44 protein-coding genes are annotated in these 54,954 nt (G+C 39.9%); 26 read left to right on the top strand and 18 right to left on the bottom strand.

The features are described from left to right. Positions 1–93: transposase domain-containing protein (locus tag FTU36_RS11845; protein WP_141192749.1), on the top strand; the 93-nt coding region annotated here is incomplete at its 5' end. Between the two features lie 267 nt (positions 94–360). On the opposite strand, the gene FTU36_RS11840 is transcribed toward FTU36_RS11845, so the two are convergent. The 3 genes from FTU36_RS11840 to FTU36_RS11830 form a co-directional block, all read right to left on the bottom strand. Further along, a complete protein-coding gene (locus FTU36_RS11840) occupies positions 361–1,656 on the bottom strand; it encodes a Y-family DNA polymerase (RefSeq protein WP_180118023.1) in 1,296 nt (431 codons plus the stop codon). Between the two features lie 30 nt (positions 1,657–1,686). Beyond that, on the bottom strand, positions 1,687–2,268 hold the full coding sequence (locus FTU36_RS11835; protein ID WP_180073948.1) for a LexA family transcriptional regulator: 582 nt from the start codon (positions 2,266–2,268) through the stop codon (positions 1,687–1,689). A gap of 83 nt (positions 2,269–2,351) precedes the next feature. After that, entirely contained in the window at positions 2,352–2,972 is a 621-nt protein-coding gene (locus FTU36_RS11830; RefSeq protein ID WP_180118031.1) for an SOS response-associated peptidase, read from the bottom strand. Positions 2,973–3,091: 119 nt separating this feature from the next. Between FTU36_RS11830 and FTU36_RS11825 the strand changes: the two genes are divergently transcribed. Continuing rightward, positions 3,092–3,529 carry a hypothetical protein gene (locus tag FTU36_RS11825; protein WP_180118021.1) on the top strand — a complete coding sequence of 146 codons (438 nt, stop codon included), beginning with the start codon at positions 3,092–3,094 and terminating at the stop codon, positions 3,527–3,529. Between the two features lie 59 nt (positions 3,530–3,588). On the opposite strand, the gene FTU36_RS11820 is transcribed toward FTU36_RS11825, so the two are convergent. Next, positions 3,589–4,248 carry a hypothetical protein gene (locus FTU36_RS11820; RefSeq protein ID WP_180118019.1) on the bottom strand — a complete coding sequence of 220 codons (660 nt, stop codon included), beginning with the start codon at positions 4,246–4,248 and terminating at the stop codon, positions 3,589–3,591. Between the two features lie 690 nt (positions 4,249–4,938). Here FTU36_RS11820 and FTU36_RS11815 point away from each other — a divergent pair. From FTU36_RS11815 to FTU36_RS11795, 5 genes are all read left to right on the top strand, one after another. Further along, entirely contained in the window at positions 4,939–6,486 is a 1,548-nt protein-coding gene (locus FTU36_RS11815) for a class I SAM-dependent DNA methyltransferase (protein WP_180118017.1), read from the top strand. Further along, a complete protein-coding gene (locus tag FTU36_RS11810) occupies positions 6,483–7,676 on the top strand; it encodes a restriction endonuclease subunit S (protein WP_180118015.1) in 1,194 nt (397 codons plus the stop codon). The genes FTU36_RS11815 and FTU36_RS11810 overlap by 4 nt, the downstream gene beginning before the upstream one ends. A gap of 53 nt (positions 7,677–7,729) precedes the next feature. Then, on the top strand, positions 7,730–8,269 hold the full coding sequence (locus FTU36_RS11805) for a DUF2939 domain-containing protein (RefSeq protein WP_180118013.1): 540 nt from the start codon (positions 7,730–7,732) through the stop codon (positions 8,267–8,269). 38 nt (positions 8,270–8,307) lie between these two features. Further along, positions 8,308–8,772 (top strand): hypothetical protein, encoded by a 465-nt coding sequence (locus FTU36_RS11800; protein ID WP_257224847.1) that lies wholly within the window; start codon positions 8,308–8,310, stop codon positions 8,770–8,772. Positions 8,773–8,855: 83 nt separating this feature from the next. Then, positions 8,856–12,107 carry a type I restriction endonuclease subunit R gene (locus tag FTU36_RS11795; RefSeq protein ID WP_218954407.1) on the top strand — a complete coding sequence of 1,084 codons (3,252 nt, stop codon included), beginning with the start codon at positions 8,856–8,858 and terminating at the stop codon, positions 12,105–12,107. 398 nt (positions 12,108–12,505) lie between these two features. On the opposite strand, the gene FTU36_RS11790 is transcribed toward FTU36_RS11795, so the two are convergent. Both FTU36_RS11790 and FTU36_RS11785 read right to left on the bottom strand, forming a co-directional pair. Further along, on the bottom strand, positions 12,506–12,805 hold the full coding sequence (locus tag FTU36_RS11790) for an HNH endonuclease (protein ID WP_180004595.1): 300 nt from the start codon (positions 12,803–12,805) through the stop codon (positions 12,506–12,508). Between the two features lie 190 nt (positions 12,806–12,995). After that, positions 12,996–15,230, bottom strand: a complete 2,235-nt coding sequence (locus FTU36_RS11785; RefSeq protein ID WP_180118007.1) for an NADP-dependent isocitrate dehydrogenase — start codon at positions 15,228–15,230, stop codon at positions 12,996–12,998. Between the two features lie 1,437 nt (positions 15,231–16,667). Between FTU36_RS11785 and FTU36_RS11780 the strand changes: the two genes are divergently transcribed. From FTU36_RS11780 to FTU36_RS11760, 5 genes are all read left to right on the top strand, one after another. Then, positions 16,668–17,954, top strand: a complete 1,287-nt coding sequence (locus FTU36_RS11780; RefSeq protein WP_180118005.1) for a sensor histidine kinase KdpD — start codon at positions 16,668–16,670, stop codon at positions 17,952–17,954. A gap of 92 nt (positions 17,955–18,046) precedes the next feature. After that, the gene (glnE, locus tag FTU36_RS11775) at positions 18,047–20,806 is read left to right on the top strand and encodes a bifunctional [glutamate--ammonia ligase]-adenylyl-L-tyrosine phosphorylase/[glutamate--ammonia-ligase] adenylyltransferase (protein WP_180118003.1); all 2,760 of its coding nucleotides are present in this window, start codon (positions 18,047–18,049) and stop codon (positions 20,804–20,806) included. Between the two features lie 18 nt (positions 20,807–20,824). After that, positions 20,825–21,751: a branched-chain amino acid transaminase gene (locus FTU36_RS11770; protein ID WP_078191262.1), complete on the top strand. Its 927-nt coding sequence runs from the start codon at positions 20,825–20,827 to the stop codon at positions 21,749–21,751. 83 nt (positions 21,752–21,834) lie between these two features. Then, positions 21,835–22,725, top strand: coding sequence for a mitochondrial fission ELM1 family protein (locus FTU36_RS11765; protein WP_180118001.1), 891 nt, complete (start codon positions 21,835–21,837; stop codon positions 22,723–22,725). Between the two features lie 12 nt (positions 22,726–22,737). Further along, a complete protein-coding gene (locus tag FTU36_RS11760) occupies positions 22,738–23,544 on the top strand; it encodes a polysaccharide deacetylase family protein (RefSeq protein ID WP_180117999.1) in 807 nt (268 codons plus the stop codon). On the opposite strand, the gene FTU36_RS11755 is transcribed toward FTU36_RS11760, so the two are convergent. Together FTU36_RS11755 and FTU36_RS11750 are read right to left on the bottom strand one after the other, a co-directional pair. Continuing rightward, positions 23,541–24,479, bottom strand: coding sequence for a glycosyltransferase family 2 protein (locus FTU36_RS11755; RefSeq protein ID WP_180117997.1), 939 nt, complete (start codon positions 24,477–24,479; stop codon positions 23,541–23,543). The genes FTU36_RS11760 and FTU36_RS11755 overlap by 4 nt on opposite strands. A gap of 1 nt (position 24,480) precedes the next feature. Then, entirely contained in the window at positions 24,481–25,449 is a 969-nt protein-coding gene (locus tag FTU36_RS11750) for an ELM1/GtrOC1 family putative glycosyltransferase (RefSeq protein ID WP_180117995.1), read from the bottom strand. A 178-nt stretch (positions 25,450–25,627) separates the two neighbouring features. Between FTU36_RS11750 and FTU36_RS11745 the strand changes: the two genes are divergently transcribed. From FTU36_RS11745 to FTU36_RS11735, 3 genes are read left to right on the top strand one after another with little or no spacing between them, the layout of a single operon-like run. Then, positions 25,628–26,713, top strand: coding sequence for a glycosyltransferase family 4 protein (locus FTU36_RS11745; RefSeq protein ID WP_180035816.1), 1,086 nt, complete (start codon positions 25,628–25,630; stop codon positions 26,711–26,713). A gap of 58 nt (positions 26,714–26,771) precedes the next feature. Beyond that, positions 26,772–27,923, top strand: coding sequence for a UDP-galactopyranose mutase (gene glf / locus FTU36_RS11740; protein WP_180035817.1), 1,152 nt, complete (start codon positions 26,772–26,774; stop codon positions 27,921–27,923). Beyond that, on the top strand, positions 27,923–28,648 hold the full coding sequence (locus tag FTU36_RS11735; RefSeq protein WP_257224846.1) for a DUF4422 domain-containing protein: 726 nt from the start codon (positions 27,923–27,925) through the stop codon (positions 28,646–28,648). Before glf ends, FTU36_RS11735 begins: the two co-directional genes overlap by 1 nt. Positions 28,649–28,755: 107 nt before the next feature. On the opposite strand, the gene FTU36_RS11730 is transcribed toward FTU36_RS11735, so the two are convergent. The 5 genes from FTU36_RS11730 to FTU36_RS11710 all read right to left on the bottom strand — a co-directional run bounded on the left by FTU36_RS11730 (position 28,756) and on the right by FTU36_RS11710 (position 33,936). After that, the gene (locus tag FTU36_RS11730) at positions 28,756–29,646 is read right to left on the bottom strand and encodes a capsular polysaccharide synthesis protein (protein ID WP_180117993.1); all 891 of its coding nucleotides are present in this window, start codon (positions 29,644–29,646) and stop codon (positions 28,756–28,758) included. A gap of 39 nt (positions 29,647–29,685) precedes the next feature. Next, entirely contained in the window at positions 29,686–29,904 is a 219-nt protein-coding gene (locus FTU36_RS11725) for a hypothetical protein (RefSeq protein ID WP_111885360.1), read from the bottom strand. A 125-nt stretch (positions 29,905–30,029) separates the two neighbouring features. Next, the gene (locus FTU36_RS11720; RefSeq protein ID WP_180117991.1) at positions 30,030–30,896 is read right to left on the bottom strand and encodes a lysophospholipid acyltransferase family protein; all 867 of its coding nucleotides are present in this window, start codon (positions 30,894–30,896) and stop codon (positions 30,030–30,032) included. A 315-nt stretch (positions 30,897–31,211) separates the two neighbouring features. After that, positions 31,212–32,996 carry an aspartate--tRNA ligase gene (gene aspS / locus FTU36_RS11715; RefSeq protein WP_180055859.1) on the bottom strand — a complete coding sequence of 595 codons (1,785 nt, stop codon included), beginning with the start codon at positions 32,994–32,996 and terminating at the stop codon, positions 31,212–31,214. A gap of 160 nt (positions 32,997–33,156) precedes the next feature. After that, complete coding sequence (locus FTU36_RS11710) at positions 33,157–33,936, bottom strand: DUF4184 family protein (protein WP_180089835.1); 780 nt, start codon at positions 33,934–33,936, stop codon at positions 33,157–33,159. Positions 33,937–34,082: 146 nt separating this feature from the next. On the opposite strand from FTU36_RS11710, the gene znuD reads away from it, so the two are divergent. Both znuD and FTU36_RS11700 read left to right on the top strand, forming a co-directional pair. Beyond that, entirely contained in the window at positions 34,083–36,167 is a 2,085-nt protein-coding gene (gene znuD, locus FTU36_RS11705; RefSeq protein ID WP_180117989.1) for a zinc piracy TonB-dependent receptor ZnuD, read from the top strand. 109 nt (positions 36,168–36,276) lie between these two features. Beyond that, a complete protein-coding gene (locus FTU36_RS11700) occupies positions 36,277–37,743 on the top strand; it encodes a phospholipase D family protein (protein ID WP_180117987.1) in 1,467 nt (488 codons plus the stop codon). 88 nt (positions 37,744–37,831) lie between these two features. Here FTU36_RS11700 and FTU36_RS11695 read toward each other — a convergent pair whose 3' ends face one another. After that, complete coding sequence (locus FTU36_RS11695) at positions 37,832–38,290, bottom strand: hypothetical protein (protein WP_180117985.1); 459 nt, start codon at positions 38,288–38,290, stop codon at positions 37,832–37,834. A 183-nt stretch (positions 38,291–38,473) separates the two neighbouring features. Here FTU36_RS11695 and FTU36_RS11690 point away from each other — a divergent pair, with 183 nt between their 5' ends. Next, positions 38,474–38,947, top strand: coding sequence for an RcnB family protein (locus FTU36_RS11690; protein ID WP_373686358.1), 474 nt, complete (start codon positions 38,474–38,476; stop codon positions 38,945–38,947). A gap of 68 nt (positions 38,948–39,015) precedes the next feature. Here FTU36_RS11690 and FTU36_RS11685 read toward each other — a convergent pair whose 3' ends face one another. Then, on the bottom strand, positions 39,016–39,513 hold the full coding sequence (locus tag FTU36_RS11685; RefSeq protein WP_180117983.1) for a phosphate-starvation-inducible protein PsiE: 498 nt from the start codon (positions 39,511–39,513) through the stop codon (positions 39,016–39,018). A 170-nt stretch (positions 39,514–39,683) separates the two neighbouring features. Between FTU36_RS11685 and FTU36_RS11680 the strand changes: the two genes are divergently transcribed. Together FTU36_RS11680 and FTU36_RS11675 are read left to right on the top strand one after the other, a co-directional pair. Further along, positions 39,684–40,316, top strand: a complete 633-nt coding sequence (locus FTU36_RS11680; protein WP_180005498.1) for an FMN-binding negative transcriptional regulator — start codon at positions 39,684–39,686, stop codon at positions 40,314–40,316. 14 nt (positions 40,317–40,330) lie between these two features. Continuing rightward, positions 40,331–40,876 carry a GNAT family N-acetyltransferase gene (locus FTU36_RS11675; protein WP_180107238.1) on the top strand — a complete coding sequence of 182 codons (546 nt, stop codon included), beginning with the start codon at positions 40,331–40,333 and terminating at the stop codon, positions 40,874–40,876. A 115-nt stretch (positions 40,877–40,991) separates the two neighbouring features. Here FTU36_RS11675 and FTU36_RS11670 read toward each other — a convergent pair whose 3' ends face one another. From FTU36_RS11670 to FTU36_RS11660, 3 genes are all read right to left on the bottom strand, one after another. Further along, positions 40,992–42,773 carry an acyl-CoA dehydrogenase C-terminal domain-containing protein gene (locus FTU36_RS11670; RefSeq protein WP_180005491.1) on the bottom strand — a complete coding sequence of 594 codons (1,782 nt, stop codon included), beginning with the start codon at positions 42,771–42,773 and terminating at the stop codon, positions 40,992–40,994. Between the two features lie 193 nt (positions 42,774–42,966). After that, on the bottom strand, positions 42,967–44,769 hold the full coding sequence (locus FTU36_RS11665; RefSeq protein ID WP_180022419.1) for an acyl-CoA dehydrogenase C-terminal domain-containing protein: 1,803 nt from the start codon (positions 44,767–44,769) through the stop codon (positions 42,967–42,969). Positions 44,770–45,086: 317 nt separating this feature from the next. Beyond that, positions 45,087–45,716 carry a hypothetical protein gene (locus tag FTU36_RS11660; protein ID WP_180005489.1) on the bottom strand — a complete coding sequence of 210 codons (630 nt, stop codon included), beginning with the start codon at positions 45,714–45,716 and terminating at the stop codon, positions 45,087–45,089. 135 nt (positions 45,717–45,851) lie between these two features. Here FTU36_RS11660 and baeS point away from each other — a divergent pair, with 135 nt between their 5' ends. The 6 genes from baeS to FTU36_RS11630 all read left to right on the top strand — a co-directional run bounded on the left by baeS (position 45,852) and on the right by FTU36_RS11630 (position 54,678). Then, positions 45,852–47,528, top strand: a complete 1,677-nt coding sequence (baeS, locus tag FTU36_RS11655; RefSeq protein WP_180117981.1) for a sensor histidine kinase efflux regulator BaeS — start codon at positions 45,852–45,854, stop codon at positions 47,526–47,528. 12 nt (positions 47,529–47,540) lie between these two features. Then, a complete protein-coding gene (locus FTU36_RS11650; protein WP_111885370.1) occupies positions 47,541–48,227 on the top strand; it encodes a response regulator in 687 nt (228 codons plus the stop codon). Positions 48,228–48,313: 86 nt separating this feature from the next. After that, a complete protein-coding gene (locus FTU36_RS11645; protein ID WP_218946169.1) occupies positions 48,314–49,720 on the top strand; it encodes a hypothetical protein in 1,407 nt (468 codons plus the stop codon). Between the two features lie 26 nt (positions 49,721–49,746). Next, positions 49,747–50,838, top strand: a complete 1,092-nt coding sequence (locus tag FTU36_RS11640) for a hypothetical protein (RefSeq protein WP_233945001.1) — start codon at positions 49,747–49,749, stop codon at positions 50,836–50,838. Positions 50,839–51,274: 436 nt separating this feature from the next. Beyond that, the gene (locus tag FTU36_RS11635; RefSeq protein WP_257224844.1) at positions 51,275–52,972 is read left to right on the top strand and encodes a DUF4198 domain-containing protein; all 1,698 of its coding nucleotides are present in this window, start codon (positions 51,275–51,277) and stop codon (positions 52,970–52,972) included. Positions 52,973–53,322: 350 nt separating this feature from the next. After that, on the top strand, positions 53,323–54,678 hold the full coding sequence (locus tag FTU36_RS11630; RefSeq protein ID WP_180005487.1) for an amino acid permease: 1,356 nt from the start codon (positions 53,323–53,325) through the stop codon (positions 54,676–54,678). Positions 54,679–54,954: the final 276 nt, after the last annotated feature.

The raw sequence follows: 54,954 nt of genomic DNA, 5'->3' as shown, positions 1-54,954 counted from the left end.
TATTTAAGTGATGTGCTGAAAAGGTTGCCGACACATAAAGTGACTCAGATTGAAGAATTACTGCCACATCGCTGGAAATCCAACTCAAATTAAAAAATAGGCATGGGGTTCAGCGGACGCTTACAATGAATTGTTTTGGTTGATGTCCTATCTTTGACTTGTTTAACACAAGGTTGGACAGTCCACCTGCCACCCCCTTTACATATTAGGAAAGCCAATGTTAGACACATTGCTATGAATAGGTCTCAGTGTGATACCAATTATTGCTCTAACTATCTCAGGCTGAGACAGTTAGCATTCATTAGATATCAATGTGAGACACTTGAGATGAGCAACTGCACAATCCAATGCAATATCGGTTTATTTAACAACAAGTAGTTGATCCCATTGGAAGTAGTTCTGGGTCAGTCTATCGCGTGCCATATTCCATGTTCTATTAGGTAGCATACTTGCTCCAAGGCCCAGCTTCTTCTTCCCATATTTTGTATGAATGGCTTCGAGAGAATCCATCAAGCTATCACTTAATGCAATGGTTTTCATATCAGTGAAGATATCAAAGGAGTGGCTGCTCTTAGGCTCTAAGCATGTAAGGATAACGCCACACTTCTTGTATGCAATATCTTTGGTAAACAGTCCATCTATCATTGCAGTGGCGAGCTTAGAAAGCACTAAGACGTTATCTGTTGGTTCAGGTAATGGAAGTGATAAAGACTTATTGTAGAAGGGTTTTGATGTATCGAATGGATTAGATTGAACGAAACCAATTAGACAGCCACATAACAATCCGTCATCTCTTAAACGATGTACTGCATCTTGAACATAAAAGGTCATCGCTTCTTTAAGATCATCAATGTGATATACACGTTGTCCAAAGGAACGACTAGCTATGATCTGTTTCTTTGCTTCAGGTGTATGCTCCAATTCAATGCATGATAAGCCATGCAATTCTAGAATTGTTCTGTGCATTACTATTGAAAATTGGTCTTTGATCATGAGAGGGGAAGCCATAACAAAATCAAGTACAGAGTGAATGCCTAAGCTATTCAGCTTCTTTGTATGTTTTCTACCAACTCCCCAAATTTCACTTACATCAATGCGGCTGTAGAGAGCTTCAGTAGAGCAAGGGTCCATTGAAACCAGATTACATACACCATTAAGGTAAGCATTTTTCTTAGCAATATGGTTGGCTATCTTGGCTTCTGTTTTGGAGCGGCCTATACCAATGCAAGCCGGTAAACCAAGCCATTTAAGTAAACGTTGTAGAATTTGTAAGGCATACTCTGTGAGGTCATAGTTTGCAGCATAAGCTGTGAGATCGAGAAAGCATTCATCAATGGAGTAGATCTCTTGTTCTTGCGGTGTAACAAAATCAGAGAGTATCTTCATAAACCTGCGCGACATCTCTGCATAAAGTGCATAGTTGCTTGATAGCACTACGACTTGGTGCTTCTCTACGATGTCCTTAATTTGAAAGAGTTGGACACCCATTTTGATGCCTAAATCTTTAGCTTCTTGAGAACGTGCAACAGCACAACCATCATTGTTTGATAAGACAATAACAGGTCTTCCATTCAAGCTAGGTCTAAAGACTCTTTCACAACTGACATAGCAGTTATTGATGTCTACTAAAGCATAGATTCGATGTTTACGATTCATGTGATGAAACCAAAATGAAAAGGTTCTGTATTACTTATGCTTTTTGAATGACTTTAATACGAAGGTAACAACTCCCCACACAACTACTTCCTGCCCATCATGAAAATGGATGTTTGGATAATCTGGATTTTCAGCTTTAAGCCAACGGTTTTTGCCTTCTTCGATCATTAGCCGTTTGACAGTAAATTCATTATCAATCCATACGACTACGATGTCTTCGTGTTTAGCTTCTAGGCTACGATCTACTACAAGTTCATCATTAATGTCGATACCAGCACCTAGCATTGATTGCGAGGAAACAGTTACGACGAATGTTGCTGCTTCATTTTTGATGAGGTGCTCATTCATATCGAGCGTTTGTTCAATATAGTCTTGAGCAGGGGAAGGAAAGCCAGCAGAAACTTTTTCAGAAGCGAGCGGAATTCGCATAAATGTAGTTGGGTCAACCTGAGTAATGGATGCTACATCGTTAAAGATAGGTTTCTTGTTTTCAGCGAGGAAATGCTTTATTTCAATAACTTTAGATTCGGGTACTCGGATGACTTTAGTTGGTTCTTCATATAAGGCTTTGCGCCCTGATCCTTGTCGACTGCCACCATGATTACTAGTCATAAGACCCTCACTTGAAAAAGTTACATAATCAAATGTTAGATTATGTAGTTTGATTCATACAAGCTTGATCTGATGAGTGGTAGTTACCTTGGCATGTGTGATGAAGTGAATTCTTTAGGATTCATGAGCTTAAAAAATTGTGGAGCATCTTCAAAATTACAGTGAAGCCAGTCATCTCTAAGTTCATTTGGTATAACGATAATCGAGCGTTTTTCATCTTCTGGTTTATGGAAATGAGACATCAATGAGTGCTCTTCTGCATTGATGGTAAGCATGGACATGGAGCGTACCTGTTGCCCATTTAGGAGGATATTTTCATATATGGCTGCTACCATAAAAGGTAAGCCATCATCTCTGTATATGCCCCATCTTTGGGCTTTGCCATTGACATATTTAGGTTCATAAATTGTTTGAACTGGGATGAGTGCGAACTGACTTCGATACCAAGCATTCCTGAAACTTGGCTTTTCATGTACTGTCTCAGTACGAGCATTGTAAGTCATACGACCTATTTTCATGTCCTTGGCCCACTTTGGTATCAATCCAAACTTAACGGATCTCCATTCGATTCCTTCTTTACCTGCAAAGATGAGAGGGCTATCACTTAACGGGTAGAGGTCATCACTGAAAACCAAATTCATAGGTTCTGGTAGGTTAAGTAGCTTCGCTTGATTTGGTCTTATAGGGCGGAAATTAGCACACATGAAAACCCCAGTTTTGCTCATCATAGAAGCCAATAGTTTCATTGAGTGTAATGCCGCACTCCGTGCGGTGAGAGTGAGTCTTTGAAGCTCATTCATTTATCGTTAAAGGAGTTGCCCGCATGGACATTTCAACAATTACAACAGTTACATTAACAGAAGCTGAAATTCAAGAAGCTGTTAAACAATACATTCAAAATAATGGTTTGGATTTAGAAAACAAGGACATTGAATTTACAACTCAATTACCTAAGGAAATCCAGATTGTTGTCTCCAAATCTATTACCAAAGACAGCGCAAATCATGACTTAAAATCAACTGCTCAGCCAGGAATACCAAATGTGAATCAATTTGCATTAGAGCAAAAGCCATTAATTCAAAATAAGGATGCGAATTCAGAGCAACATGAAGTATCAACTCAAAGTCACCCTATAAAACGTCGCAATCCTTTTGCTCTTGATGACGAAAGTCAATCCACTAATACACCTACACAAACCAGAAATTCATTTGAGGAAAGTAAATTAATGCCATCAAAACCTCCAAAAGGAATTTTTGCTTGAATTGAACATTGCTGATTTGAAGATGCAATTACCTAAATGAATCACCAATATAGTTGAAGTTAGAAAGTTAACGTGCGCTTCAAATTCTTTGGTGGAGTTTGTGTGATTTCATCTTCTTCGTCATCAAATTCAATTGGAGTGGTCATCATTCCTGCAGTTGGGAGGCTTAATTTCAGTGTTTCTAATTGTTCCACTGATTTAGAGTTACTTTGATTCTGAATCTTGCTTTCAACGGAGTGTAAATCCATTTTCAATTGATTCCAACGTAACTCTACAGAATCATAATGTGAGTATTCAGGGATGATGGCTTTAGGATTGATGAGTAGATAACCGCGCTTTATATCGCAAACTAACTGATGTTCCTTTAATTCAGACCTGCATTTTTTCAATCTATTCTTATCAGTTTCATTAAAATCATGAACAGCTAGATTTACGATATTTGTGCGTGAATCTCTTAATGAAACCAATTTCCAAAAAAATGCTAATGTTGTTGGTTTGAGTTGTAGGAAGATACTTGTAACATCAAGACCTTCTGTGAACTTTCTCTCTTTAATAGAATGATCATAAAAGGATGTATATCCTTTTCGACCAATACAAAAATACGGAGCAGTCCTGTATTGCTGGTTTTTTAGCTTGGTCATTTGTAGAGTTTCACCACCTTCAAGTGAAACTAAATCAGTTTTTAAAGTATCTGTGAGCTGGCTTGCATCAATTGACATTGTTTACCTCGGTATAGCACAACAGCATGGTAAGTACCTGTGACGCACTTATCTGGTATGTGAAAGTGCTTATTTAGATACAGAAAACTTACCTAAGTGTTTGATAATATTGTATGGATGAACGGCATAAGTATATATAGAGGACGAAAGAGTCTCTAATAAACTACCGTTTCAGAGAGCGAAGCTCCCGAACCATTACTATCTATATGCTATAAGGGTAATTCTCTAATCTATAGCATGCCTATAGTTTTGGGGAGAGTTTGGTGTGTTGGTGTACAGCTTTGAGATGAACTGACTATATGATGATCACTTGTGAGAGTTAAGTTGGTTCTATGGCCAACCTATATGATGTCTATGACCTTTCATCTACTTTCCCCATTAACCTTCGTCATAAGTACTGCGTACTTCTTCCTCGTTATGGGGACGTAGATGAAAGGCCTACACTTCTCCCTAAGGAATGTTAATAGTATGGTCCCCATTACTCGGTTAAGTTTACAACCGCCTTCAAGTCCATAGTGCGAAGCACGGAGGACGAAGGAGGAGGGTTGTAAACTTAAGCTAAGTGCATAACAGTAAAAAAGGATAATGTGATATGCGACAAATCATGTCTTTATCCTCTTACGTACGTACTCATTATTCGTTACTATTCAAAACCATAACAAAACACTAATTATGTAATCAGGATTCAACATGGCTCGTGCTCCAAAGCAAACCAAACAAGAACCGTTAGAGGTTGTACTGTGGAAAGCAGCAGATAAGCTTCGTAAGAACATTGATGCTGCAGAGTACAAACATATTGCTCTTGGTTTGATCTTCTTGAAGTACATCTCTGATACCTTTGAAGCTCACTACAATCTTCTCGTAGAAGGAGAAGGTGAGTTTGCAGGAGCTGATCCAGAAGACCGTGATGAATACACTGCATACAATGTATTCTTTGTTCCTGAGAATGCACGTTGGTCATACCTCTTAAACCAAGCAAAGCAACCGACCATTGGTAAGATTGTCGATGATGCAATGGAAGCCATTGAGAATGACAACCCTCAGTTGAAAGGTGTTCTACCTAAAGTCTATGCACGTCAGAATCTCGATCCTACGAGCCTAGGCGAGCTGATTGATCTTATTGGTAACATTGCACTAGGCGATGCGAAATCTCGCTCTGCCGACGTGTTAGGGCATGTATTCGAGTACTTCCTTGGTGAGTTTGCATTAGCTGAAGGTAAACAGGGTGGGCAGTTCTACACACCTAAGTCTATTGTTGGTTTATTGGTTCAAATGTTAGAGCCATACAAAGGACGTGTATTCGATCCTTGCTGTGGTTCAGGTGGTATGTTCGTACAGTCTGAGAAATTCGTAGAGTCTCATCAAGGCTTAGTCGATGACATCTCAATCTATGGTCAAGAGAGTAATCAAACTACATGGCGACTCGCTAAGATGAACCTAGCCATTCGTGGCATTAACTCAGAGCATGTGAAATGGAACTCTGAGGGTTCATTCCTCAACGATGCGCACAAAGACCTGAAAGCGGACTATATCATTGCAAACCCACCATTCAACGTTTCTGATTGGAGTGGTGAACAGTTAGTTGGTGATGCTCGTTGGTCATTGGGTACACCACCTGCAGGTAATGCCAACTTCGCTTGGATGCAACATTTCTTGTATCACATGAGTCCTAAAGGTCAGGCAGGTGTAGTCCTTGCAAAAGGTGCACTAACCTCTAAGACAAGTGGTGAAGGTGAGATTCGCAAAGCCTTGGTAAACGATGCCAATGTCATTGACTGTATTGTGAATCTACCTGCCAAACTATTCCTGAATACACAGATTCCTGCTGCTTTATGGTTCATGCGTCGTGACCGTGTTGGTTCAACCAAGTATAAAGATCGTAGCAATGAGATCCTATTCATTGATGCTCGTAACCTAGGTCATCTTATTAACCGCAGAACCAAGGTGTTGTCTGATGAAGACATTAAGCTGATCACAGACACTTACCACAATTGGCGTAATAAAGACGGTGAGTATAAAGACGTTGCTGGCTTCTGTGCATCTGTGCCGCTTGAGAAAGTGGCTGAGCTTGATTATGTACTAACACCAGGTCGTTATGTTGGTTTAGCAGATGATGAAGATGAGTTTGACTTTAAGGAACGCTTTACAAGCCTAAAAGCAGAGTTTGAGGCACAGCTTGCAGAGGAAGCTAAGCTGAATCAAGCCATTGCTGAGAACATGGCTAAGGTGGTTGTATGAGTTCGATCTATGGATTAAATGTGCCAAACAATTGGGAAGTCGTGGCATTAGATCAAATAAAATCAGATGAAAAGAAAGCGCTCATATCAGGACCATTCGGATCAAACATTAGTGCAAAGTATTTCACACCTACAGGTGTTCCTGTAATTAGAGGGAATAATCTATCTTTAGATGTATTTACAAGATTCAAAGATAATGGATTTGTATTTGTAAGTCCTGAAAAGGCAGATGAACTGGGTACATGGGCTCAAGCAGAAGACATCATTTTTACTGCTGTAGGAACACTTGGGCAAATTGGTCTGCTTTCACATAAGCAAAATTATCCTCGCTACATTATTTCAAATAAGCAGATTCGACTAAGGCTTAATCAGGACAAGGTGACTCCTCAATTTGCTTACTATTGGTTAGCAAGCGATTTGATGCAAGAGGTTATTGAACAGCGGAATACAGGTTCTTCAGTTCCTTTAATTAACTTAGGAGTAGTTAAGAATCTGCTAATACCTCTTCCACCTCTCCCTGAACAAAAAGCCATAGCCTCAGTCCTTTCATCATTAGATGACAAGATTGACTTATTGCATCGTCAGAACAAGACCTTGGAAGCCATGGCTGAAACACTGTTTCGTCAATGGTTTATTGAAGAAGCGAAAGAGGATTGGGAAGAAGTTTCTTTAGGTAGTCTTTTCACAATTTCTAGCGGAAAAGGTTTGAAGCGTGAACAATTTAGGGATAATGGCTTGATACCTGTTTTAGGTGCCAATGGTGTAATAGGACGTACAGATCAAGTCATGTTTGAGGAATTCCTTATTTATACAGGTAGGGTAGGAACTTTAGGTAAAGTTTCAATAGTTGAAGGGCAACCTGTTTGGTTGTCGGACAATACATTGGTCTTTCGAGATATTGAATACTTTTACTTCACGTACTTCCATCTAAAAGCTGTAAATTACCAAGACTATAATGTAGGAAGCACACAACCTTTGATCAGACAATCTGATATTAAAGAAATTGCAGTGCTATTACCTTCCGATTTAGTCATGATCAAACGATTTGAATTCCAAGCTAAAGACTTATTTGGAAAAATTCAAAGGAATACAAAGCAAATCCAAACACTAGAAAACCTAAGAGACACGCTTCTACCAAAGCTCATGAGTGGTGAAGTCAGAGTCCAATACCAAACAGAAACAACCGCATAACAATGAGGTGAAGTCATTTGATGGCTTCACCTTTTTTACATCCAGGGGTAAACATGAATAAGAAGCTGATAGGGGCAATCATAGCTCTAGTCGTAGTGATCTGTGGCTATTTGTATGCAACACCATACCTTGCCATCAATAACATCAAGAAAGCAGCGCAGGCAGGTGATAGCGATACAGTATCGAAGTACATCGACTATCCAAGTGTTCGTCAGAGCTTCAAAGACCAAATGAACGCCATGATGATGAAAGAGATGGTAAACCAAAAAGATGATGGTTTCGCAGCACTAGGTGCCATGCTCGCCTCTACCATGGTCGATAAGATGATTGATGGCTTTGTCACACCTGAAGGGATGACTCTAATGCTACAAGGCAAAGACCTAAAGCAATCAGCACAGCAGTCAATCGGTGGGCAAGATTCATCAAACCAAGAAAAAGAAGAACCTAAGCCAGAATATGAAGCGGGCTACACGTCCCTAAATGACTTTGAGGTGGTCATTAAAGATCAGGATCAATCCAAAGAAGTCAAAGTGCTCATGGTTCGTGATGGCTTAAGTTGGAAGATTCACAAGATCGCTGTGCCGATGGATTAAGTAGAAGAGAATAAGAGGGAAACAGAATGATAAAGCGCATGACTCAAATGGGATTTGGCTTGATTGCTGTAGTTGGCTTTGCTGCCACTGTCCAAGCAGCACCAGCTAAATTCAATCATAGCGGTATACAAAAAGGTAAAGTCATAGAAACTTGTTATCACTCTCCTTGTTCAGTCGCCAAGTTTGTCTCTTACAAACAACTGAATAAGACAGCGACTGAATCCAAGATTCAAGTCACCTTGCTGGGCGGTAGTCGTGAGTGGGAAGCCAAGAAAATTGACTGGAACAGATCGCCACATAAAGTCACTGTGAATTGCTCATACAAACGACCAACAGTTCAGATTGGTTCACAAAAGACTCTGATTCCACTCAATGATGGTTTAGGTGTACCAGGTGTTCTAATGGTTGATGCTGAACTCTACCTCTATGCTTGTCATAAGTTTGAGGGATCTATTGAGGATGCAGTACAGAAGTATGGCTATAACGTGCAGGACGATGAATAAGGTTTCTCAACTTTACATCAGATAATAATTAATGAGTCCCGGCTTTATGGACAAATTTAGGGGGAAGTATTCAAGTGACTAAGATGACTGAATCAGACATTGAGTTGATGGCGATAGAGCAACTAGAGGGTTTGGGCTATACCTATGTGTATGGGCCTGATATTGAATCCAAGGGAAGCAACCCTCTACGAAGCTATAAGCAGGTCATCTTAGAAGCCAAGGTGCTAGAAGCATTACAACGTCTTAATCCTCATTTGAGCGAAGATAAATGTATTGAAGCGCTCAAGCAAATCACCAATCTCTCATCCCCTGATTTACTCACCAATAACCAAGCATTTCACCGTTTGCTGACTGAAGGTGTCAACATTGAAGTTAGCAAAGATGGTAACACTCAAGGTGAATATGCTTGGCTCATTGACTTCAATAATCCAAGCAATAACGAATTCCTTGTCGTCAACCAAGTCACTATAAGAGAAGACCGTTGGGAACGAAGACCTGACATCATCCTCTATGTGAATGGTTTACCTTTGGTGGTTATTGAGCTCAAGAATGCTACCGATGAGAATGCCACTGTAGAAGGCGCATATAAGCAGATCCAGACTTATCAGAGCCAAATCCCAAGCCTATTTACCTACAATGCCTTCAACATCATCTCTGATGGTTTAGAGGCGAAAGCAGGGACGGTGTCAGCAGACCTGAGTCGTTACATGGCATGGAAGACTTCTAATGGTCAAACCAAAGCCAAGAAGACACAGGCACAGCTTGAAGTTTTGATTCATGGTTTACTCAATCCAGTGACACTGCTCGATATGATCAGACACTTCATTGTGTTTGAATCCAATAAGCAAGAAGATGCCAATGGCTTAATAACTATTAAGACCATTAAGAAGATGGCTGCATACCATCAGTACTATGCAGTAAATGCAGCAGTGCTATCCACCATTCGTGCGTCTGCAATGTCTTCGGACTCGAAGTCAGCAGAACTTGCGATGCAACATCAAGGCAGAAGTAAGCTCGAACTTGTACAGCAACAAGCAGTAGGTGACAAGAAAGCAGGTGTAGTTTGGCATACCCAAGGCTCGGGTAAGTCGCTGTCTATGGTGTTCTACACGGGTAAGATTGTCTTGGCATTGGATAACCCAACAGTTGTTGTCATCACAGACCGTAATGACTTAGATGATCAACTGTTTGGAACCTTTGCAGCATCAAGCCAACTGCTAAGACAAACACCTAAGCAAGCGGATAGCCGAGAAGAACTTAAAGAGTTACTCAAGGTTGGTTCAGGTGGTGTGATCTTTACAACCATTCAAAAGTTCCAACCTGAAGATGGTGGCAGTGTTTACGAGCAGCTCTCAGATCGAACCAACATTGTTGTTATGGCTGACGAAGCACATCGTTCACAATATGGCTTCAATGCTAAAGAAGTCGATGTTAAAGATGATGATGGCAAGGTAGTCGGTAAGCGTACTGTCTATGGTTTTGCCAAGTACATGCGTGATGCTTTACCGAATGCCACTTACCTTGGCTTCACTGGAACACCTATTGAGAAGACTGATGTAAACACACCAGCAGTATTCGGTAACTATGTAGACATCTATGACATCTCACAAGCTGTAGAAGATGGAGCAACAGTTCGGATCTTCTACGAAAGCCGACTGGCTAAAATTGCTATTAGTGATGAAGGTAAGGATCTCATTGAGGACTTCGACGAACAGTTCAGTGAAGACGACTTAAACCAAACACAAAAAGAGCGTGCGAAGTGGGCGAGAGTTGAAGGACTGATCGGCAGTAAAGAACGTATCAAGGCAATCGCTAAAGACATCGTAGAACACTTTGAACAACGTCTTGTTGCCAATGCAAACCAAGGTAAAGGCATGATCGTCAGCATGTCTCGAAGGATTGCTGTTAATCTGTATAAAGAGATCGTGAAGCTTAAGCCTGAATGGCATAGCGATGATCTAAATGATGGTGTCATCAAAGTTGTAATGACTTCATCTGCATCAGATGGTCCTGAATATGCTGGCTTCCATACCACCAAGCAACAGCGTCAGCTCTTAGCGAATCGTATGAAAGATGATGACGACAAGCTAAAGCTCGTCATTGTGCGTGATATGTGGCTGACTGGCTTCGATGCACCAAGTATGCATACACTTTACATCGACAAGCCAATGAAAGGTCACAATCTCATGCAAGCCATTGCACGAGTGAACCGTGTCTATAAGGACAAGATTGGTGGACTTGTTGTTGATTACCTTGGTATTGCATCTGATTTGAAAGAAGCACTCTCATTCTATTCTGAAGCTGGCGGTAAAGGTGATCCTGCATTAGTACAGGATGAAGCTGCAACCATTCTTCAAGAGAAGCTCGAAGTCATTGACGGTATTATGCATGGCTTCAATTATCAAGAATACTTCACAGCGAATACCTCTCGTAAGCTCAACATTATCCTTGAAGCAGAAGAACATATCTTAGGTGTAGACCAAGGTGAAGGTAAGACTCGTTTCCTAACAGCAGTTGCAGCGATGTCACAGGCATTTGCTTTAGCAGTACCGCATGCACATGCGATGGAAGCAGCTCCTGTCGTTGCATTCTTCCAAGCAGTCAAAGCACGATTAGCAAAGTTTAGTGATGGTTCAGGCAAAATCTCAGGTATGAGTAATGCTGAGCTTGAAGCTAAGGTGAAGCAAACAATTGATCAAGCACTTGTCACAGAACAAGTTGTCGACATCTTCGATGCAGCAGGAATCCAGAAGCCAGACATCTCAATTCTCTCTGATGAGTTCATGCAAGAGATGAAAGGCTATCAACATAAGAACATTGCACTTGAGACACTGAAGAAGCTCCTTGGTGATGAAATCAAGGTTCGTGAGCAACGTAGTGTTACTCAGGGTAAGAAGCTCATGGATATGCTGAGTTCTGCAATTAAAGGTTATCAGAACAAGGTGCTGACAGCGGCCCAAGTAATTGATGAGCTGATTAAGTTAGCTAAAGCAATTCAAGAATCGGACAAACTGGCAGAAGAACTCAACCTGACTGAATACGAATATGCTTTCTACTCTGCAGTTGCAGACAACGACAGTGCTCGAGAGTTGATGCAGAAGGATATTCTCAGAGAACTTGCAGTGGTACTCACAGAATCAATTCGAAAGAATGTTACTTTGGATTGGACTGTAAAAGAGTCTGCTAGAGCGAAGCTCAGGGTCGTAGTGAAACGATTGCTTAAACGTTATGGTTATCCACCAGATATGGCTTTGCTTGCAACAGAGACAGTGCTTGAACAAGCAGAGCAATTGGCTGATGAATTGGCTAATTCAGACCAAATATCTGCTGCATGATACTGTTTGGTTATTATGCAGACATTTGAATCATTATTGGTAATAGACATCCATGAAGACATCCAAGGTGGGCTGTTAATTTGATAAGTTAATGTAAATCAATAAGATGATGTGTCGGTTCGAGTCCGACCCTCGGGACCAAAATTCTAAAAAACCCCAAGCTTATTAAGACTTGGGGTTTTTTATGTCTAAAAGTAATGAATTATATAAAATTCCTAGAAAATTTCCAATGATTTCACTAGCCACGTTTCAGGTGGTCACTTCGTAAAATGAGTACCTGAATTTTGTTTGGGTACTCATGGTGGAATCAGATGCTAAGCTTAAATTATTAGATCAATACAATAATCAAATGTGATTGATCGGGTGTCTTATAGGGCTTGTAGTATTTAAAAGATTTATTAACTATCTAAAGCTACTTTGATGACATCTGCAATTGTCTCAGTGTTGACACCTCTTTTTCGAGCATTCTCAGAGTGGAACCAAGTTGCTAAGTCTTTATTGCCTTTAGATGCATTGCAGCCAACACAGCACAATGCAATATTGGTTAAGGTTGTAATTCTTATATCGTTGATAATGTGTTCCCAAGACTTCTTGTTGGCTCTTTCAGTGCCAAACTTTTTGCCGCAATATACACAGCACAGGTCTCGCTCCGAGACCACATCTTCTATGTGCTTTGGTATTCCCCATGAATTTGCCATTTTAGGTTTTCCTTATTTTATGGCTGTAGTTGGATGAAAAAGCCTACCTTTGATAAATCACATTCATAAAATTTAGAGCAAAGTATTAAATGAAAGAGTTGTCATAATACTATAGAAATGAGGGTAAAAAAAACCAGCGCCGAAGCGCTGGTTTTTTTACATCACTAACTTAAGTTAGTTTTGCATCAACTTATTGAGCAGCATCAAGAGCAGCATTTAACGTTGCGCTTGGACGCATTACAGCATTTACTTTCGCTGTATCTACAGCGTAGTAACCACCGATGTCCGCAGCTTTACCTTGAACTTCAGCAAGTTCTGCAACGATTTTTTCTTCGTTGTCAGCAAGAGCTTGAGCAAGAGGAGCGAATTTCGCTTTAAGATCTGCATCTTCGTCTTGCGCAGCAAGTTCTTCAGCCCAGTATTTAGCAAGGTAGAAGTGGCTGCCACGGTTGTCAAGTTCGCCAGTACGACGTGATGGAGACTTGTCATTGTCAAGCAATTTACCAGTCGCAGCATCAAGCGTATTTGCAAGAAGTTTAGCTTTCGCGTTGTCTTCTTTGATGCCCATTTCTTCTAGAGAAACAGCAAGCGCCAAGAACTCACCTAAAGAATCCCAACGTAAGTGGTTTTCTTCTACAAGTTGTTGTACGTGTTTAGGCGCAGAACCACCCGCACCAGTTTCGTACATGCCGCCACCAGCCATTAGAGGCACGATAGAAAGCATTTTCGCAGAAGTACCCAATTCCATGATTGGGAACAAGTCTGTTAGGTAATCACGTAGGATGTTACCAGTTACAGAAATTGTATCTAGGCCACGAGCAACACGTTCAAGTGTATAACGCATAGCACGTACTTGAGACATGATTTGAATGTCTAAACCAGTAGTGTCGTGCTCTTTCAAGTAAGTTTGAACTTTCTTGATTAATTCGTTTTCGTGTGGACGGTACGGGTCAAGCCAGAAGATCGCAGGCATGCCTGAGTTGCGTGCACGAGTCACAGCAAGTTTCACCCAGTCACGGATTGGAGCGTCTTTCACTTGGCACATACGCCAGATATCGCCTTCTTCCACGTTTTGTGACATCAACACTTCACCAGTTTCTAGGTCAGTGATGTTTGCAACACCCGCTTCAGTGATTTCGAAAGTTTTGTCGTGTGAGCCGTATTCTTCAGCTTTTTGCGCCATCAAACCAACGTTAGGAACTGTACCCATAGTACGTGGATCGAAGTTACCATTCCATTTACAGAAATTGATCATTTCTTGGTAGATACGCGCGAAAGTAGATTCAGGCATTACAGCTTTACAGTCGTACTGTTTGCCGTCAGCACCCCACATTTTACCGCCACCACGGATCATTGCAGGCATAGATGCATCTACAATTACGTCGTTAGGTGAGTGGAAGTTAGTGATGCCTTTTGCAGAATCAACCATTGCAAGTGCAGGACGGTGTTCTTGGCAAGCATGTAAGTCAGCAATGATTTCTTCACGAAGAGAAGTCGGAAGAGTTTCAATTTTTTCGTAAAGACCAGACATACCATTGTTGATGTTAATACCTAACTCATCAAACAATTTGCCATGTTTTTCGAATGCTTCTTTGTAGTAAATCTTCACACAGTGACCGAAAACGATTGGGTGAGATACCTTCATCATGGTCGCTTTTACGTGTAAAGAGAACAGGATGCCAGCTTCTTTACAGTCATCTAATTCTTTTTCATAGAAGTCGCAAAGTGCTTTTTTGCTCATGAACATTGAGTCGATGATTTCGCCGTCTTGAAGCGCAACTTTTGGCTTAAGAACAACAGTTTCACCAGACTTAGTGATCAATTCCATTTTTACATTGCGAGCGCGGTCTAAAGTCATAGACTTTTCGCCGTGGTAGAAGTCACCTTCGTCCATGTGAGAAACGTGAGTTTGTGACCACTGTTTCCATTCGCTCATAGAGTGCGGATGTTTCTTCGCGTAATTTTTTACTGCAGTAGGCGCACGACGGTCAGAGTTACCTTCACGAAGTACAGGGTTTACAGCAGAACCTAGGCATTTGCTATAACGCGCCTTGATTTCTTTTTCTTCCTCAGTCGTTGGGTTTTCTGGGTAGTTCGGAACTGCAAAACCTTTAGACTGTAATTCTTTAATGCAAGCAGTTAATTGGCCAACTGAAGCACTGATGTTCGGAAGTTTGATAATGTTTGTGCTTGGATCTTGGGTTAATTGTCCAAGCTCTGCCAAGTTATTTGGCACCTTTTGTTCTTCGCTTAGGTAGTCTGAAAATTCAGCGAGTACACGTGCTGCAACTGAGATATCGCGTTTAACGATTTCAACGCCAGCAGGTTTAGTAAAGGTTTCAATGATCGGCAGCAGAGAGTAAGTCGCCAATAATGGCGCCTCGTCGGTCAGTGTGTAGATGATAGTTGACTTTCCACCAGCCATATATAGCCCCTTGCTTTAGATTGTGTCTTTGAGGTCCGAGCTTGTGGCTCGCCTCTATGAACCGATTTGCTTAAATAAAACTATGAAAGTATCGGGGTTCATTGCTTTTCAGTCAACGCAAGATCCTGTGATGTGGTCATTTCGTAGAAAAATGATACAAAAGAAGTGCAGTTTGACGCCCAATTTTAGCGCAAAACCGAGAAGGGGAATATTGAAAGCTTGTTATTCATAGCTTAAAGCTATTGAACAATTAAATTTAAATCATTTTTTTTGGGCTGATCTGTTCTTTATAGCTCGTTCGAATTTTAGTTGTAAAGCAAAGCGTAGGGCAGGTCAAACCGAAAGCCTTAGCTTTTAGGTGTAGATTTGGTGCGTAAGTTCGAAAATTAGTCAGGATTGGTGACTTTATAAAAGAACGACGTGAGTTTGATGCTCCGTTTGACTTTGAACGCTCGCGGAATGTTTATACGATAACTTATATATCTGATGAATAATGCATGGCTATTTTTTAGCTTCAGTCATTTGGGTGAATGAGTTTATGTACAGCAGAAGCATAAATCGAATCTTTAGCTTAGTTTAATAACTGATGTTACGCAGTAACCATCAAAGCGCAATTTGCTTCAAATAAAAGAACGATACGCGGTAAGGTCATCCGCAAGTGTTTGAGACAGGACTACTTCTAATCAAAAATGTTTTTGCGATGCTTTGAATAATTTGACGGTAGTGAACGAGTTTTGCGGATGACAATGGTTTTGGGTACTTTTGCCGAAACAAAAGTACCTCCAGCCGAAGGCTAATCCCTTTATTCAATCCTTAGATGTAAGACTCCGTCGAATAGACTTAAAAATCATTTTAAAAGTGCATAAGTACTTTTACGTGCGTAACATCAGTTAATAAAGAAAAAGCGAGAAGGTCTAGTTTAAAGCAGCAACGATACTCACAACTGATAAAAACTAATAAATTAGTCTAATAGAAAAACTTAAAAATAGATTCATTTAGTGTAGCTGACTGAAACATGCATTTTGTTGAGCAATTTGGTCATAGAATAGTCATAAATATCACTATTTTTTTGTGATGTGGTTAAAGAAAATTAAGCCTAGTTTTTTAGGTCTTATGTAAGTGAATATTTCTTTTGGTCATGTTTTTAGTTTGAATAAAACGCGAAAAGTACGATTTAAAATAAACAGTCAATAAAATTTAAATTAATTTAAGTTTCTAATTTTATTGTTTTAATTTTTGTATTGCATTTAATATGATGTTCTTTATAGATATTTTTATTTTCTAATTGGATGAAAGTTCGATTAAATAGCGCATTCGTAAATAATGTTTGTCTTTTTGTTGGGTTTTGTTATTGAGTGTTTGGGCTATTTTTGCTATTAATCTTGAACAGAACAGTTGGTTTTTATCTTTAAGATAAACCCTGAGGAGAGCAACGGGATGGCTTTACGTTTACTGGATATTGGTACACAAACCGAATTATTAACTGCCTGTCGTTTGTCTTTATTGATGGGGGTTTATACGGACGACAACCGCATTGCAGAATTTTTAAAGTTCGCGCGTGGTATTGTGCAAGTCGATAATGCTGTCCTCGCATTTAAAAATGAACCTTATATCTGGTATGCCTCAGAGCACACATTTAAAGCCTTTTTGGCCGAAGCCGATGATGATCGCCTCGATCAGTTTTTTGCTGAACAGTCCCGTATAGATCACGATGCTGAAAATTACCAAGCTTACTGTGACTATATGCAGGAACTGGGTTTAGGGCATCGGCGTTTAGTGGCATTCGATTTAAAATATAATCAGGATTCAATTGGTAAAGTAATTTTGTTTGATGATCAAGTCACTGCATTTGAAGCTAAACAATTAAAGATTGTCGAAGAATTTGTACAAAGTCTAGTCAATATCATTCAACTCCGCGTTGAAAATGCCGAATTAAAAGAAGCCTATGAACAGCAGTCGGCACTCAATTTTAGTAAAACTAAATTTTTCCAAATTATTGCTCATGATTTACGAGCGCCTTTTCATGGTCTATTGGGCTTTTCTGAAGTTTTGGCGCAGGAACGCAATACCTTAGATGATTCAAGTGTGCAAAATATTGCAGACTATTTATATGACACCACACAGTCGACGTATAACCTTTTAGAAAGCTTATTAAACTGGGCTATGGCAGAAGGTGGTCGCTTTGTTTATCACCCGATTAATTTTGATTTACATCAGTCTGCAAAAATCGTAAGTGATGTCTTGAATAGCTTGGCTGTGAAGAAAAATATTCGACTGATCAATGCCGTGCCTGAAGGCATTAAAGTCAATGCAGATATCAATATGATCACATCAGTGATGCAAAACTTGGTGTCAAACGCATTGAAATTTACCCATACCGATGGTAGAGGTGTGGTGACGATTTCTGCCGAACAAGATGGTGAACGGATTTTATTCACCATTCAAGATACGGGATTGGGTATGACCCAAGCTCAGATTGAAGATTTATTTCAGCAAAAACTCACTGTCAGTATTAAAGGTACGGCAGGAGAGCGTGGTACGGGGTTGGGTTTAGTGCTGTGTAAGCGCTTTGTGGACTTGAATCAGGGTGAAATTGTGGTGAACTCGAAAGAAGGTGAAGGCACACAATTTAAAGTCTGGCTGCCAAAGGCGACAAGTCTGCATCAAACCCTAAGTACCGAGAGCTGCAATGCACAGAAAGATGCGACCTTAAGCGAGCTTTAAAGCGCGTCTATTGGTATAAAAGCCTAAAAATACTTTTCCCTAAGCGTTATCAACTGTTATAACTAGAAAAAAATCACGCTAGGGTTTGTGAAATGAATACGGAGCAATTGCAGAAAACATTACGTGCCAGTCAATATGCTGAACAGGTGCTCGGAATCCATCAGGCCAGTTTAGAACAAGACTATGCAATTGATCAGTTTCAAACCTCGCTCAGTACAGCACAAATTCAACATTTTGTCGTAAGCAGCCTTGCCGATATCCAAGATGAAAATAGCTGGATGCGTGCAATTCGTGTGCTGCGCGCACGTCTGATGTTTCGTTGGATTTGGCAAGATGCCAATCAACTCACCGATGTCGTCACCTTAACTCGAGAGCTTTCAGACTTTGCCGATGCATCCATCTGTGCGGCAAAAGATTTTGCACTAAAGCCGTTGATCGCGAAATATGGCGAACCGCTAAGCTATAAGGGGAAAGTTCAAGACCTGATTGTGGTTGCCATGGGAAAACTGGGTGCGCAGGAACTTAATCTTTCAAGTGATATTGATCTTATTTTTGCCTTTGATGAACAGGGTGAAACCAACGGTCGAAAATGTATTGATGTGCAGCAGTTCTGTATTTTATGGGGCCAGAAATTAATTTACTTGCTTGACCATATTACCGCAGATGGTTTTGTCTTCCGTGTAGATATGCGCCTTCGCCCATGGGGTGATGGTTCTGCCTTGGCAATCAGTCATGCGGCATTAGAAAAATATTTAAGCCAGCATGGACGTGAATGGGAGCGCTATGCTTGGATTAAGGCACGTATCGTCACGGGCGGTAAAGAAGGCGCCGAGTTACTGGAAATGACCCGACCTTTCGTCTTCCGAAAATATGTCGATTACACCGCTTTCGAAGCTATGCGTGACATGAAAGCCATGATCGAACGTGAAGTGCTACGTCGTAATATCGAAGATGATATTAAACTCGGTGCAGGCGGAATTCGTGAAGTAGAGTTTATTGTTCAAGTTTTTCAGCTCATCTATGGAGGTTCAAAACTCGAGCTGCAAGACCGTCAATGTTTAGTGAGTCTGCATCATTTAGGTGAAGTTGGATTATTAGAAAAAACCGCGGTTGCTGATTTAGAAGATGCGTATTTATTTTTACGTCGTATTGAACATGCAATACAAGCGCTCAATGATCAGCAAACCCAGTCGTTGCCACATGAGCCTGAACCCCGCCAACGTATCTTAGATACTTTAGGTTTTGCATCTTGGGATGACTTTTTGAATGTGCTCAATCAGAAACGCGCCAAAGTCATTTATCAATTTGAACATCTTATTAAAGAAAAAGAACCCGATCCGTTATTGGAAAGTTTTAGTCATTTAGAAGCCCAGTTGAACGATGTTCTAGATGATGATGCCAAAAACTTAATTCACGAATTTTGGTATGGACATGCACTGAAAAAATTACCTGCCAAGGCGGTACAGCGCTTAAAAACCTTTTGGCCACATCTTATTGAAGCGATATTACAGTCAGATAAACCTCAGGTGGCCTTACTACGTCTCATGCCTTTGGTGGAGTCGGTGCTGCGCCGTACGGTCTATTTGGTGATGCTGATTGAGAGCAAAGGGGCATTACAACGATTAGTGAAAATGGCGACAGTCAGTCCTTGGATCTGCGAAGAATTGACGCATTATCCCGTGCTGTTAGATGAGTTTTTGTCGATGGATTTTGAGCTGCCAAAGCGTAAAGATTTAGAAGACTCTCTACGTCAACAACTGCTTCGAATTGAAATTGATCAAGTTGAAGATCAGATGCGTGTTCTTCGATTATTTAAAAAATCCAATGTCTTAGCAGTAGCTGCTAGTGATGTTTTGGCCGAAAGTCCGTTGATGAAAGTATCGGATGCATTGACCGATATTGCTGAAGTATCTGTGAATGCAACCTTGCATTTGGCATATCAAATTGTTGCCAAAAAGCATGGCTTTCCAATTGATGCAGAAGGGCAACGTTGTTCGATTGATCACACGGCTTTCGCGGTAATTGGCTATGGCAAGGTGGGTGGCATCGAGTTGGGTTATGGTTCGGACTTGGATTTGGTGTTTATTCACTATATGGACGAACAAGCCGATACCGATGGACAGAAACCAATTAGTGGCTTTGAATTTGCCATGCGGGTGGCACAAAAATTTATGTCCTTAATGACCACGCAAACCCTAGATGGTCGAGTGTATGAAGTGGATACACGTTTACGACCTTCGGGAGAAGCGGGGTTGTTGGTGACCAGCTTAAAAGCCTTTGAGCAATATCAACATAAAAATGCTTGGGTCTGGGAGCATCAAGCTTTGGTTCGTGCCAGAACCATTGCAGGTGAGCACAGTTTACGGATTGAAATTGAAAACTTGCGTTGCAATATTTTGACGCAGCCACGAGATGAGAACAATGTTCGTGCAGAAGTGCTCAAAATGCGCCAAAAAATGAAAGACCATCTAGGTTCTTCCAAAGAGCAGCAAAAAGATGGAATTTTTCATTTAAAACAAGATGCAGGTGGTATCGTTGACATCGAATTTATGGCACAGTATGCAGTATTAGCATGGAGTGGGTCGAATCCCGATCTCGCCCATTACTCTGACAACGTACGAATCCTTGAGGATGCCGCAAGAACGGATTGCTTATCCAGCGCCGATGCGACAGCATTGATTCAAGCTTATCTCCGTGAACGAGCCGAGAGCCACCGTTTAGCACTTGCGAATCAATCCATGCAAGTTTCAGCTGACGATTGGCACGATACCCGAGTGGTCGTTTGCAAGCTATGGCAAAGATTAATTGATCCAACTGCAACGTTTGCATTGGATAAAAATGACTGTGTATAAAAATTTGGAGTGTGTGCCATGAACTTGGCTGATCGTGATGGTTTTATTTGGCAAGATGGACAATTAGTTGACTGGCGTGAGGCGAAAACTCACGTATTAACACATACATTGCATTACAGCATGGGTGTGTTTGAAGGCGTCCGTGCTTATGAAACTCCGAATGGAACGGCTATTTTCCGTTTAAAAGAACACACTAAGCGTTTATTAAATTCTGCAAAAATTTATCAAATGAAAGTCCCATTTGATCATGCAGCATTAGAACAAGCTCAAATTGATGTGGTTCGTGAAAATAAATTGGCTTCTTGCTATTTACGCCCAATTATTTTTATTGGTTCAGAAAAATTAGGTATTGCAGCAACTGACAATACCATTCATGCCGTTGTTGCTGCATGGAGCTGGGGTGCTTACCTTGGTGATGAAGCGATGGCGAAGGGTATCCGTGTTAAAACGTCTTCATTTACGCACCATCATCCAAACGTGACCATGTGTAAAGCAAAAGCATCTGGTAACTATACTTTGTCAATTCTTGCACACCAAGAAGTGGCACATGCTGGCTATGACGAAGCAATGTTACTCGACCCACAAGGTTATGTATGTCAAGGTTCAGGCGAAAACGTATTCTTAGTTCGTGATGGCGTGATTCATACTCCTGACATCGCGGGTGGTGCACTTGATGGTATTACCCGTCAAACCATTATTACGATTGCGAAAGACCTTGGTTTTGAAGTGGTTGAACGTCGTATTACACGTGACGAATTCTATATCGCTGATGAAGCATTCTTCACAGGTACTGCTGCTGAAGTGACGCCAATCCGTGAATATGATGACCGTCAAATTGGTGAAGGTTGTCGTGGTCCAATCACTGAGCAAATCCAAACTGCATTCTTTAATGCGGTTCAGGGTAAAGACCCTAAATATGCGCACTGGTTAACTTACGTAAAATAAGCTGATCGGTTAAGATGAAAAGGCGAAACTAAGTTTCGCCTTTTTTATTGGCTTGAAGATATTGAATTTTTGGGAACGTGACTATGCATATTGTTTATGTCAGTGATGGTAAAGCAGGACATCGCTCACAAGCTTTGGGTTTATTTAAAGCCATGCAGCGCCAATCTCAGGAAGCAGTCACATTTCAAGAAATTTCAATTGATGATTTATCTATAGTGACACTTATTTCTGCGCTATTTAGCCATCAAGTTCATGCTGTAGAACACGAGCCGACCTATATTTTTGGTGTTGGCAGCCATACGCATTTTAGGGTATGGCTGTTAGGCAAAGTGTATAACAAAGCCAAAACTATTATTTTAATGAAACCAAGCTTGCCGTTTGCATGGTTTGATTATGCGGTGATTCCACAGCACGATGGTATTCAGGCATCTAATAAAGTACTAACGACACAAGGTGCGTTAAATCCTATTGTAAATGAAGAACGGCATCAGCATGGTCGAATCCTGATCGCTTTGGGTGGCTCTTCAAAACGCCATCAGTGGAATGCAGCTAAAGTACTTCATGCAATTGAACAGATAGTCGAGCAGAATCTAAATTCAGAAATCATTTTGACCACTTCACGGCGCACACCAAAAGCGTTTTTAGCAGAATTAAAACAGTTAAAGAATATTGAAAAAGTACAGATTTTCCCAGTTGAAGACACTCCGCAAGGTTGGATTTTCGAAGAAATGCAAAAAGCCGAAGCGGTTTGGGTAACTGAAGATAGTGTTTCAATGATTTACGAGGCTCTCACCGCGGGTTGTAAAGTCGGGGTGATTGAAGTGGATCGGTTGAAGGAAGATCGGATTACAGGTTCAATAGATTTGATTTTGCAAAAGGGCCTGGTTTCTTTATCAAGTTCAATTTTGCAATTGGCTGAACCTAGTGCTTTTAAAGAAGCGGATCGTGTGGCAACATATCTTCTGACAAAATAACTGGTCTTAACCGTGATTTATATATTCATTTTTCTGTTGGTTTTGATGATTGCATTTAGTCTTAAATATGCATGGTGGAAACCGGCAGTAGATTGGAAAAGACCACGTGTCTTAATGTATCACATGGTCCGAGAACATTTTGATGGTGCGAAGTTTAATAAATTAAGAGTGAAACCTGCTGAATTTGAAAAGCAAGTCGCTTGGATGAAAAAAGAAGGGTTTCACTTCGTTACCATGCAGGAATTGGTTGAAAATTGGGGGCAACATCCAGAAAAAACAGTTGCGATTACCTTTGATGACGGTTATTTAGATAACTTAGAAAATGCTTTTCCCATACTAGAAAAGTACCAAGCCAAAGGCACTATTTATGTGGTGGTTGATCGCCATGATCGTGACTGGTCGACTTATAAAAAAGCCCATCATAATAGTGGTGAATTGGCACGTGAACCTAAACTGAATGATGAGCAAGTTCAGTATCTGGCACATAGTGGTCTTGTTGAAATTGGTTCGCATACTTTGACACATGCCAATTTGGATAAATTGGATGATGCAGCATGCTTGTTTGAACTTAGAGAATCGAAAAAACAATTAGAGCAATTAATTGGAATGTCTGTGAGTAGTTTTGCCTATCCTTTCGGTATTTATTCTGAGCGCGATGTGTGTTTAGCAGAGCAGGCAGGTTATAGCAATGCTGTGACCACCAAAGAGGGTATTGATGGCCTAAGTCCCGACTTTATGCAATTACAACGGATTAAAGTTAGTGGTAAGGACTCAATGTTTGCGGTGAAGTTGCGGATGAAATTAGGGAAAAGAGCTTAATTGCTCTCCCTGCTATTAATTTTCCTTACATGATTTAATTGATTGAAATAGCTAGTGAGTTTCATGTGGTGTTTGTCCCACGTTTGAATTGGATCAATGCGCGCAGCTAAATAAATAAGAAAGTCTGTAAAATTTTTCTGTGGTGTATGGCGTATACTTTTCCAATAGGTTGAAATCGCTTTTTTGATCAGTAGTTTTTTATTTTGTTCAGTAATATCTGGGTAATCTTGGATAAAATCATCAATTGTGAAGAACATATCATGGTGTTGTTGCTCTAGATGGCGAGATAGACGGTTTTCTCCACGGATAGATTTTGTTTCGGTTTCATCTAAAATAACAAAAACACTATGTAAGCCACTAGAAATTATTTTTTTTGAATATTTAGCTAAGTTTAAAGCTAGTGATTCATCTTGAATAAATATATTTTCATTGCAACCTTTAGATTTTTTAAATAAGTCACGTGTACACATAACGCACATCTGCATAATATTATTTTCAAGTACGTAATTTAAAGGTGTGGTGCTAAATTGCCATGTTGCAAGAGTATGCTTCTGAATTTCATTCAGATCGTGAATTTTTACTTTTTCTGCATAACATAAATCGGCATTTTGCTTTTGCATTTCTTCTAAAAACATATTGAGACGATTAGGTGCTAAAACATCATCAGCATCCATAAAAAATAGATAATCACCTGTTGCAGAAAATGCACCTTGATTTAAACGAACAGCTGGGCCTTTATTATCTGTATTTTGAATGATTTTAATTTTAGGGTAAGTATCTAGTAGATATTTACTGTTTTTGCACCATTCTGGGTCTGTAGAACAGTCATCTACCACAATAATTTCGTGTAAATTTTCATTTTGAGGTTGTAGTGATTCAATGGTTCTATTGAGTAATAGGCCTTTATTGTAATGAGTGAGGATGACTGAAATCATTTTAATATCCTAAATTACGTTTAAAAGCTTGGGTAATTGGGGTTGATGAGTTTAAATCTTGGGTATTTCTAATACTTGGATACTGAAAGATTTCTTCAAGCTTTTGTCGCTGCATGAGTTGAGCTTCAATATATTTCTTATTTAAAGGTTCTAAAATAGACTTAGGGCTATATATGGAACTGACAAAACGGCCACTTTGAATTGTTTCTGCGAGCATGGAGGTACTGTCTTCCGTAACAAAAATATAGCTGGACTGTTGAATAAGCTGCACTAAAGATAAAGCATTTTCAGTTTGAACTAAATGTAATTGAATATTTGAGGGAATAGAGGTCTTTTGAAAATAGCCTTCTAAATTAGGTGTGCGGCGAGAATTGGTAATTAATCCTTTCAACTGATTTTGAGCACAAAAAGCAATAAATTTTTTAATCATTTTTTCAAAATCTTCAGTTGAAAAAGGATGCTCATCTGTCGGACCACCTAAAACTAATAAAGCCGTAGTTTGATCAAGCTGATCATACTGTAAGGTAAAAAAGTCTTTTTTTACTGGAGGGGTAGTTAGCACTACTTGGTCAGAGTCCGTTTTTTGTTCTAGTGCTGTAATGGTACAGTTGACCAACTGTCCATTTACCTTGCGCAAATCGCCCGCATAAAATATTGGAACTTTTAATTTCCGGCTTATCGCAAGGCCATAGAGCAAATTTGGCATGCCTGAACAAATAATACAGTCAATATTTTGCTTGAGTGACAAATCATTAAAAAGAATACGTGAGCAAAGATCGAATAAATAAGGATACCAAGTCAGTTTTTTTAACAGGCTGATCTGCCATTTTTTTATATCGGGAGTTTCTGCATTTTTTAAAGTTGTTGCATAAGCTGTTTCTAGGCAGTCATATACGCCAAGGCTAGGATTTAAATGTCCAGCACGTTGGTCATGAATCAGGAGAACTGCAAGGCTAGGTTTGCTTTTCATAATATTTGAAAGTTTGATCTATCTATTTGGTATGGTAGCAAAATTCATTAAATTTGTCAGAACTGCTAGTTATGAGCTAAGGGTGTGGAATTTAAGAAAGGGGAATAGATTAAATAAGTTTAAAATATTAGAATATTGAGATAAAGGGTCACTGCTTAAATTGTTTTAAGGTTATATTTTGAAAAAATTGAAGATTATTAATACTGTATATGGTGATGCAACTGGCGGTAGATGGCAAGCTATGTTGAATATTGCCGATACCTTAGAGCAGATAGGAGGACATGAAGTTGTTCTATTGCGCGGTGAGGAAAATAAACATTTAAGCAGTGGTCAACGTCCTATTCATGTAATTCCAAATACTGGATTCTATAGCATTATTGCTGCCATGAAGGTTCGAAATTTTATCCAACAGCAACAACCGGATGCTGTAATCGCTCATAGTGGAAAAGCGGTATGGCTTTTCAAGAATGCTATGATTGGTATGGAAAAGAAAATTCCTGTTATTGCAGTTAATCATAGTCATAATGTGAAACGGACAGTGCGTGCAGATGCATTTATTCATATTACTCCTTATATTCAGGATTTAGTTAAATCAAGGCTCACTAAGGAGCAAGATGAACATAAAATGCATCGTGTCATTTCAAATCTTATGCATTTACCTGATGAGCCAGCACTTCCATCTCCTTTGAAATCTCCACCAACTATTGGCATGCTGACACGAATGATTCCAAATAAGGGAGTTCATGTTGTAATTGAAGCTATTCATATACTTAATAAAAGAGGAATATCTATAAATGCTATTCTTGCTGGTGATGGCGAGAATAAACAAGAATATCAAGAAATGGTAAAGAGCTTCGGAATTGAACATCTAGTAAAATTTCCTGGCTGGGTAGATGCTCAACAAAAAGTCGAGATTTATCATCAAGCAGATATGATGGCGATTACCTCATTAACTGATATTCAACCACTCGGTATTTTAGATGCATTTGGCTGGGGAAAGATCGTATTGAGTAGTGATCATATTGGACCTATGCAAGTATGTAAGCATCGTGAAAATGCTTGGGTTAGTAAAGTTGGAGATCCTGAAGACTTGGCTAATGGTATTGAATATCTGATAAATCATCCAGATGAAGCATTAGAAATTGCACAAAATGCAAAACAAGAAGCATTAAATATTTATTGCTTTGAACAAATTGCGAAAGAGCATAATAAGTTTATTTCAGAAGTGGTTGAGTATTTTAATAGTTTAAGAGCAAAGTCTTAAATTTCAACTGTTTTTTAAATATAGAGTTGCGTAAACCTTTAGATTGATAGAGTAAATAATGAATTTTCTTATAGTTGGAGCTGGTTTTACAGGTGCTGTTATTGCCAGAGAGTTGGCCCAACACGGACATCAAATCACGGTGATTGATCAGCGTTCTCATATTGCTGGAAATTGTCATACTTTACGAGACGAGAATACAGGGATCATGGAGCATGTCTATGGGCCACATATTTTCCATACAAGTGATGAACTAGTATGGAAATATATTAATAAGTTTGGTGAATTTGTTCCTTACATTAATCGTGTGAAAACAACATATAATAATGAAGTATATTCGTTACCAATTAATTTACATACGATTAATCAATTTTATAAAAAAAGTATGAACCCTCAAGAGGCAAAGGATTGGATTAAATCAATTGCATCAGATGATATTCAAGAACCAAAAAACTTTGAGGAGCAAGCTTTAAAGTTTATTGGTAAAGATTTATATGAGTCTTTTTTTAAAGGTTATACTAAAAAACAATGGGGATGTGAACCGAGTAGTTTGCCTGCCAGTATTCTAAAGCGTTTGCCTATTCGTTTTAATTATGATGATAATTACTTTTCACATAAATATCAGGGTATGCCTCGAGATGGTTATACTTATTTAGTGCAAAATATTTTATCGCATGAAAATATTGCTATTAAACTTACTACAAAATTCGATGCTTTATTAAAAAATGAATTTGATCATATCATTTGGACGGGCAAGCTTGATGAGTGGTTTGATTACAAAAAAGGTCATTTAGGTTATAGAACTCTAGATTTTATTAAGTTTGAGGCGGAAGGAGATTTTCAAGGTACTGCAGTAATGAATTATGGAAATGAAGAGGTTCCATTTACACGTATTTCAGAGCACAAGCACTTTACACCTTGGGAAGAACATCATCGAACTATTTATTTTAAAGAATATAGTCGAGCATGCACAGAAAAAGATATTCCTTATTATCCTATTAGATTGGTTGATGACAAAAAAATCTTAGATGAATATATAAAGCTTGCTCGGGATGAGCGAGGAGTAACATTTGCAGGACGTTTAGCAACTTATCGTTATATGGATATGGATGTAACAATAAGAGAGGCTTTAGATTTGTCAAAAAAAATGCTTAAAGATATCGTACAAGGAAAACTGATTGAAAGTTTTTACCATCAGGAGGGTATTTCCTGATGAAACATGAGGTCTACATCGCAACGCACAAAGCATATGATTTTCCATGTATAGAGCCTTATATTCCGATTCATGTGGGAAAGGAAAACTCATTATTAGATCTAGGTATTATCGGTGATAATACTGGAGATCATATATCTCACCTTAACGCTTCATTTTGTGAATTAACAGCTTTGTATTGGATGTGGAAAAATTCTGAGGCAAAAATATTAGGATTAGTACATTATCGACGTTATTTTGTGAATCAACAAGGTGAGCTACTAACAACAAATGATATTAGCCAATTAGCTGAAAATCATATTTGGGTCGCAAAGAGAAATCAGTTCTTTAAAGTTAAAAAATTTTTTGGATTACGATTTTCAAAAAAAGCTATTAGCGTTAAAGAACATTATGAAAAAGATCACTATCTGGCTGACTTTATGTTATTACGTCAAATAATTGAGAAGAATAGTCCTGAATATATTAAGGCATTTGATTGTTTGAGTAATTCGATTAAAGGAATATCTTTATTCAATATGTTTGTCATGCATAAAATTTGGTTAGACAAATACTGTAATTGGATGTTTAAAATTTTATTTGAGCTTGAAAAAGAATTAGATATTTCTTCTTATAATTCATATCAAAAAAGAATATTTGGTTTTTTGTCTGAGCGATTATTTAATGTGTTTTTATTGCATCATAATAATGAAATAAAAGTAAGTGAAATTGATGTCGTAATGAAATAATATTAGACTTCTTGCGTTAGTCACATTTTAAGCAGCCAAAAGCTATATTTTATGAGGCTTTAGCCAATTCAAAAATTAGATAAAACTATACTTTCGCAAGAGGTCTATTATTTGTTTAATATATATTTCTCGTAATATGTGCTGTTGATACTCTGTGATAGGGTATCAACTCTATGAGAAAGCTTATAAATTTTTATACTGTCTTGTTCTAATCGATAATTATTTGTAGGCGTGATAGGTTCGAAAAGTATTTCTGCAAGTAAGAAGATGTTATCGGCCTCAGGAGCGTTATTATCGACTTGTTGTTTAAATGTGAGATTGTTTAAATAATTGAGTTTTATTAAATAATCAATTAAAAAATAGTCAATTAAATAATCATTGTTTTCCCAATAGTTTAAAAAACATTGAAAAATGATTTTTGGCGTTGAGTCACCAGGACTAAATTTTATAAAATTACCAGACCATTTTCCCTCCGGAATCCACTGTTTAAATGTAGAATGATTACTAGAAAGGGTAAAGAAATCATTCATTAACATTTGTTTAGGTACTTTGTTTAGAATTAAATAGGTAGCATCTATCCATGTGCCACCATGTTTAGCTAATAATGCAAATCTTAAAATATCTGAAAAATGAGTTGGAGTGATAATTTTATTATTGAGCTTATCAATAATAAAATTAGGAATATCTACATATTTTTTATAATTATTAATATCTATTAGGCATACATTGCTATTGTATTGCTTTATAGAGTTAATACATGTTTTGACAAGTGGAGGGGCACTTTCTATACCTTGGAGCCAACATACCCAGACTATATCGGAAGATGAGTTTGTAGACTGATTTATAGCATCTACAAATAGGTATCCATTCTGTTCATATAAATATTGAAGTAACGACTTTTGATAGTATTTTTGAGCTGATTTTTCTAAAGAATTTAACCCAAGTTTCTTAAAGAATTTGGGAGCTTTTTTAATTAGTCGTAAATATGTCAAGTTCAAGTGTAATACCATTATTTTGAATGAGTAGCCTAATTTAAATTATTCTTTATCCGCATTACCTTTCAACACCATATAAATCAAACCGACAAAGATTAATAATGCACCTGCAAGGCTGCTGACACAGAATAAAACGATTCGGTTATAGGTGGTTAAGTTGAATAATTCATTGGCTAAAATGTAGCGCATGAACAACCATTGTACGACAGAAAAAACAATCAACACGATTGCACGACGACGGACTTCAGGACGCATAGCCATAGGAGAATCACTTAAAGTGGAAATTGAGGCTATTATGCCACTGTCGATAATCGATCTCAATTGAATAAGATTAATTCAAGCCTGTGGAACACAACTCTAAAGGTTGAGATGTTCTTAGATCACCTTTATTTGCGGTACATATTGATATTGCCAAAGCAGACCCGAAAGCGTTTATAAGACCAGATATACTGTTCAGGTGCTTGGTTAATGATGTCTTGCATCGCGATGTTCAGTGCGTCGACTGAGCATTGTAAATCTTTAGAGGAAATCTCTTCTGCTAAGGTTTGGCAATGCACATCAAAGTGCCTTAAGTTGGGTTGTCGAATACAACTTAAGCCGATGACATTACATTGGGTTTTTGCAGCAAGCTTTGAAACCAGCGTGATCGATAAAGTATTTTGCCCAAAAAAATTGGAATATATGCCGCCTGAAGCCTTTGGCAAATGGTCAGGTAAAATGACTGTTAGTCCACCTTGTTTCAAATGTTTAAAAATGGCACGGATCCCTGTTTCATCTGTCGGGACTAAGGTTGCATTAAACTTCTCACGTGCTTCTAACAGATAACGATTGATCCCTTTATTTTTATTCGGTTTATACATAATCATCGGTTCTGTATACAAGTTCAGCCATGCATTGAGTAGTTCCCAGCAGCCAAAATGCGGAACCACAACAATGACACCTTTTTTATTCGCAAGTGCTTCCGTGAGGATATTTTCACCATAAATGTTTTTCAATAAGCTCAGGCTATAACTTGGCGGCATCCCCCAACATTTAATAAATTCAATATAGGTCAGGCATTGGCTTCGGATACTTTGGCTGACGAGCTGTCTCTGCGCTGTCTCGGACAAGTCTGGGTAGGCCAGTTGAATATTGATGCTAGTGATACGTTTGATCGATGAATTAAATAGATTAAGAATAAACGCGATCATCAAAGCCAAGTTTTGTAACAGCCAAAGTGGCAATAGCGCGATGATTTTGAACATAAAGTACATGGATCACAAGGTCTCAAAATTTACAGCATGGAATAAAATAAATTTTGCCAAGAGACCGGACTTATTCAGTGAAAAGTACAAAAAGATCTGAATCTAAAAACAAAATAATTGGAAGTGGAAAATTGAGCTGTCCATTGCTCAAAGGATGTAGTGAAACATCATAACGTACTTGAAGCGTTTTGATATTAGCAAAGTAAATCAAATCTTTAATTTATGTTTTGTAGGTTTTCGACCACCTTTTGTAGGTTGAAATAAAAAAACCCTGCATAGCGCAGGGTTTTTTGAACCTTAAAATCTAAATCTTAAAATGTAAGATTATTTAGATTCTTCAGCTTTTGGTTTTTCACGTAAGCGAATACCTAAGTCACGCAATTGGGTTGCTTCAACTGGCGCAGGCGCTTGAGTCAGTGGACATTCAGCAGTTTTCGTTTTCGGGAATGCAATCACGTCACGGATTGAAGATGCACCAGTCATCAACATCACTAAACGGTCAAGACCGAATGCCAAACCACCGTGAGGAGGCGCACCGAATTTCAAGGCATTTAACAAGAAGCTGAATTTCTCTTCTGCTTCTTCTTCAGAAATACCAAGCGCTTCGAAGATCGCTTTTTGCATTTCTAGGTTGAAGATACGTAATGAACCACCACCGATTTCAGTACCGTTCAATACCATATCGTAAGCAACAGAAAGTGCAGCACCTGGGTTGTTCTTCACTTCTTCAACGCTTGATTTTGGCAGCGTGAATGGGTGGTGAACAGACGTCCATTTACCGTCATCAGTTTCTTCGAACATTGGGAAGTCAACAACCCAAAGTGGCGCCCACTCGCAAGTTGCAAGTTTCATGTCGTGACCGACTTTAATACGTAAAGCACCCATCGCATCATTTACGATTTTCGCTTTGTCCGCACCAAAGAATACGATGTCGCCATTTTCAGCACCAACGCGTTTCAATAGATCAAGTACGATAGGCTCGATAAATTTAACGATTGGAGATTGAAGACCTTCAATACCTTTTTCAAGTTCGTTGACTTTGATGTAAGCCAAGCCTTTCGCGCCATAAATGCCAACGAATTTAGTATATTCGTCAATTTGGCTACGTGGAAGCGCGCCAGCACCTGGTACGCGAAGCGCAACAATACGGCCTTTAGGATCTTTTGCAGGACCTGCGAATACTTTGAACTCAACGTCTTGCATCATGTCTGCAACATCAACAAGTTTCAAAGGAATACGTAAGTCAGGTTTATCAGATGCATAGTCACGCATTGCATCTGCATACGTCATACGTGGGAACTTGTCGAACTGAACGTTTAGAAGTTCTTTGAACATCTTAACCGTTAAACGTTCCATCAAATCCATAATGTCATCGTCACTCATGAACGATGTTTCAACGTCGATTTGTGTGAATTCAGGCTGACGGTCAGCACGTAAGTCTTCATCACGGAAACATTTCGCGATTTGGTAGTAACGATCGATACCGCCAACCATTAACAACTGTTTGAACAATTGTGGAGATTGTGGAAGTGCGTAGAAGCTACCATTAGAAACACGACTTGGTACTAAATAGTCACGCGCACCTTCAGGAGTCGCACGAGTCAAAATCGGTGTTTCAACGTCTAGGAAACCATTTTCTTCGAAGTAGTTACGAATAAGGTTTGTTAATTTAGAACGGAAACGTAAACGATCTAACATTTCTGGACGACGGATATCCAAGAAACGATATTTCAAACGTACTTCTTCAGAAATATTGGTATTTTCATCATTCAATGGGAATGGAGGAGTTTCAGACGCAGCAAGAACTTCAATTTCTTTGCCTAAAACTTCGATTTGACCACTCACGATATTCGCGTTTTCAGTACCTTCGTAACGACGACGTACACGGCCTGTAATTTTTAATACGAATTCTGAACGTGATTTATCAGCAGTCGCGAAAGCTTCAGGAGTATCAGGGTCAATCACTACTTGAACAAGGCCGTCACGGTCGCGCATGTCAAGGAAGATTACACCACCGTGGTCACGGCGACGGTGAACCCAACCGCATAATGTAACGGTTTGGTCGATTTGGGCTTCAGTAAGTGAGCCGCAGTAATGAGTTCGCATCATAGCGTTAGAAATCCAACTATATGGGTTAAGGTCAGCGAATACGTAAACAGCGTACCGCTTTTATTCGAATAGGGGATTATGCCTCTTTTTGGCTGTTTTGTCACAAGGACTTATTGCTAAAACAGCCAAATTTACAGCAAATTTTCGGTCAATGATGGGCTTAAGCCGATGACGTTGAAAAAATATTGGTGCTCTTGCTTAAGATCAGAAATATCAGACTACCGAGGCTAAACGTGGCTAAAAATGCACGGAAAAAATAATTAATGGCTTTGCCGACATAGGCATACAAGTCGTGTACAAAGGCATCTGAATAAATACTGTCAGCAAAATAAAAATAACTAGCGATTCCCGCAGCTAAAGACAGGGCCGCTAAACAATATACATAGAATTTGATGGATGTGGGGACGTTTGCAGTACTTCGATAGTGAAGATGATGACGATAAATCATCCATGCCAAAACGGGGAGTGCCAAGCCAGATAATCCAATTTGCAACACGCGATGTAGGGGATATGAATGACCAAAAAATTGAATCGGTAGACTCAATAGATCCTTAAATGCAAAGGTACGAAAGTCAACATGGGTCAAGCCATCCCAAACAATATGCGTCGAAGTTCCAATGATGAGTGCGAGGATGAGACTTAGGATAAACCCACAGCATTGATTGAAATTCTGTAGATGCAGCGGCTTATTTAAACCAAAAAAAGCAAATAACATCGGGCGATAAAGCACATACCACAGCACACAAAACAGCAAACCAAGGATTAAGTTTGGAACAATTAACCCCGACCATTGATGGGATCCATTGTAGTCAGCATTAGTAAATAAACGGAATAAATCTGGCACCATGCTGCCAATTGCGAGTGCTGCAATAGGCAGGCGGTTTCCGCTTAACTTGGAAATAGGCGGTGCGAGTACAGCATGGGATATGGTAAAAGGCATTGAACTAAAATAAATATATGAATAAATACAATGTGGTATCGGTGAGTGTATATGATTTGGGCAGATTAGAATGTTTTTTATTGCAAAACGAATGAAATGTTATATTATAACATTATTCGAAAATAGCCTGATTTGAGTCTCTCCAAATGTCCTTTCATAAGAATTTAATCACAATCTCAATTTTTGCAGTGATTGCACCCAATATTTATGCTGATGATCAGCAACAACAGGTACAAAAGCTCGAAGCGATTAATGTTCAGGTTCATCCTTTAAATCAAAGTGCCGCAGATTTTGCGGTTGCAGATAACATTATTAAGCATAAAGATTTGGCACAAGGTGGAGTCACTATTGGTGATGCCATTGCCGGACAACCTGGAGTGTATTCAAATCAGTTTGGTGCAGGCTCAAGTCGACCTGTGCTGCGTGGTCAAGATGGGCCACGTGTCAAAGTGTTGGAGCATGCATCTGAAACAGCAGATGTTTCAACTTTATCCCCTGACCATGCAGTGACGGTTGATCCGATTTTGGCAAAACAAATTGAAGTGATTCGTGGGCCATCCACTTTATTGTATGCAGCTGGGACGGTTGGTGGGTTGGTGAATGTTACCGATCAAAAGATTCCTACCTCTATTCCTGATAAAGGTTATGAAGGGCAAGTTGGGGTTCGTTATAACTCAGGCAGTGATGAAAAATTGGCGAGTGCCGGTGTGACGGCTACTTTAGGTGAGCAATTTGCCATCCGTGTAGAAGGTTCGAAACGCAAAGCCAATGATTATATTGCACCCAATTATTTCCATGATCATGATGGTGAATTAGAAAAAGAACGCCGCGTTGGCAACACTTTTGCAGAAGGGCAAAATGTCAGTGTGGGCGCGTCATGGATTCATGATCGTGGTTTTGCTGGACTGTCTTATAGCAACCGACAAGACCAATATGGCCTGCCGGGTCATAGTCATGAATATGAAAGCTGTCATCCACATGATGACCATCTACACTGTGATGGTCATGACAACCATGGGCATACCGATGAGCATGATCATTCAGCCCATGACGAACATGATCACGATCATGATGCCGCAGGCCCATGGGTCGACTTAAAGTCAGAACGCTATGATTTCCGTACCGAACTTGCGAATCCGTTTGCGGGCTTCCAAAAACTACGTGCGCATGCGAGTTATACCGATTATCAACATGACGAAATTGAAGGTGATACAGCGGCAACGACCTTTAAAAGTCAGGGCTATGATGGTCGTTTAGAGTTGGTGCATAACCCGATTGCGGATTGGGAAGGGGTGATAGGCGCACAATACAATCAGCAAAAGCTCAATATCAGTGGCGAAGAGTCATTGATGAACCCAAATAAAACCCAAAAATGGAGTGTATTTGGTTTAGAACATAAACAATTTGGTGATTTTCATGTCGAGCTGGGCGCCCGTGTCGATCAGCAGAAAATTCAGATCGATTCTGCACAAAAAAATTATGACGATTATGGTATTTCCTACTCAGGTGCTGTGAACTGGGCGTTTGCACCCAATTATAAATTGTCCTTGGTGGGTTCTCATCAAGAGCGTTTGCCATTGGCGCAAGAGCTGTATGCAGATGGCAAGCATTTTGCGACCAATACCTATGAACGTGGGAATGAAAATCTAGATGTTGAAAAATCCAATAACCTTGAATTAGGTTTCCATTATGAAAAAGATCAGTTGGATTATCACGTTCATGTGTACCACAACTGGTATGACAACTACATTTATGCTGCAACTAAAGATAATTTTGAAAACTTCCGCTTAGTTGATTACACCCAAGACAAAGCCAAGTTCTATGGCGCGGAAGCTCAAGTGGGTTATGCCATTAATGATATGTATAAACTCAGTGTCTTTGGTGATTATGTTCGCGGCAAAATTGATGGTGAAAATGCGCCACGTGTGCCTGCCGGGCGCTTAGGAACCAAGGTCGATGTTGACTTTGCCGATGGTTGGTCAGGTCTTGCAGAATATTCACATGTATTCAAACAAGACAAAATCACTGCATTTGAGCGTGAAACAGATGGCTACAACATGGTGAACTTGGGCGTGGCCTATAGTGGCCAGTTGAAAGATCAAAATGATTATCGGGTTTATTTCAAAGCCAATAATTTATTGGATGAAGATGTTTACTCTCATACGTCATTCCTTGCCAATATTCCACAAGTCGGTCGTAATTTTACAGTTGGTCTTGAATTTGGTTTCTAATTGAATTTGCACAGACTTTTCTAAGGAAGTCTAGGTGAAGTCACAGAAATCCTCTTGAAAAATCAATGAATAAAACCTAGTCTGAGCGCATTAGACTAGGTTTTTTCTTATGCGCATCATTCAACGAATACATCACAAGCTCAATTGGTCACGCCGTCGCTATGTGGGTGTGGTCATTGGTTTATTGGTTTTAGGTTATTTGGCATCGGCAACCTATCACACGCTAAAACCACTCCCTGAAGGGCTGAACTACACGGGGAAACTTCGCCATGCTGAAGTGAACTTTTTAGTGGATGAAACCTATATTGATGCGCAAGGAAAGCAGCAACAGGAACATCGCATTTTTAAAGAAATGCTAAAAATGATCGAAGAAGCACAGTCGACCATTGTGTTGGATATGTTTCTCTTTAATCCGCAAGTTGGCGACTCTCAATTAAAACATGAACAATTAACACAGGAGCTGACCGATGCGCTGATTTTGAAGCGTCGACTATCTCCTCAAGTGGAAATTTTTGTGATTACTGACCCGGTCAATTCGGTCTATGGCGGCATTCAACCCGAGCATTATCGTCAATTACGACAAGGGGGCATTGAGTTGATGGAAACCAATTTGGTACCGCTTCGTGCATCCAATCCTGCATGGTCAGGCTTTTGGTATATCTGCTGTCAAGATATTGGCAATAATCCTGAACAAGGCAGGTTACCGAACCCATTGGGAACCGAAAAGGTGACGATCCGCAGTTATATGGATCTTTTCAACTTTAAAGCCAATCATCGTAAAACCTTGGTGGTAGATACCGTTGAAGGTTGGAAAGGTTTGGTCACCTCTATGAATCCGCATGATGGTAGCTCACGACATTCTAATGTGGCCTTAACCGTCAAAGGCATGACCGCGATTGATCTGTTAAAGACCGAGCAAGCCGTAGGCATGATGTCCAAAGCCAATATTCCATTTGTGGTGATTAAGGATGTTGAAGCGGCGAAAACTCAGCCACAGGTTCAAGTGCTAACTGAAAAAGCAATTTATGATGCCACATTCGACTTAATTGATAGCGCGAAGAAAGCTGGAACTGAAATTGATATCGCGATGTTCTACTTGTCAGAACGTAAAATTATCAAAGCACTCATTGCTGCACATGAACGTGGCGTGAAAGTGCGGGTATTACTCGATCCGAATAAAGATGCTTTTGGTCGAACCAAAAATGGTATTCCAAATCGTCCCGTTGCCTCTGAATTACACGATGCCGGTATTGATGTACGTTGGTGTAATACCCAAGGTGAGCAGTGCCATAGCAAGATGATTTTAAAACGAACAGCCTATCAGGCAGATATGATTTTAGGTTCTGCCAATTTCACAGCGCGTAACCTGAAAAATTATAATTTAGAAACTGATTTGCGCGTGATTGGTTTGAAAGACGCTCAAGTCTTTAAAGAGGCAAATCAGTATTTTAATACGGCGTGGTCAAACCGTGATGGTAAGCAAATGAGTGTGGATTATGACACGTATGCCGATGACTCTAAGTTGAAATATGTGTTGTATCGCTTTATGGAATGGAGCGGATTATCTACTTTTTAGAATTGTCTTAATCTCCCTAAATCCCTCTTTTGAAAAGAGGGACTTTCCTCCCTTTTTTAAAGGGAGGTTAGGAGGGATTTAATCAGTTTTAATTCCTCGGTTCCGGATTTGGCGGAACGATTTGGTCTAAATCCTTATCTGTCATTTGATCCAATTCATGCAAATCAGTTTTGATTTTCCATTTATCGGCATCATCTACCGGTTGCGGTAACCGTGCTTCTAACCAGTCACAGATAACATCTGGTGGAAAATCGGCATGGTTACATTGAATCACCCATGATAAAAATTGTTTGGCTTCACCATTCATATATGGTGGCGGAGAAACCGGTAAAAATTGAGTCGGTAAGCGTTCATTTTTAGAAATATAGTTCAATACATGGCCCAATTCTTGAACAGTTTGCCATGCTAAAGGGTGATCTACATTAATTTGAAATTTAAACCACCAAGCAGTTTTACCATCGGTTCCGTACGAGTCAATCAGTTGTTTTTGAATACTTGGAACTTTAGAAAAAAATTGATGAAGTCGGTCAAAACTTAATTCAGACACAGCATTTGATCCACTACGAAATAAAATCAATCTTAGCATAATCCAATGAAAAACAGGCTAGCCTGAAGGTGCGATCAGCTTGGTCGGAAAATTAACAAATTCTTGCACTTGATGGATTTTTATTCATTTTTTCTCCTACAATGGAATTTATACTGAGCGTATAAACCGTTGAGGAGAGCTTAAGTGAAAACCACATTATTCTATGCGATTGCAGGTGTGATGCTGATAATGACTTCAGCCAGTACTTTTGCGGAAAACAAATGGTCAAACTATCAAGGTGTGGATACCACTAAGCGTCCACCTACTATGAATCGGCCTGGTTATCCCCAACATGGTCAAAGCTATCCACAGCATGCTCCCAATTACCCGCAGCATTACCCGAACTATCCTCATCGCCCTCAATATCCCAATTATCCAAACCGTCCATATCCACCACAGGTGCAAAATGGCATAAGTATTCAATATCAAGCACCGACTACGATTATCCAAAATTCACAAAGTTATAGCTGGGTAAATGGTGATCCTGCCAGCGCGAGTATTTCCAGTTCAACCTATACTTTTATCAGTGATTGGCAGCGTTTAGGTTTACCAGCACCACCCAATGGAATGTACTGGATTTTTGAAAATGGTCGCTATGTATTGGTGCCTAATCGATAAGGTTTATAACCTCTCTCTTGCGTAGTAGTGCTACTCGTCTCCTAAAAGGAGAAGGAACGAATTAGTGTTTAAGCCAATTCATCATCTTGCGGACGTGGGGTTTTTCCTTCAGGTAATGGCTTCTCGGAATGCTTATCTCGAATAACCGAAGGGTAAGTCCAAGAGGCAAAGCGCACAATCAAAATGGCCACAGCTAAAATTAGAATCGAACCTGTAGTAATGACCAAGCCCATATCTGCTTTATGGTCGTGTTGAATGTCCGAAATCAGTAAACGGGTCAGGGCAGTAATAGCAATATAAATCAGGAAGCGAACAGGCATGTGGTTGGTTTTAAAATAAATACCAACCATGGCACCGAGTTCGAGGTAAATAAACAATAATAAAATATCGTCAATCGTGGCGAATTGTTTAACTGTAATAATTTCAAAAATGGTATGACCCGCAGACCATAAGATCATACAGCCGATGACAAACAGTGCAAGATAATGAAAACCTTCTACAGCAATATTGCCAAAACGGTCAAGGAGGGCTTCAACTTTTTCTACTTTGGGATCACGGTGTTTCATATATCTTCCTCCTGTGTAAATTGCGTGAATATTCAATGATGAACTAGTCATTAAATACCAAGCAAATTTCATGCACATGAAGCGCATATGACAAAAATATTTTTTAGGTTTAATAAAGTTTTTAATGTTAAGTTTGAGCTTAAATTTTGTCCTATAAGAATGAAGCGACGATGTATCAACCAACGCATTTTAAACATGATGAACTCCCTGATCTGATTGATCTTATGCGTAAGTATGCTTTGGCGACAGTAATACTGACTGCACCCAATGGTGAGTTGGAAGTGAATCATTTACCACTAGAATATGACGCTGAGTCAGGCGAATTAGGTGTATTACGCGGTCATATTGCTAAGGCCAATCCAATGTTTGAATTGCTAAATCAGTCAGCGCAAGCCTATGTGATTTTTCATGCCGACGAAGCATATATTTCGCCAAATTGGTACGAAGGAAAACAAGAACATCACCGTGTCGTGCCGACATGGAATTATCGTGTAGTCCATGTTAAAGGCAAGATACGTAAAATTGCAGATGAAAAATATTTACGTGGAATTTTGGCTTGTTTAACTCGTACTCATGAAGCGACGCAACCCATGCCATGGAAAATGGGCGATGCGCCTCATGATTTTATTGCGGAACAACTGGAAAAAATTGTAGCAATTGAAATCGATATTCAGTCGATGATCGGGAAATTTAAAGTCAGTCAAAATCGCAGCGCTATAGATGCGATGAATGTGGAAAAAGCTTTGGAAAGGTCGAATGCTGAAATGGCGGAGTCGATCAAAAAATTTTATCCCATGAAATAACAGGCTAAATAATCATGCCCAATAGGATTGAAACTGAACGTTTATGCCTGAGAAAGTATCAGTTAGGAGATGAAATTTCATTATACGAAACATATTTTTCGAATATAGAAGCAACTCGTTATCTGCAGCGGTTGCCACATAAAACGATTCAACAGACTAAGAGTGTTTTAGAAAAGTGGGCAGATCATTATTGGTCGATACACAATCCTGATTTTGCATGGGTGATTAGTGATAAGAATACGCATTTAGCGATGGGCTTACTGTATTTCTTCAATCAAGACAACCATGGAGAAATACATTTTGGGTTAGGGGTGAATTTTCATGGTTGTGGTTATATGACTGAGGCTTTAATTGGGGGAATTAAGTATTTAAAGCAGAATCAGGTCACGAAGGTTGTTTCATCTTTTTGTGCTGAGGAACATCTAGCATCACAAAATGTCTTAATGAAGGCAGGGTTTAAACAAGATAAAGATACAACGCATTGGGCTACATTTCCAATGCTAGACGATCAGCTCCATCCTTGTTTTACATATCGAATGGAATTAGGTGATTGCGAATAAGTAAATATGCTTATGATTTTTTGAAAAAAGTTGTACTCAGTGGTTATGTAATAAGAGTAGTAGATGAATAAAAAAATGCCCGATAAATCGGGCATTTTTGATTTTGTACGGCTAATTAAGCTTGGTTGGTAAAGTAATCTTCAGAGAAGTTCATGATCACTTCAGAACCTGCTTTCACTTTGGCAATGCGTAAAGCCAATTCAGGCAAAATACGCTGCGTGAAGTAAAGAGTCAGTGCAAGTTTGTTTTGGTAGAACTCGCCATCTTTGTCTTTTGCTGCATCTGCAATGCGGGCAAACATATAGGCAAAGCTGAGCAGGCCTACAGCATGTAGGTAATCAACTGCTGCTGAGTTCGGGAACTCAATATTTTCACGAGCAGCTTCAAGTACATATTGAGTCACAGCTTCAACTTCAGCTGCTGCATCTAAGGTTGCATCTTTGATGTAGTTCAAGCTGGCATCTAAGTTATTGGCAAAATCACGGATTTCTTGGATATATTCAGCAATGAATTCACCATTGCACTTAATGGTTTTTCGACCAATTAAGTCTTGCGATTGAACACCGTTGGTCCCTTCGTAAATCTGTGCAATACGGAGGTCACGGATACATTGTTCCATACCCCATTCACGAATAAAGCCATGACCACCGAAGACCATTTGCGCATCGAGTGTTGCTTGGAAAGCTGTATCAGTTAAATACGCTTTCGCAATCGGTGTTAATAGCGCAACACGGTTATTGGCTGCTTTGACTGCTTCTGGGTCAGTAGAGAACTTGGTAATGTCCAGTTGTTGACCAACATAAACCGCAAATGCACGAGACGCTTCATTGTTGGCACGTGCGTTCAGCAACATACGACGTACATCACCATGAACTAAGATGCTGTCTGCAGGTTTTGTAGGGGATTGCACGCCAGAAGCGCTGCGACCTTGTAAACGATCAGTCGCATATTGCGCTGCATTTTGATAAGCAAATTCAGAAGCACCTAGGCCTTGAATACCCATAGACAGACGTTCGTAGTTCATCATCACGAACATCGCTGCAAGGCCTTCATTTTCTTTACCAACCAGGTAGCCTTTCGCGCCATCAAAGTTCATCACACATGTGGCAGACGCTTTGATCCCCATTTTATGTTCAATAGAACCAGGGCCTACAGCATTACGCTCTCCCAATGAACCATCTGCATTCACCAAGAATTTAGGTACGATGAAGAGTGAAATTCCGCGTGAGCCCGCAGGCGCATCAGGCGTTTTCGCTAAAACTAAGTGGATGATATTTTCAGAAAGGTCGTGGTCACCGCCAGTGATGAAAATTTTCGTACCTGTAATGTTATAAGTACCGTCTTCATTACGTTCAGCTTTAGTTTTAATAATGCCTAAGTCTGTACCTGCATGCGGCTCAGTTAAGCACATCGTGCCTGACCATTCACCTGTGTACATTTTTGGCAAATAAGTTTCTTTTTGCTCTTGTGATGCATAGCTGTTTAACGCCATGCCTGCACCTACAGAAAGAAGCGGGTAGAGCATGAATGATGGGTTGGTTGCAAACAGCATTTCGTCAGACAGAACAGTCAGCATTTTTGGCATGCCTTGACCGCCCCATTCTTCATCTGCGCCTAGACCAATCCAACCGCCTTCTGCATATTGTTTAAATGCTTCTTTGAAACCAGCAGGAGTCGTGACATTGCCATTGCTATAGGTTGCGCCCTCTTCATCACCTGTGCGGTTTAAAGGATGAGTGACGTTTTGCGCAAATTTTGCCATTTCTTCAAGAATGGCTTCTGCAGTTGCAGCATCAACGTGAGCAAGATTTTCGTTGTTTTGCCAGAATTGTTCTGCTTTAAAAACATCATTTAAGATGAATTTCATATCTGCAAGAGGCGCATTATAAATTGGCATGTTCGTTCACCTGTTTATTGTTTGAATCTGTGGACTTGGGGCAATTTGTATCGGCACAAAGCGTGGAGAAAATTGACCAAAGTAAAATTATGGGACTATTTATAAAGAAAAAGGACTGCCAATGCTATGACCGTCCTTTCTCTATTTCTGCACTCAAGAGTACAATTTTTTGAATATGTTTTAGATATTCACATTAGAATGCAAAGTGTTCTGCATCCAATGCCATAAGAGGATCTAGGCCACCTGCGATCACTTCTACATGAGAGCGGACGCGCGGTAAGATTTTCTTGAAGTAGAAACGGGCAGTCGTTACTTTCGCATTGTAGAAATCAACATCTGTTGTTCCTGCAGCTAAAGTTTCTTGCGCAACTAGCGCCATGCGGGCCCATAGGTAAGCAAGCGTTACATAACCAGAGAAGTACAAGTAATCGACCGCAGCAGCACCCACTTCTTCTGGGTTTTGCATTGCTTTCATACCAATCTGCATAGTCAGGTCGCCCCATTCTTTGTTTAGCGCAGCAAGCGGCTCAACAAATTCTTTCATGGCAGCGTTGTCTTTGTTGGCTTCAACAAATTTATGGATGATCTTGGTGAAGTCTTTCAACATTGCACCTTGAGTACCCAATACTTTACGGCCTAACAAGTCAATTGCTTGAATTTCAGTCGTACCTTCGTACAAGCAAGAGATACGTGTATCACGTACGATTTGCTCCATACCGTGTTCTGAAATGAAGCCGTGGCCACCAAATACTTGAACACCGTGTTTTGCAGATTCAGAACCTGTTTCAGTCAAGAATGCTTTAGCAATTGGAGTTAATAATGACAAGATATTGTCAGAGAACTTACGTTCTTCTTCAGTTGCACCTTGTTCCACGATATCGGCATGGAAAGACAATAAGTAAACCAGAGCACGACCAGCTTCAGCAAATGATTTTTGCGTCATGAGCATGTTGCGTACAGCAGGGTGAACGATAATTGGATCTGCTTCTTTTTCAGGTGCTTTAGGGCCTGAAAGTGAACGCATTGCCAAACGGTCTTTTGCATAAGCCAGCGCACCTTGGAAAGCGCCTTCAGAAGCTGAAAGACCTTGTACAGCAGTACCGATACGTGCAGTGTTCATGAATGTGAACATGCAGTTTAGACCGCGGTTTTCAGGGCCAATCAAGAAACCTTTTGCGTTATCAAAGTTGATGACACAAGTCGCGTTACCATGGATACCCATTTTGTGTTCAATCGAACCACAACGTACAGCATTGCGCTCACCAATTGAGCCATCAGCATTTACATTGAATTTAGGTACGATGAATAATGAAATACCTTTCGTGCCTTTTGGTGCACCTGGTAGACGAGCAAGGACGATATGGATGATGTTTTCAGCCATGTCGTGTTCACCAGCAGAGATAAAGATTTTCTCGCCAGAGATTGCGTAGCTACCGTCTGCTTGTGGTTCAGCTTTAGAACGGATAATACCTAAGTCAGAACCTGCATGAGATTCTGTTAAGCACATCGTACCTGTCCATTCACCTGAAACAAGTTTAGGCAGGTAAGTGTCTTTTTGTTCTTGAGAACCGTGATGTTCTAATGTGCGGACAGCACCGTGAGACAGACCAGGGTACATACCCCATGCCCAGTTCGACGTACCCACCATTTCTGAAATGATATTGCCTAGTGAAACTGGTAAGCCTTGACCGCCGTATTGTTCTTCAGCAGACAAAGACGGGAAACCAAGTTCGATATATTTTTGATACGCTTCTTTAAAACCAGTTGGTGTTGTGACAACGCCATCATTCCAAGTACAACCTTCACGGTCGCCGACTTGGTTAAGAGGAGAAAGTTCATTTTCACAGAAGTCAGCAGCAGCTTCTAGATATTGGTCAACCAACTCACGGCTTACGGTGTCTGAAAATGCAGGCAGTTGTGCATAGTGATCTTCTGCTTTTAATAGTTCATGCAGAACAAATTGCATATCACGTAAGGGCGCTTTGTATTGTGGCATATCGTTTTCCTCAATACTGGTTTCTACCAGCGTTAGTAATCCTAAATAAACATTTGAACGTGTCTTCAATGACACGTATTGGAATGGTTCTAATCGTGCAACATCTTCTTATTGGGTACAAGCATTTCAGGGTGATTTGTTGGTGACTGTAAAGTCAAAGAAATATCCCTTGAAAAAGCTAAGTGCATTGAGTGTAAACGCTTTTAGGTGAAAATGAATGACACAAATAGTCAAAAAGCGTAAAAAGATATGTCCAATAAAAAAGGCACTCATGGGAGTGCCTTTTTTATGCAATGATATCGCGATCTAAGTTTGGATTATTTCACTGGTGCTGGCGTTGGGGCAACAGGGGCTTTAGGTTGGAAACGCACTTCACATTTACCATTGATTTGCTGTTCGCCAACTTTAATGGCAACCGCACTGCCATCAGTCTTGCCTTGACATGCTTTCATAATCGCTTGTTGCTTCGCTTGGCGTTCTGCTAAACGTTGATCAAACTGTTTAGTCAGTTCTGCACGTTTTGCATCAGTCAGTGGCTCACCGCGTTGCATCTGACCACGTATGTCGCCACGCATTGGATGATGTTCACCGCGCATTGGTTTGTGTTCACCACGTGCTTTTTTCATGTCTTGACGGTCTGCTTTGAACACCATGGTACATGTACCATCAATATTTTTATCGCCAGCTTTTACTTGAACTGTTGAACCTGTAGCCTTACCATCGCAGGCTTTTTGCATATCAGCAAACACTTGACGTTGCTCGGCACGCATTTGTTTAAAATGTTCACGTTGCTCAGGTGACATACGACGATCTTGATCACCATGATGTTGTTTCATCATGCGGCCATGATCGTTATCTTTTGGTGCGGTTGTCGATTGACAGGCAGTGAGTGCACCCATGCTCAATACGCTTGCACCGATTAAAGCCATTTTAGTCATTTGTTTCATAGTCTTTACCCCCACCAGATTAGATATTTTTCCGATGGTTAAAGATTAAATAATAAAGATGTAGAAACAATGGAGAGTTTTTTAGTTGCGTGTTCGCTACAATAATGAATATAGAAGAAAAATGAGAGTTCTCTTTTGAAAATACGTCGTATCCCGATTGCCCTACGCTTGTTTCTGACTGTGCTGTTGACGACGCTCGTCATCACAACGGTAAGTCTTGGCGTTTTGCATTGGAATATGCAGCGTAATTTCACCAAATATGTGGCCGATGTCGAGATGCAAAAGCTTGACCATGTCATTGAAAATTTAGCCGATGTGTATACGGTCTATCATGATTGGGGCAATGCGATTCAGGCACAGATTCTGCAAATTGAAGGGCAGGCAGCACCAGATGACTATGATCGTCTCTCTCGGTGGTGGTTACGTCGTCAATATGACATTGCATTGCAGCAGCGCTATTTTCAAGATCATAGTTTGAATGCAGCATCGATGTTGGCAACGCCACAGCAAACGGCAGAACAAAAAACTGAAGAGCTAAAATGGCTTGAACAAAACTTACCGTCTGAGTTTCAACCCTTTGAAGGTTTAAAATTTCCTTTAAGCGCGAATCAAAATGTGTTCCGCCCCAAAGAGTCGAATGCGGATGAAAAAGATAAAGATGCCGGTCAATCCTCTCAAAACAATACCAACAATGGTGGTAAAAAACAGTTTATTCAAATGCCTGACCGCTTGGGCTTGAGTTCACGTTTATCTTTATATGATGCACAGCGCCAATTTGTGGTGGGTGAGCCGACAGATGAACAGATTTCTTATCGTCCGATTATGGTAAATAATCAAATCGTGGGGTATTTGGGGCTCAAACCTGTACTCGAGCAAGATGATGCGATCAGTATTAACTTCTTTAGTAAGCAAAAACGTTATTTGTTATTGGTTTATGTGCTGACATTTATTGCAAGTTTAATTGCTGCACTGTTATTGGCGACCTACTTTAAAAAACCGATTCAGCGTTTGTTAATGGGAACACGTGAGTTAACAAAGGGCAATTATCAACATCAAGTCGCGGTGAACCGTAATGATGAGCTTGGTGATTTATCGAATGAATTGAACCAGTTGGCTGTGATTCTCGATCAGCATGAAACGTCACGTCGTCAATGGGTGGCCGATACTTCACATGAATTAAAAACCCCATTGGCGGTGTTGCAGGCTCAAATTGAGGCGATGCAGGACGGTATTCGTAAGCCAACGCCAGAGCATTTTACTTCGATGTTGAATCAAGTCAGTAGTCTGAAAAAATTGACCAAAGATTTGGCTGATTTGGCGCAAGCTGATGCACAGCAATTAAATTGTTATCTCACTACGATTAATCCGTGGGATGTCGTTGTGCAGGAGGTTGAAAGCTTTAAACCGAAGTTTGAACAAGCCGATTTGAAAATTACAGCAACGGGCGATGGCACTTCATTACAATTAGATATAGACCGTTTTAAACAGATTATGGTCAACTTATTGGGTAACAGTATTCGTTATACGGAAGCTGGTGGTGAAGTGCATGTTCATACTGAGCAAGATGAAACCCAGTGGACCGTGTATGTTGATGACAGCCCATTTGGTTTAACTAATGAACAGTTGGCACGTTTAGGTGAGCGTTTCTATCGTGTGGATGATTCACGTACGCGTGCAACTGGTGGTACAGGATTAGGATTGGCGTTATCCGTAAAAATAGCTAGAGCATTGGGCGGAGAATTGAGTTTTGATCATTCTCCATTGGGCGGTTTGCGTTGCAAATTGACATTTCCCAAACAGATGAAATATTAAAAGGAAGCATGCATGAAACATATCATGTTGGTTGAAGATGAAGTGGAACTTGCACAGCTAGTGCGTGATTATCTAGAGGCTGCAGGCTTTGAAGTCAGCATGTTTCATGATGGTCAAGAAGCCTATGAGAGCTTCACGCAGCGTAAGCCGAGTCTAATGATTTTGGACCTGATGGTGCCACGTATGGATGGCTTAACCATTTGCCGTAAAGTCCGTGAGCAGTCTGATCTGCCAATTATTATGGTGACTGCACGCACTGAAGAAATTGACCGTGTATTGGGGCTCAATATGGGTGCTGACGATTATGTCTGCAAACCGTTTAGTCCGAAAGAGTTGGTGGCACGTGTGCAAGCGGTATTACGTCGTTTAGAACGTAAAGCAGAGCCAGAGGTGAATGATTTATTCCGTATGGACAAAGCACAGCAACGTATTTGGTATCAACAAAAAGCGTTGAGCTTAACGCCAACTGAGTTTCGTTTACTTGAGTTGTTTTTAGAGCATGTAGGGCAGGTGTATTCACGTGCGCAATTGCTTGATCATATTAACCCAGACAGTTTTGAAGTGGCTGACCGTGTGATTGATAGTCATATCAAAAACCTGCGTCGTAAGATTTCAGATGCAGCGGAAACTGGCAACCGTCATGAGTGGATTCAAGCTGTGTATGGCGTCGGCTACCGTTTTGAATATCCAGAGGATTAATGTTACTTTTTGTTCTTGAATCTTTTTTTAAAAGCCTTTAATTTTTAAAGGCTTTTTTATTTGTATTTTTAAGAGGGAAAAACATAATGATTTTAAAAAAAACCTTATTAGCAATAAGCTGTTCTGTAATTTTAACTGCATGTGGCGGTGGTGGCGGCGGGTCTTCTAGTAGCGGTGGGACTTCAGATAATGGCGGTTCAAATGGGGAAACAGCTAACCCATCAAATCCAGCAACAGATTTAGAGAAAGCTAAAGTATTAATCAAAACTACGAACAATATTATTGCCTATTTTGACAGTTTTAAAGGTTTGCAGTCTCAGTATGAGCCTGCATTTGATGCTGTAAGTAATGCAGGAAATGATATTAGTAATGCTTCTGATCTCATCATTACTTTAGCTTCATTGGCGCAGAAAGACGCTCAAGGTTCCACAAAAGACTATACCGCTGCAGAATTAGAGGCACTTTTAGAGGATGATGCGACCTATGGGGGGATATATTATCCAGATTATATTTTGAGCAAAAATGGTCTTAAAATCAGCGTAACACCGACTTCAGTTTCTGTTAATGGAAGTGTATCGGCTAAATATTGGATGGACTATATTTGGGATAGCAGTACTTTTACTGGAAAAGATGTTTTTAGCGATGCGGTTTTGATTACTGTAAGCAATTTAAAGTTGGATGCGCCATTCACAGCATCTGCAAAACAGCATGATTTTAAAATAGTTTCAGGCGGTAAAATCACAGCTAAAAATGCGGATGGATTAGAATCAAGCTTAGGGTTTAATAGCAACAGTACCGCTCAAGTTGTTTATGATACAGCTATCAAGCTGGAAGACTCAGAAAGTGAAAATGCTCCGGTTACGGCACAATTTAAATTTTTAAATGTTTTGTTAACAACTCAGAACGCGAAGCTGAATTTAACTGAACTTTCAAGCAAAGCTGCTCGAGTTAAATTCAAAAATGGTACTGAAACATTTAATCAAATTATTCCATATGAAATTATTTTGAAAGGTGAAGCTTTAAGCGGAGCAGAAAACTTAGGCTTAGATGCAAATATTAAGCTAAAAAATGATCTGACTAAAACCTTTGATATTACCCAAGGCGAATCTGCGGCTGCATTTATTAATGCAGATTTGACAGTTAATCTCTCTGGTAACGTAAAAGGTGGGGGGGCTGCTGTGAAGCCATTCAGTTTACTGCTTAACGCTAAAAGGAATGATTACCAAAAAGGGATAGCAAATCTTAAAGTTACAGTTGATCAAAATACATTAAATATAGATGTAAAAACTGACAATCTGATCGCGCAATCTCCAATTATCTGGTCAAGAGTATCTCATGCGAATGGTGCATTTGTAGAAATTCCAGATTTAGATCAATTCAGTTCTGCTGATATTAAAGTCGGTACTGTTAGCTACGGTACGATCAATAGAGTATCGAATAGCATTTATTCTGCGAAATTTACCGATAACACTGTGCTAATGATTGCACCATAATAATGAATTAAGGAGAGGGGGTAACGATGTTCCCCCTTTTTTCTATGTTGAAAAAAAAATTAGTATTATTGGGATTATCGCTCCCGTTTTATAGCTATGCACAAGAGGCTATCTATTATCAAGTGCAAGCAGATGTTTATAGTGAACCGTTAGCGATTCATGCATTTACAGATGATTGGGATGATTCTAAGTTTAAATCAGGAAAAAATGCATTTGCTCATGGTTTAATGCAATTGGGCGTAAAGCAGGGTAATTGGGATTTTAGCTGGATCTGGCGATATGACTATGCGCTCAATTTCAGTGAGGATACAGCAAAGCTTTATTATCAAATACAAAATGAACTGCCTATCGATGCAAACTCAACGTATGACTTGAGGCTTGAAGCACAGCATATTGATACTGTTGGGTCTCGGGCTGCCTATACATGGCCCATTAGTTCGAATTGGAATTTAGAAACGGGTATAACCGCGTTAATTGGGCGTCATTATATTGATGGTCATATTAATGCGCTAGGGGTAACGACAGATCAGCAAGAGCTTATGGACCGCGTCAAATGGCTGAATGGGAGCATAGATTACAGTTATGATCATCCTGCTTTGAAAGAAGATAAAATGGGCTGGAATGAGCAGGCGCATAGCGGGTATGGCTATGCCCTAGATGCGACTTTAAGAGGTGCTATTGCAAAAAATTGGAATTTAAAAATTAATATTCAGGATGCATTGGCATATTTATATTGGCAAGATGCTCCATACACACGATATAACATCAGCTATGATCAAGATAAGCGTCCACGGTTTGATATTCAGGGAGAGTTTGATAAAGATAAGACCTATGCGCAAAAGCTGCCATTTAAAATTTATTCGGATTTAAATTATGACTCAGAGCAGGCTTGGAGTTTAGGACTCAGTTCAATCTCAAATGAGTATATAAGTCTTTGGCAGCTCAATGCATATTGGAATACAGGGCTAATGTGGGGAATCCATTTTGAACCCCAAACCAATTCGTTTGGCCTTTCCGTCAAACATGAAAACTTTGGTTTTAAATACATAGCAGATTCATTCAATACCAACCAAGCAAAACGTATGGGCGCGCAAATATATGCGCAATATCTATGGTAAGTGCTGTTGGACCAGCGACTGTAAACAGATTAGCTTCTTTAGAATGTGTAAAGTTTTAAGCAGTTGTTTTATTTAACCGTATTGATATGTATTAAAAAAAGCTTTGCATTGTCATAATGGAATTTAAATTGTTCGGTTATGGATAAGTTTGAATTTATCTATAACCTTTTTTATTTATATCGTAAATTTTTTATTTTTTAAAGTTTTTATCAGTATTAGATATTTATTAGTATTCCATTTTTGAAGGAATGGGCATCCCTTAACAGCAAAACAATGGCAATTGGATGAATGATAAAAATCACATAAAAATGCGAAATTTGCGCATTTAATGAAAATTGGTTATTATTTTGCTTGAATATTGACCAGTATGTTTGGGCTGGCAGAGTTCAATGTAGAGATAACAATTTTAAAAATGGAAAATTAGAGGGCAGAACAGATGAAAAATATAGCATTTGCAAAAATAATAATGGTCACGGGTGTCTTGGGTTTAACGGCATGTGGTGGTAGTGATCGTGATGAGACAGGAAGCGTACCGTCAGAGCCAGTTGCCGATGCCATGGTACAAAAAAGTGTAGAAGAGCTGACGCTGTTGGATGTAAATAATCTTGCATTAAATGCTGCGTCGATTCAGATTTTAAGTGATGAAGAGTGGCAGAAGGTACAAGCAGGTAGTTTGAAAGCGACAATAAATGAAATCACAGCAGATGATTCTGAACAGTTATTTCCACCGATCAACAGTTTACCGACAGCGACTCATTTTAAAGGTCAAAGTTACCTTGCTAATGCTCAAGGCATCGTTAAGCTGCCTAAATTGGCTGCAGGCACATATTATGTTTTGGTCACTAAAAATGGACAGTCTGCAGTTTCAGCATTCTTGATCCATCCTAAAAATACCAATAAGAGCATTGTGCTGAATGTGATACTCAACTGTTTAGACCAAGACTGTCAGACCTTAAGCGATGCACCTGTCAATGATGCAGTAGTCGGTACGTTGTCTGGTCAGGTCATTTATAAAGGAAAGCCTTTAGCGAATGCGCAAGTCGCATTATCTGGCGGTGCTGCGACCAATGGTGCATTTGTCAGTGCAATTACCGATGCCAATGGCTATTTCACGCTTTCATTCAACGTATCAAATGCGCTGCTTGAAGCATTGAAAAATGCCACGCTCACCATTAGCGGTGCAGGAATTAATACTATTACGAAAAAAGTTACGGTCATTGCTTCTTCTGCATCGGGCTATCAATTTGAAGTGCTGCCTGAAACGACATCTGCAGATGCCATATGGCGTGAAACTTTTGAAGTGGACTCTGCTACTCGCAATGCATGGACAAGGTCGCAACCAAGTGTGGCTAATGTCGATTGGCAGTTGCTAAACAAAGGTCACAATATTCGTAATAATCAAGTGAATCAGCGTGTGCGCTTAGCACCAAATGACCAAAGTCAAGGTAAGGTACCTGAGCCACTGCAAGGCAATACAGCATATTGGTATGGTGACAAAGTAAATGGCAACTTTATTGGCGCTTTAAGTGATTCATCAACTGCTCTAGAATTTGATGGCGGAACATCTAATACCCACAATACGGGTGAGTTAATCTCACCTGTGATTAATCTAAGCCAATATCAGGCGCCTTTGAGTTTAAGCTTTAAAACATGGTGGGAAATTGAGTCGGTCAATCCAAATAATCAGGGATTCGATTTGATGAATATTTTAGTTTCTACCGACGGCGGCAATAGCTTCAAGACTTTGGCTCGATTAAACCCGCTGGCAGATCCATCCTCGGCATATGAGCGCGCGCCGATTCCATACAGTAATTTAGGCTTTAACCTCGCACCGGCTGCTGTTCAGCAAGAAGCAATTTCATTAGATGAATATGCAGGCAAGGCCAATGTTCAGCTGAAATTCCAATTCAGAACAGTCGATCAACTTTACAACGGTTTCCGTGGCTGGATGATTGATGATGTGGTGATTCAGAAAAAAGCCGGAACTTTCCCATTATTTGATGGTGCGAGTTTTGATGAAAATTCGGATAGTGTCTATCAGGACTATAGTGGCTTCGCTGCAAAACAAGCGGGCACTGTGCTGAAAAGCACGAAGAGTTATGCTCGGTGGGCTGAAGTGCCACAGCGAAAATAAAGATTTACATGACACCGCAGCATGAATAAATAGGTTTAGACGTACTGCATTCGCTATTAATTATCCATCAAGGGTGGTGAATGCTATAACAGCTCTCAATTGAGGGCCGTTAATATTTAAAGAGGCAATGTATTCAGCCACTTTAGTATACTGGCGGCTTATGCTTCCGGCTGTTCGAGTGGAATCTTATGGCCCGTATTGTTAATCCTATCAATTTGACCAAGTGCTATGGAGAAATGCAGCTCACGCGCTGTATTCCATAATGATTCATACAGAAATGATCTGCGAATATTTGGCTGCAAAGAGCTGCACAGGCTACAATCCACTTTTTTATAAGATGAGAACGTGTTGTGAGCAGCGAAATGCCTCAACTGCAGCGCCGATTAAAGAACCGTCATATTCAGCTGATTGCAATGGGTGGCGCAATCGGGACAGGGCTATTTTTAGGCTCTGCGCATATTATTGAGTCGGCTGGACCATCGATAATTCTGGGCTATTTGATTGGTGGTTTGATTGCTTTTCTGATTATGCGCCAGTTGGGCGAGATGATTGTACAAGAGCCAGTCACAGGTTCATTCAGTCATTTTGCTTTTAAGTATTGGGGCAAGTTTGCGGGCTTTTTAACGGGCTGGAACTACTGGATTCTGTATATTTTAGTAGTGATGACCGAGCTGACCGCGATAGGCAAATATATCAATTACTGGTGGCCGCATGTGCCTGCTTGGGTTTCAGTTTTGGTGTTTTTTGCTGTGATTACGCTAGCCAATTTAGCCAATGTCAAACTGTATGCAGAATCTGAATTTTGGCTGTCGATGATTAAAGTTGTGGCGATTGTTGCCATGATTATTTTTGGTATATATCTGCTACTTACAGCAGGCGCAGACTCTACCGCTTCGATTAGTAATTTATGGGTACATGGCGGCTTCTTCCCGCACGGTTTTGAAGGCTTATTCTACATGCTAGCCTTTATGATGTTTGCTTTTGGCGGCATTGAATTAATCAGCATGGCGGCGGCTGAAACTGAAAATCCTGATCAAAATATCCCGAAAGCGGTGAATCAGACCGTAATCCGCGTGTTCTTATTTTATATCTGTTCTTTGGCTGTATTGCTGTCGCTGGTGCCGTGGAACCAGTTGAAACTTGGTGGTTTAGATCGCAGTCCTTTTGTGATGATTTTTAATCAGATGGGGATTGATTGGGCGGCGCATTTGCTGAATTTTATTATTTTGACAGCCTCCGTTTCGGTCTGTAATAGCGGCATGTATGCCAATAGCCGCATGCTGCTTGGTTTGGCAGAACAGGGCAATGCGCCAAAAGCCTTTAAACAGGTGAATAAGCACGGGACACCGATTGCTGCGGTTTTATTTTCAGCTTTGCTGATTTTTGGCTGTGTGCTCCTGAATTATTTCTTGCCTGAAAAAGCATTGAGTTATTTGATTTATATCGTGGTGAGTGCTGCAGTGCTGAATTGGATGCTGATCAGCTTGATTCATTTGAAGTTTAGAAAAGCGATGCAGCAGCAGGCTATTCAAACTAAATTTCCTGCTTTATTTGCGCCGTTCACCAACTACTTTGTCTTAGTGTTCATGCTGATGATTTTGTACATCATGTGGAATCAGGGTTTTATGTTGTCGGTGCTGATGCAGCCCGTATGGATTTTATTGCTGTTTGTACTGTTTAAGGTGATGCAAGCAAAGAAAGTTTAATAAGATGGAGGCTTAGGGAAGAGCCTTTGTTTATTGCCACTAAAGAATGATTTTGAAAATTCTGACAAGGTAAGCAAATTGAGTGAACATTCAGATAAAGACTGCTCTAGTGTACTGAATTCTAGGATAAATTTATATAAGATTATGATTTAGATCTCTTTCATAAATCAAAAAACGATCTTCTTTTTGGTTAATATTTGCACTCCGGATTTCTTAGCATTCGTGCATAATCTGCGGATGAAATACATCGATTCAAACAAGCTTTCTGATCCTCAG

The sequence above is a fragment of the Acinetobacter sp. YH12096 genome (assembly GCF_013419215.1).
Classification (GTDB): domain Bacteria; phylum Pseudomonadota; class Gammaproteobacteria; order Pseudomonadales; family Moraxellaceae; genus Acinetobacter; species Acinetobacter amyesii.
The sequence above is the reverse complement of the archived record's forward strand: the minus strand, read 5'-3'. Positions and strand labels throughout refer to the sequence as shown.

Coding starts and splice junctions, on each gene's coding strand:
- FTU36_RS11840 (WP_180118023.1), bottom strand. CDS start 1,656: ATGAATCGTAAACATCGAATCTATGCTTTAGTAGACATCAATAACTGC.
- FTU36_RS11835 (WP_180073948.1), bottom strand. CDS start 2,268: ATGACTAGTAATCATGGTGGCAGTCGACAAGGATCAGGGCGCAAAGCC.
- FTU36_RS11830 (WP_180118031.1), bottom strand. CDS start 2,972: ATGTGTGCTAATTTCCGCCCTATAAGACCAAATCAAGCGAAGCTACTT.
- FTU36_RS11825 (WP_180118021.1), top strand. CDS start 3,092: ATGGACATTTCAACAATTACAACAGTTACATTAACAGAAGCTGAAATT.
- FTU36_RS11820 (WP_180118019.1), bottom strand. CDS start 4,248: ATGTCAATTGATGCAAGCCAGCTCACAGATACTTTAAAAACTGATTTA.
- FTU36_RS11815 (WP_180118017.1), top strand. CDS start 4,939: ATGGCTCGTGCTCCAAAGCAAACCAAACAAGAACCGTTAGAGGTTGTA.
- FTU36_RS11810 (WP_180118015.1), top strand. CDS start 6,483: ATGAGTTCGATCTATGGATTAAATGTGCCAAACAATTGGGAAGTCGTG.
- FTU36_RS11805 (WP_180118013.1), top strand. CDS start 7,730: ATGAATAAGAAGCTGATAGGGGCAATCATAGCTCTAGTCGTAGTGATC.
- FTU36_RS11800 (WP_257224847.1), top strand. CDS start 8,308: ATGACTCAAATGGGATTTGGCTTGATTGCTGTAGTTGGCTTTGCTGCC.
- FTU36_RS11795 (WP_218954407.1), top strand. CDS start 8,856: ATGACTGAATCAGACATTGAGTTGATGGCGATAGAGCAACTAGAGGGT.
- FTU36_RS11790 (WP_180004595.1), bottom strand. CDS start 12,805: ATGGCAAATTCATGGGGAATACCAAAGCACATAGAAGATGTGGTCTCG.
- FTU36_RS11785 (WP_180118007.1), bottom strand. CDS start 15,230: ATGGCTGGTGGAAAGTCAACTATCATCTACACACTGACCGACGAGGCG.
- FTU36_RS11780 (WP_180118005.1), top strand. CDS start 16,668: ATGGCTTTACGTTTACTGGATATTGGTACACAAACCGAATTATTAACT.
- glnE (WP_180118003.1), top strand. CDS start 18,047: ATGAATACGGAGCAATTGCAGAAAACATTACGTGCCAGTCAATATGCT.
- FTU36_RS11770 (WP_078191262.1), top strand. CDS start 20,825: ATGAACTTGGCTGATCGTGATGGTTTTATTTGGCAAGATGGACAATTA.
- FTU36_RS11765 (WP_180118001.1), top strand. CDS start 21,835: ATGCATATTGTTTATGTCAGTGATGGTAAAGCAGGACATCGCTCACAA.
- FTU36_RS11755 (WP_180117997.1), bottom strand. CDS start 24,479: ATGATTTCAGTCATCCTCACTCATTACAATAAAGGCCTATTACTCAAT.
- FTU36_RS11750 (WP_180117995.1), bottom strand. CDS start 25,449: ATGAAAAGCAAACCTAGCCTTGCAGTTCTCCTGATTCATGACCAACGT.
- glf (WP_180035817.1), top strand. CDS start 26,772: ATGAATTTTCTTATAGTTGGAGCTGGTTTTACAGGTGCTGTTATTGCC.
- FTU36_RS11735 (WP_257224846.1), top strand. CDS start 27,923: ATGAAACATGAGGTCTACATCGCAACGCACAAAGCATATGATTTTCCA.
- FTU36_RS11725 (WP_111885360.1), bottom strand. CDS start 29,904: ATGGCTATGCGTCCTGAAGTCCGTCGTCGTGCAATCGTGTTGATTGTT.
- FTU36_RS11720 (WP_180117991.1), bottom strand. CDS start 30,896: ATGTACTTTATGTTCAAAATCATCGCGCTATTGCCACTTTGGCTGTTA.
- aspS (WP_180055859.1), bottom strand. CDS start 32,996: ATGATGCGAACTCATTACTGCGGCTCACTTACTGAAGCCCAAATCGAC.
- FTU36_RS11710 (WP_180089835.1), bottom strand. CDS start 33,936: ATGCCTTTTACCATATCCCATGCTGTACTCGCACCGCCTATTTCCAAG.
- znuD (WP_180117989.1), top strand. CDS start 34,083: ATGTCCTTTCATAAGAATTTAATCACAATCTCAATTTTTGCAGTGATT.
- FTU36_RS11700 (WP_180117987.1), top strand. CDS start 36,277: ATGCGCATCATTCAACGAATACATCACAAGCTCAATTGGTCACGCCGT.
- FTU36_RS11685 (WP_180117983.1), bottom strand. CDS start 39,513: ATGAAACACCGTGATCCCAAAGTAGAAAAAGTTGAAGCCCTCCTTGAC.
- FTU36_RS11680 (WP_180005498.1), top strand. CDS start 39,684: ATGTATCAACCAACGCATTTTAAACATGATGAACTCCCTGATCTGATT.
- FTU36_RS11675 (WP_180107238.1), top strand. CDS start 40,331: ATGCCCAATAGGATTGAAACTGAACGTTTATGCCTGAGAAAGTATCAG.
- FTU36_RS11670 (WP_180005491.1), bottom strand. CDS start 42,773: ATGCCAATTTATAATGCGCCTCTTGCAGATATGAAATTCATCTTAAAT.
- FTU36_RS11665 (WP_180022419.1), bottom strand. CDS start 44,769: ATGCCACAATACAAAGCGCCCTTACGTGATATGCAATTTGTTCTGCAT.
- FTU36_RS11660 (WP_180005489.1), bottom strand. CDS start 45,716: ATGAAACAAATGACTAAAATGGCTTTAATCGGTGCAAGCGTATTGAGC.
- FTU36_RS11650 (WP_111885370.1), top strand. CDS start 47,541: ATGAAACATATCATGTTGGTTGAAGATGAAGTGGAACTTGCACAGCTA.
- FTU36_RS11645 (WP_218946169.1), top strand. CDS start 48,314: ATGATTTTAAAAAAAACCTTATTAGCAATAAGCTGTTCTGTAATTTTA.
- FTU36_RS11640 (WP_233945001.1), top strand. CDS start 49,747: ATGTTCCCCCTTTTTTCTATGTTGAAAAAAAAATTAGTATTATTGGGA.
- FTU36_RS11635 (WP_257224844.1), top strand. CDS start 51,275: ATGAAAAATATAGCATTTGCAAAAATAATAATGGTCACGGGTGTCTTG.